This window comes from Serratia sp. CY33525 (assembly GCF_052169115.1).
GTDB classification, from domain to species: domain Bacteria; phylum Pseudomonadota; class Gammaproteobacteria; order Enterobacterales; family Enterobacteriaceae; genus Serratia; species Serratia sarumanii.
Genome location: NZ_JBJNLK010000004.1, coordinates 448,489 through 499,964 on the forward strand (window position 1 = coordinate 448,489; position 51,476 = coordinate 499,964).

Sequence of the window (51,476 nt, forward strand, 5' to 3'; positions counted from 1 at the left end):
GTAATTGCTCTCATGATGATGAGCCGCATTGATCCTCGTTAGTCACTCACGGTAGTTACTACTCAATAAGGGGTCTTTATGGACAGAAATGATGAAGTAATTCAGACGCACCCGCTTGTCGGTTGGGATATCAGTACTGTCGACGTTTACGACGCCATGATGATACGCCTTCATTACCTGTCTTCACTAGACCAAACGCCCGAAGAAGCCCAAGTAGACAGAACGCTTTGGCTGACCACAGATGTCGCCCGTCAATTAATCAATATCTTAGAGGCCGGCATCGCCAAGATTGAAGCTACGGATTATCAGGATCTTGATCGCAGAAAACATTGATTCATCGTCCCCTAACCCCTAAGGCGCCGCGCCCCATCCCCGGCGCCTTTTTCTTTGCCTTTCGCCGTTCAATCAGTGCATTGCGCCCGCCAACCTTTTATCATGGGGCGATAAGAATTCGCTATCAGAGAGGGTGGGCACGTGGAATATGATTTGATTGTGGTGGGCAGCGGTTCAGTCGGCGCAGCGGCAGGGTATTACGCAACCCGCGCCGGCTTGAAAGTGCTGATGATCGACAGCGCCATTCCCCCGCACCGCAACGGCAGCCATCACGGCGATACCCGCATCATCCGTCACGCTTACGGCGAAGGTGAAAAGTACGTGCCGCTGGTGCTGCGCGCGCAGGCGTTGTGGAATGCGCTGATTCAACATTCCGTCGAGGAACTGTTCCAGTCGTGCGGCGTACTCAACCTGGGGCCGCAGCACTCCGAATTCATTCGCAATGCTCAGCAGAGCGCGCAAAAATTCCGCCTGAACGCACAAACCCTCAGCGCCGAACAGATTGCTCAACGCTGGCCGGAATTCCGCACGCCGGAAGGTTACGTCGGCGTTTTCGAGCCGGACGCCGGCTTCCTACGTTCCGAACTGGCGGTGGCCAGCCTGATCAAGCTGGCGAAAGAGGCCGGCTGCAGCCAGTTGTTCAACTGTCCGGTCAGTGCGGTGGAGCCTATCGATGGCGGCGTTGCAGTCGTCACCGGCGAAGGGCGTTTCACGGCGCGAAAAGCGGTGGTCACCGCCGGCACCTGGGTGAAAGTGCTGTTGCCGCAGCTGCCGGTTGCGCCATTGCGCAAGGTATTCTCCTGGCATCAGGCGGATGGCCGCTACAGCGTGAACAATCGCTTCCCGGCCTTTACCGTTGAAGCGCAAGACGGCACGCACTATTACGGCTTCCCGGCGGATAACGACGGCCTGAAAGTGGGCAAACACGACGGTGGCCAGCCGATGGATGCCCCCGAGCAGCGTAAACCTTTCGGCAGCCACGCCAGCGACGGTACCGAAGTCTTCACCTTCCTGCGGCAGTTTTTACCGGGTGTAGGCGTATGTTTACACGGCGAAGCCTGCAGTTATGACATGAGCCCCGACGAAGACTTTATTATCGATACCCTGCCGGAGTGCGATCGCCTGATGGTCATCAGCGGATTGAGCGGCCACGGCTTCAAGTTCGCCAGCGCACTGGGCGAGATTGCCGCGCTGTTCGCGCAGGACAAAGCGCCGCCGGTCGACGTCTCCAGCTTTGGTCTGAAACGATTTAGCTAAGCAAAGGCTGTCGCTGTCCTGGTTCCCGTCGAGCCCTGGGCAGCGAAATCTGACGGTTACAATTTCTTAACCTGCTAACTCTTTTAAATACCAAGTAAAAATTCTTATAACGGAAATTTCTTGCATTCAGCAGTTGAATTTCCGAATTGAACACTTGCAGTGTAAGTCCTATTTTACAGAAGATATGCTCCATCGGCTTTCAACAAGGACGTCACCATGAAACTACTTGTCGTGGACGAATGCTGCTTCACCCGGGTCGGTATAGCCAGCTACTTTGCTGATAGTGGGATTACGACGATCAAGTGCTGCCACAGCATTGAGTACGCTACGCCGCTGTTGGCCAGCTTTCAGCCGAGCCACATTCTGGTGAACCTCAGCAATCAGTGCCGCTATAACGAAGCGGACGCACAGCTGCTGGCGTTTATGGAGGCCAGCCAGTCTGCCTTGATGTTTATCTATCTCGATACGCCTTACCCTTACAGCGAAACGCCAATGCGCATCGCCGATAACGCGTTTCTGTTCAATAAAAGCATTCTGCCGCTCACCTTACGCACGCTGCGCGAAAATCCGCTGGCGCTGGCCGATGACGGCGAAGAGCGTTCCCTGTTCAGCCCGCAGGAACTGACGGTGATGAAATATTGGATGGCGGAGATGCCCAACTACCGCATCGCGAAAAAACTGCAAATTAGCTCGCATACGGTGTACGTGCACAAGCGGCACATCACGGAGAAGATCAACGCGCGCAACCGGCTGGAGTTCTACTCGTTGTATAACGTGCTGCGTTATTTCTACCCGCCGAACACGCCAACGAACTCGACGCCGTTGGCGCTGCTGGCGGTATGACATCAAGCCTGCGATAACGCAGGCTTTTTTATCGCCATTCTTCCAGCACTCATGCGCGGCGCGCTATAAAAGACGCCGAGAAAAGGACTATAATCAAAAGTCTCTTTCTTCTGGCGGCTGAAATGTTAAACCGAATACTGGCGGCTATCGTCAACAACGTGCGTGAGCACCTGGTGCTGTATCTTTGCCTGTGGCTGGTGCTGCTGGCGCTGGATGTCTACTTTTTCTTCGTGCTGTAACCCATGCCGTCGTCATTTCCCCGATTGAGCTTCAACCGCTTCGGCGATCCCGCCCAGGTGCTGACGCTGCAGCAGGTGAACAGGCCGCCGCTGCGCCCCGGCCGGCTGCTGCTGCAGATGCGCTATGCCCCGATCAATCCTTCCGACCTGATCCCGATTCACGGCCAATACGCGCACCGTATCGCCCTGCCGCAGGTGCCGGGCTATGAAGGCGCAGGCGTCATCGTCGATCCGCAGAGCGGGCGCTCGACCGGCCGACGCGCGCTGGCGGTAGCGGGTGACGGCAGTTGGCAAACCTTCGTCACGCTGCCTGAGGATCGGGTGGTGTGGGTGCCGGACGACATCGACGACAACGACGCGGCACAGATTTACATCAACCCGCTCACCTGCTGGGTGCTGCTGACGCAATGGCTGCCGCTCAACGCCGGCGACGTGCTGCTGCTCAACGGCGGCGGCTCCGCCGTTAGCCTGCTGTTGGCGCAGCTGACGGCGCTGCGTGGTATTCGTCTGGCGGTGGTAGTGCGCAACGCCGCCCATCGCCAGGCGCTGCTGGCCGCCGGCGCCTGGCGCGTTATCGAAGCGCCGCAGCTGGCGAAAATGACCCATTTTGGCGCCCGCGCCGCCATCGACTGCATCGGCGGAGAAGACGGATTGCAGCTGGCGCGAGCGGTTCGCTCCGGCGGCGATTTCGTGGCGCTGGGCCTTTTAGGCGGGTGCCAGGTGGACTGGCGGCGCGTAGTGGACGAGTTAAAGCTGCGCGCTTCGCTGTTCCACCTGCGTAAATGGAATGCGCAGGCGGCGCCGGCGCAGTGGCAAACGGCGTTTTATCAGCTATTCCAGCTGCTGCGCCGCGGCCAGCTGGCGCTGCGCCCGCCCGCCGCGATTTACCCTCTGCATCAGTACGCAGCTGCGCTGCAACACGCCGCGCAGCCCGGCGTCAGCGGAAAAATCTTCCTTACTCCGGCGCCGCCGGAGGCTGGCGCGGCGGGCGGCCGTCCCCCAGGATAACCGCCAGCCGATAGCCGCCCTCGGTGGTCTCCAGCGCGATGCGCGCCACGATCGTCAGCGGCACCGACAGCAACATGCCCACCGGGCCGAGCAGCCAACCCCAAAAGATCAGCGACAGGAACACCACCAACGTCGACAGCCCCAGCCCGCGCCCCATCACCCGCGGTTCGAGGATATTGCCGATCACCATGTTGACAGCGATAAAGCCGCCCGCCACCACCAACGCATCGCCCAATCCGTTGAACAGCAGCGCCTGAATCAACGGTGGAATGGCGGCCAATACCGAGCCAATATTGGGGATATAGTTGAGCAGAAACGCCAGCAGCCCCCAGATAAAGGCGAAGCGCACCCCGACCGCCGCCAGGAAGATCCAGACGATTACCCCGGTGGCCAGGCTGATGATGGTTTTAATCACCAGATAGCGCGTCACGCCGTCCAGCGCCCGCCGCATCGCGGCGAGGCCTTCGTTCGGCTTATCCAACGCCTGCTGCAGCTTATAAGGCAGCAGCTGCACTTCAAACAGCATAAACACCACGGTCATCAGCAGCAGGAAGACGTTGGTCATGGCGCCAGACAGGTGCCCCAGCATGCGGGTAACCAGATTCATCGCCGCGCTGGGATCGACATACTGCAGCATCGCTTCGCTGGAGAGGCTGATATTGAAGCGATCGGCGTAATGCTGCAGCTCGCGCAGTTTCTCGATCATCATGCCGCGGTACTGCGGCAGCGAGCGGGCGAACTCGTTCAGCGAAGCGCCCAGCATGCCGATAAACAGCATCACGACCACGATCACCGCCGTCACCAGCAGCGTCACCCCAAGGATGCGCGGCACCCGGCGGCGTTCCAGCATCGTGACCAGCGGGTTCAGCACCATGGCGAGGAATACCGCCAGTAGAAACGGCACCACGATGTCGGCGGCGGCTTTCACCCCGGCCAAAATGATCACCAACATCGCCAACAGGACGGCCAAACGCAGGCTGCTGTCGGTTACTCGGGTTCGGCCCATGACGTTTCCTTGTTATTTCACTGGGTTAACCGGCCACAAAGAGCCGACTCTTGGCGCTAATGGTAGCAAAGTCGGCCGTCACGCCGCAGAGGATTTAGCGTAACCGTTCGAATAATTTAATCTTTCCGCCCTGCTCTTCACCGCAAGAAATAGGCATAACCTTTGCCAACCAATAATCCCGCCCAGCAATCCATGAACGGTTTACGTAAAATGACAAAAGCTGACATTAATAGATAATAAGCCTAATTTTCAACAACTAGCATAATCGCCACGTGAAAGAAATCATATCATCTTCAACGATTTATCTGATGAACTCCGAACATCTCAAACAAATTCACTGACTAATATTTCTAAGAAGTAACATAGTTAAATTTATTATTGATTTTATGTTTCCTAAAGTTTAATTATTGCAGCCAGCCAATCGGTAATCGAAGGAAACAGGATGCTCTGGAAAAATACCGCCGATCGTTTCGGCCATGTGTCAGTGTTGATCCACTGGCTGGTGGCGCTGACGGTGTACGGCATGTTCGCCCTCGGCCTGTGGATGGTCACGCTGGGCTATTACGACGTCTGGTACCACCAGGCGCCGGAGATCCACAAAAGCATCGGCACGCTGCTGTTCATCGTGATGGTGATCCGCGTGATCTGGCGCTTTGTCTCGCCGCCGCCCAAGCCTCTGGCCAGCTATGGCCGCCTCACTCGCGTCAGCGCCATTCTCGCGCATCTGGCGCTGTATGCCGTGCTGTTCGGCATTCTGATCAGCGGCTATCTGATCTCGACCGCCGACGGCCAACCGATCAGCGTATTCGGCTGGTTCGACGTACCCGCCACCGTGACCGGCATGGCGGAACAGGCCGACACCGCCGGCGCCATACACCTTTACCTGGCCTGGGCCGTGGTAGTGCTCTCGGTACTGCACGGGCTGGCCGCGCTTAAACATCACTTTATCGATCGTGATGTCACTTTGAAACGGATGCTGGGTAGCAGCGCCGATTAACCTTTGGATTTATGGAGATTGCTATGTTGAAAAAGACCGTATTGGGCCTGACCGCAGGCGCCCTGCTGCTGAGCGCCGGTTCCGCACTGGCGGCGGACTACAAGATCGACAAACAGGGCCAGCACGCCTTTATCGAGTTCCGCATCCAGCACCTGGGTTACAGCTGGCTGTACGGCAGCTTTAAAGACTTCGACGGCGGCTTCACCTTCGACGAAAAAGATCCTTCGAAGGACAAGGTCAACGTGACCATCAATACCGCCAGCGTCGACACCAACCACGCCGAACGCGACAAGCACCTGCGCAGCGCCGAGTTCCTCAACGTGGAGAAGAACAAGCAGGCCAAGTTTGAATCCACCGAAGTGAAGAAAAGCGGCGACGGTTATGCGGTGGTCGGTAACCTGACGCTGAACGGCGTGACCAAACCGGTTACGCTGGACGCCAAACTGATTGGCCAGGGCAACGATCCGTGGGGCGGCTACCGCGCCGGCTTTGAAGCCAACGGCAAGATCAAGCTGAAAGATTTCGGCATCACCACCGATCTGGGCCCGGCGTCGCAAGACGTTGAGCTGATCATCTCCGTAGAAGGCGTGCGCGAGAAATAAGTAAAAAAGCCCGGCTTGGCGGCCGGGCTTCTCATTTCCTCAGGCTCAGCGGGCTGGACCTTCTTCTTCCGGTGCCGGAATGTGCATCGTAGTCTGCAACAGGCCTTTCGACTTATTGAAGATCTTGACGCCGTTTTCCCGGCCGGCACGGCGCGCGCGTTGCTCTTCGCGCGGCAGCTTCAGCTCTTCGCGGCAAATCTCGCTGCAGCACCCTTCAAACTTGGCGGCGCAGCTCGGGCACTGAATGAACAGCAGGTGGCAACCGTCGTTTTTGCAGTTGGTGTGGGTGTCGCACGGCGCCCCGCACTGGTGGCAGTTGGCGATCACATCGTCGGAAATGCGCTCGCCCATGCGCTCATCGAACACGAAGTTTTTGCCGATAAACTTCAGCGGCAGCCCCTGCTCTTTCGCTTTGCGGGCGTACTCGATGATCCCGCCTTCCACGTGGTAGATGTTTTTAAAGCCGTTGTGCAGCATATAGGCGCTGGCTTTTTCACAGCGAATACCGCCGGTGCAGTACATGACGATGTTTTTGTCTTTGCTGTCCTGCAGCATCTCCACCGCCATCGGCAGCTGATCGCGGAAGGTATCCGACGGCACCTCGATGGCGTTTTCGAAGTGACCGACTTCGTACTCATAGTGGTTGCGCATATCGACGAACACCGTATTCGGATCGTCGATCATCTGATTGACGCGATCGGCCTGCAGATATTCGCCGACGTTGCTTGGGTCAAAGCTCTCGTCATCGATGCCGTCGGCCACGATGCGCTCGCGCACCTTGAGGCGCAGCACCCAGAAGGATTTTCCGTCGTCTTCGAGCGCGATATTCAGGCGAACCTGATCCAGCGCCGGGTGCGAGGCGAACAGCGCGGCTTTGAACGCGTCGAAGTTATGCTGCGGCACGCTGATCTGCGCGTTGATGCCCTCTTTCGCCACGTAGATGCGGCCGAACACCTTCAATTTTTCGAACTGAACGTACAGGCTGTCGCGAAACGCTTTGGGATCGTCGATGGAGAAATATTTGTAAAAAGAAACTGTGGTGCGCGGCTCGGTTTCCGCCAGCATGCGCGCCTTCAGTTCCTCATTAGAAATTCGGTTATGTAACACTGGCATGGTGTACTTTCCTGTCTTTCGGGAGGTGACTGATTATCGCGCGCAGCCTGCCGGCCCGCGCGCGGCGCACATCATACCCGAAAAACCGCCGCCGCGCAGCCCTGGCGCAAACGCCCCGTTCAGCGTCCGCCGCCTTCGGTAAACGCGGAAGCCAGTATACCGAGCGCCATCATCACGCCGGCGAGCGCCAATATCGCGTTCACCTGCAGATGCGCGCCGACGCTGCCGACCGCCGCGCCCAAAACCAGCAGCCCCGCACTGATCCATGGTGCCAACATATTTACCCTCTGAATAATTACCAGCAATAATATCGCCATTATCTTTGGCAGGAAAGATTGTGGAAAAATTCGGCATTCGATGCATATTTAACGCCCAAAAAGGGATTTTAATGCGTTGTGTTTTCCCGGATCGCCAGAAAAATGCCACAATAGTCGCAAACAAACGGCAGAAACGAACCTTGCCGCCGAGCTCACCCGGCTGCCAGACCATGCTATGACTCTGTCATTACACTTAAACAACCGTATTCAAACAGAGAACCCATGACTCAAGTTCCTACTTTCAATCGTTCCTTATTGCACCCGCGCTACTGGCTGACCTGGGTCGGCATCGGCTTGCTGTATCTGCTGGTGTTGCTGCCTTATCCCGTCATCTACTGGCTCGGCACCTCGATTGGGCGATTTTCCATGCGCTTTCTCAAGCGACGCGTCGCTATCGCCCAGCGTAACCTCGAGCTCTGTTTTCCCGACATGCCGCAGGCCGAACGCGATGCGCTGGTGGTAAAGAATTTCGAATCGGTCGGCATGGGGCTGTTTGAAACCGGCATGGCGTGGTTCTGGCCCAACTGGCGCATCGAGCGCTGGTTCAAGGTCAGCGGCCTGGAGCACATCCAAAAGGCCCGCGACAACCAGCAGGGCGTGTTGCTGATTGGCCTGCACTTTTTGACGCTGGAGCTGGGCGCGCGCATCTTCGGCATTCACAACCCGGGCATCGGCGTTTACCGCCCGCACGACAACAAGCTGATGGACTGGCTGCAAACCTGGGGCCGCATGCGTTCCAACAAATCGATGCTGGATCGCAAAGACATCAAAGGCATGATCCGCGCCCTGAAACAGGGCGATATCATCTGGTATGCGCCGGATCACGACTACGGCCCGCGCAGCAGCGTATTCGTGCCGCTGTTCGCGGTAGACAAAGCCGCCACCACCACCGGCAGTTACGTGCTGGTGCGGATGGGCAAACCGGCGATCATTCCGTTCACCCCGCGCCGCCTGCCGGACGGCAAAGGCTATGAGCTGATCATGCAGCCGGCGGTGGAAAACTTCCCGCTGGATAACGAACTCGATGCCGCCGCTTTTATGAATAAAGTGGTGGAAAAAGAGATCCTGATGGCGCCGGATCAATATATGTGGCTGCATCGCCGCTTCAAGACCCGCCCGGAAGGCGAGCCTTCGCTCTACTGATAAAGCAAACCCGCCGCCGGCGGGTTTTTTATTGCGCGCCTCTTGAGAATCGACGGCGAGGGTGGGATGGTAAAGCCTTTGCCGCCAACCCCGGAGCCGCCATGTACATTGTCAGCCTGACCTACCATCGCCCGATCGCCGACGTCGACAGCCACCTTGACGGGCACATCGCCTGGCTTAAGAAATATTTTCAGGACGGCACCTTCATCGCCTCCGGCCGCAAGAATCCCCGCACCGGCGGCGTGATCCTGGCCAAGGGCATTGAGCGTGCGCGGCTGGACGCCATCCTGGCCGAAGATCCGTTTAACGCCGTGGCCCACTACGAGGTCACTGACTTTAGCGCCACCACCACCGCCGCCGGTTTCGAGGCGCTGGCCGGCCTATAAAACGCTGAAAATTCCGCGCGCCAAGCGCGGAATAAGGTTTAAGCGTCATTTTTAAAACTTTATTTCATTTTTCGCCCTATTCCCGTCCTCTGGTTTGCCGTAGCCGCGCCGGCGGCGCATACTTATCAGGCTAACTTTCACGTTTTGCCCTCCATCTTTTTGCCGCCGGCAAAACGCGTCACCTTTCGGCAATGGACATTTATGGCTTCGGCAGCAGAACCCGTTAACTGGAAACGCAACCTTTTCGTCGCCTGGGTAGGGTGCTTTCTCACCGGCGCCGCCTTCAGCCTGGTGATGCCGTTTCTGCCGCTGTACGTCGAGACCCTGGGCGTAACCGGCCATCAGGCGCTCAACATGTGGTCCGGTCTGCTGTTCAGCATTACCTTCCTGTTTTCCGCTATCGCCGCGCCGTTCTGGGGCGCCCTGGCCGACCGACGCGGCCGTAAACTGATGTTGCTGCGCTCGGCGTTGGGCATGGCGATCGTCATGGTGCTGATGGGCATGGCGCAAACAGTCTGGCAGTTTCTCGCGCTGCGGGCGGTGCTGGGGTTGCTTGGCGGGTTCATACCCAACGCCAACGCGCTGATCGCCACCCAGGTGCCGCGCAACCGCAGCGGCTGGGCGCTCGGCACCCTGTCAACCGGCGGCGTCGGCGGCGCGCTGATCGGCCCGTTGATCGGCGGCCTGCTGGCCGATCTGTACGGCCTGCGCCCGGTGTTTTATATCACCGCCGCGGTGCTGTTCGTCTGCTTCGTGCTGACGCTGCTGTATGTCAAAGAGCAATTTACCCCGGTGCAAAAGCGCGACATGTTGCACGCACGGCAGGTGTTCGCCTCGTTGAAGAACCCGAAGCTGGTGCTCAGCCTGTTCGTCACCACCATGATCATCCAGATCGCCACCGGCTCAATTGCCCCGATCCTGACGCTGTATGTGCGCGATCTGGCCGGCGCGACCCATAATCTGGCGTTTATCAGCGGGCTGATCGCCTCGGTGCCCGGCGTCGCGGCATTGATGAGCGCCCCACGGCTGGGCAAGCTGGGCGATCGCATCGGCCCGGAACGCATTCTGGTCTTTATGCTGATCGTCTCGGTGCTGCTGCTGATCCCGATGGCGTTCGTGCAAACACCGTGGCAGCTCGGCGTACTGCGCTTTCTGCTGGGGGCGGCCGACGGCGCGCTGCTGCCGGCGGTACAGACGCTGTTGATTTATAACTGCACCAATCAGGTCGCCGGCCGAATTTTCAGCTACAACCAGTCGTTCCGCGACGTCGGCAACGTCAGCGGCCCGCTGCTCGGCGCCGCGGTCTCCGCCGGCTACGGTTTTCGCGCGGTCTTCGCCGTCACCGCTTTGGTGGTGCTGTTCAACGCCGGTTATTCCTGGTGGTGTCTGCGGCGGCGGCCGGGCTATATGCGGGAAGACACGCTGCAGGAAGAACAATAGCTGCATTTATCGCCAATTTACGCGATTGGCCGGATCAACGGCGCGTTTCCCCTACTTTTAATAATGCTTCCTGCGGGCCGGCGAATTTTCGCCCCACTCGGAACATTCTTACTACAACATCTTGTTTACCAACAATTAATTAACTTTCAGCGCATAAAACCCGCTGTCAATCATATTCCTGCCACAACCAACAGAAAAACCAGAAAAGGAGATGCTTGTCGACTTTTCGTCTAAAAAATGGGATACAGGTACTAGACAAAACCAACGACCAGTTATCAAATGGTTAAATAATATCATGCCAGATGTGAACCATCGGCCAAGTGAAGAAAAGGTCAGCACGCTTTCCACGGTTTATCAGCGTTGCAGCCGCGGTTTTGTCGGGTAATCCGCATTGGGCGGATCGCCTTCATTAAATACACATACAACCACAGTACGGGCTGCAGCCATGCAGCGCCTTTTTATTGGGAAATCGTTATGCAATCCTCTGTCAATAAGTCAGAAAGCCGGACCTTCTTCGGCCATCCCTATCCGCTGGGTTCTCTGTTCTTCACCGAAATGTGGGAGCGCTTTTCGTTCTACGGCATCCGTCCGCTGCTGATCCTGTTTATGGCCGCCACCGTATACGACGGCGGCCTGGGTCTGGCGCGCGAGAACGCGTCGGCGATCGTCGGCATCTTCGCCGGCAGCATGTACCTGGCGGCGCTGCCGGGCGGCTGGCTGGCGGACAACTGGCTCGGCCAACGCAAGGCCGTTTGGTACGGTTCGATTCTGATCGCCCTCGGCCACCTGTCGATCGCCCTGTCCGCGGTGATGGGCACCAACCTGTTCTTCATCGGCCTGATGTTCATCGTGCTCGGTTCCGGCCTGTTCAAGACCTGTATCTCGGTGATGGTCGGCACGCTGTACAAGAAAGGCGATGCGCGCCGCGACGGCGGTTTCTCGCTGTTCTACATGGGCATCAACATCGGTTCGTTCATCGCCCCGTTGATCTCCGGCTGGCTGATCAAGTCACACGGCTGGCACTGGGGCTTCGGCATCGGCGGTATCGGGATGCTGGTGGCGCTGGTGATCTTCCGCGTGTTCGCCGTCCCGGCGATGAAACGCTATGACCGCGAAGTGGGCCTGGATTCCACCTGGAACAGCCCGGTCGCGAAGAAAAAAGGCGTCGGCGCCTGGCTGCTGGCATTGGCGGTAGGCCTGGCTGCGGTCATCGTGCTGATCGCTCAGGGCACCATCGTCATCAACCCGGTCGAAGTAGCCAGCGTGCTGGTGTACGTGATCGCCGCGTCGGTCACCCTGTACTTCATCTATCTGTTCGCCTTTGCCGGCCTGAGCCGCAAAGAGCGCGCTCGCCTGCTGGTGTGCTTTATCCTGCTGATCTCCGCCGCGTTCTTCTGGTCGGCGTTTGAACAGAAACCGACCTCGTTCAACCTGTTCGCCAACGATTACACCAATCGCATGGTCGGCGGCTTCGAGATCCCGGCGGTGTGGTTCCAGTCGATCAACGCCCTGTTCATCATCCTGCTGGCGCCGGTGTTCAGCTGGGCCTGGCCTGCGCTGGCGCGCAATAACGTGCGCCCGAGCAGCATTACCAAGTTCGTGATCGGTATCCTGTGCGCCGCCGGCGGTTTCGGCCTGATGATGCTGGCCGCGCAGAATGTGCTGAGCAACGGCGGCGCCGGCGTATCGCCGATGTGGCTGGTGGGCAGTATCCTGATGCTGACGCTGGGTGAGCTGTGCCTGAGCCCGATCGGCCTGGCCACCATGACGCTGCTGGCGCCGGAGAGAATGCGCGGGCAAATGATGGGGCTGTGGTTCTGCGCCAGCGCGCTGGGCAACCTGGCGGCCGGTCTGATCGGCGGTCACGTCAAGGCCGACCAACTGGATATGCTGCCGGATCTGTTCGCTCGCTGCTCAGTCGCGCTGCTGATCTGCGCCGCCGTGCTTATCGTGCTGATCGTGCCGATTCGCCGCATGCTGGAAAATACCCAGTCCAAGAGCGTGCAAAAACCGGCGACCAACGCCTGACGGATAACCCGTTTTTATCTCGCAAACCGGCGCTCGAGGCGCCGGTTTTTTTTATGCTTGCCAGGCCTGATGTTGCAGGACCACCCGGTAGCCGTCAGGATCTTCAAAGGTTTGCCCCGCCCTATCCCAATAGGGGTTATAGGCGACAACCGCCAAGAATCCCGCCGCCCGCATCCGCTCACACGCGGCTCGCCATTCGTTCTCATCCGGCAGATAAAACACCAGCAGATGATCCTGCGTCGGCGCCTGTCCTACCCGCACCCCGCGATGCTGCGTGAACTCCAGATGGTAGGCATGCTGCGGATGCCCGATCATAATGCCGTCAAAGCCCTGATGATCGACAAACTCGCCCAGCCTTTCAAACCCCAACCCGCGGCAATACAGCGTGGCAATCTCTTGCAACCGATCGGTCGGGCGCGCAATGCGCAACACCGCCTTGGCTATCGACATGAACGCCTCCACCTCATGATAATCTCATACAGCGCCATGCCCACCAGCATCGCCAGCAGGAACGGCCATACCCGTTGTATTTCCGCCCCCGCCAACACCCAGGCGGGGCCAGGGCAAATGCCAGCGATGCCCCAACCGACGCCGAACAGCGCGCTGCCCGCCAGCAAACGGCGATCCACACGCCCGGCGGCCGGGATCTGCAGCGGTTCGCCCAACAGGCTCCGCTCGCGTCGCCGCGCCCACAAGAAGGCCGGCGCCGCCACCGCGATCGCCCCAACCATCACCAGCGCCAGCGAAGGATCCCACTGGCCGGTAATATCGAGAAACGCCAGCACTTTGGCCGGATTAGCCATGCCGGCGACGATCAGCCCCAGACCGAAAATCACGCCGCTCAGCAGCGCCAACAGGGATTTAAACATCTCACCCTCCCAGCAAGTGGCGCATCAGCCACACGGTCATAAAACCCAGCAGCATAAACACCGCCGTGGCGGCCAGCGAACGCGGCGCCAGCCGCGCGACGCCGCACACGCCGTGCCCGCTGGTGCAACCGCTGCCCAATCGTGTCCCCACCCCCACCAACAGCCCTGCTACCGCCAGCCCGCCGCTGCCGGCCGCGATCTCAGCAGACGGCAAAGCCGCTGCGGCAGCATACAGCCAGGGGGAAATCAGCAACCCGCCAAGAAATGCGGCGCGCCAGCCCCGCTCGCGGCCACCCGCGCTCAATAAACCGCCGGTAATGCCGCTGATGCCGGCGATCCGGCCGTTGAACAGCAGCAGCAGCGCCACCGCTGCGCCGATAATGGCTCCGCCCGCCAGCGCGGAATACGGCGTGAAGTGTTGCCAGTCAATGGTCATCGCGGTTCTCCGGCTGTGGGCAATAGAGTTGATACAGGGTATGGAGCAGCGCCAGCGCTTTGGCATCGGCCACCGCATAGTAAATCTGCTTGCCGGCGCGTCGGGTGGAGACCAATCCCTCCTCGCGCAGCACGCCAAGCTGCTGGGACAGCGTCGGCTGGCGGATATCCAGCGCCTGCGCCAGCTCGCTCACCGCCATCTCGCCCTGGCTGAGCCGGCACAGCAGCAACAGCCGATCTTCGTTGCCCAAGGTGCGCAGCATCGCGCCAGCCTGCGCCGCCGCCTTGCGCATCGCGTCAATATCCATTGCCCCTCCATCAATTTATAAAATTATATAATATTATTTTATAAACCATTCCGCCGTACCGCGCCACAGACTGGTGTGAAACAGCGCCGCATGGCATGCTGTCTTCCCCCTTTTGCCGCGCGGAGCCTGCTTACGATGCTGTTGTTTCACGACGTTCTGCCGCCCGACCAGCCTGTCCGGCCGTTGGCCAAGGATTATCGCCACGGCGACAGCGAGCCGGATCACTACCATCACTGCGCGCAGCTGATTCACAGCCTGAGCGGCGTGGTGCAGGTCACGACCCGGCTCGGCAGTTGGGTGGTGCCGCCCGGCCGCGGCGTCTGGGTGCCGGCTAAGGTGGTGCACAGTCTGCGCATTACCGGCCAGGTGGCAGCCAGGACGCTGTTCGTCGATCCGCTGGCGCGCGCCGATCTGCCGGCCCAATGCCAGGTGGTGCAGGTTTCTCCGCTGCTGCGCGAGTTGATTATCTGTGCGGTGGAGATTGCGCCCGATTACCCGAGCGGCGGACGCGATGAACGCGTCATGGAACTGATTCTGGATGAGTTGCGGATGCTGCCGATCCTGCCGCTGCACCTGCCTGAACCGCGTGAGCCATCGCTGCTCGCCCTGTGCCGCCATATCCAGGCTACGCTGGCGCAGCCCTGGACGCTGGAACAGGCGGCCGCTCATCTCAGCGTCAGCGGACGCACCCTGTCGCGGCGCTTCCAGCGCGAAACCGGGCTGCATTTTAGCGATTGGGTGCGACGCGCCCGTTTGCTGGCGGCGCTGAACGCGCTGGCGACCGGCCGCTCGGTGTTGGAAGTGGCGCTGGATCTCGGCTATGACAGCCCCAGCGCGTTCAGCGCCATGTTTCGTCGAGTGCTGGGGGTCGCGCCCAGCGACTATTTCAGCCCGGCCGCGCCGACGTTGACGCCAGATAGCGTCCGGCGACGTTGAGCAGCGCCTGCAGCGAGGCGCTGGCGGAGTCGACGTCGATGCCAACGCCGTAGGTCGCCTCACCCTGCGGCAACGAGCAGCGAATATAGGCCACCGCCCGGCTGTCGCTCTGGTGCCCCAGCGTATGCTCGTGGTAATCCTCGATCGCCAGCGGCAAGCCGAAGCGCTGGCGCAGCGCATCCACCGCGCTGGAAAGCAGGCCATTGCCGGCGCCCTGCAGCCGCAGCGGCTCTCCCTCACAGGCAACCCGCGCATTGAAGCTGTAGGCCTCTACGCCGTGGCTTTCCGTCTGGTAGCTCAGCAGCTGCAAGCGCGGTTGCTCCACCAACCCATAGGTGTCGCGGAATAAGCGCCACAGCTGCGCGCCGCTCATTTCCTTGCCGCTGCCGTCGGTCGCGCGCTGCACCACCTGGCTGAAATCAATCTGCAAACCGCGCGGCAACGCCAGCCCGTGATTTTGTTCCAACAGCCAGGCGGCCCCGCTTTTGCCGGACTGGCTGTTGACCCGGATCACCGCCTCATAGCTGCAGCCGACATCGGCGGGATCGAGCGGCAGGTAAGGCACCTGCCACCAGCCATCCTGGCGCTGGCGCTGGGCGGCGAAGCCTTTTTTAATCGCATCCTGATGCGAACCGGAGAAGGCGGTAAACACCAACTCGCCGGCATAAGGATGGCGAGGGTGCACCGGCAGCTGATTGCACAGCTCCACCACCTCCACCACCTGCTTCAGGCGGCTGAAGTCCAGGCCCGGCGCCACGCCCTGGGTATAGAGATTCAACGCCAGCGTAACCAGATCGACGTTGCCGGTGCGCTCTCCGTTGCCGAACAGGCAGCCTTCGACCCGATCGGCGCCAGCCAACAGCGCCAGCTCCGCGCAGGCCACGCCGGTGCCGCGATCGTTATGCGGATGCACGCTGATCGTTACATCGGCGCGGCGGCTAAAGTGGCGACAGAACCATTCAATCTGATCGGCATACACATTGGGCGTGCTCACTTCCACCGTCGCCGGCAGATTGATGATCATCGGCCGCTGCGGCCCCGGTTGCCACACCGCCGCCACCGCTTCGCAGATCTCCAGCGCGAACGCCAATTCAGTAAAACAGAAGGTTTCCGGCGAATACTCGAAGCACCAGGCGGTATCGGGCTGTGCCTCGCACTGCCGGCGAATGCGCCGCGCGCCGTTCACCGCCAGCGCCACGGTGGCGGCCTTATCCTGGCGGAACACGATGTCGCGAAACACCGGCGCCGTGGCGTTGTACAGATGCACGATAGCCCGTGGCGCCCCCTGCAGCGCCTCGAAGGTGCGGTCGATCAGATCGTCGCGCGACTGCGTCAGCACCTGAATCGTGACGTCGTCCGGGATCAGCTGCTCGTCAATCAGCGTGCGCACAAAATCGAAATCCGTTTGCGACGCCGAAGGGAAAGCCACTTCAATTTCTTTGAAACCACACTGCAACAGCAATTGATAGAACTCGCGCTTGCGCGCGTTATCCATCGGTTCCGCCAGCGCCTGGTTGCCGTCGCGCAGATCGCTGGAGCACCAGCGCGGCGCCTGCCGCAGCGTACGCGCAGGCCATTGGCGGTCCGGCAACGCCACCGGCGGGAAGGGTCGATATTTGCTTGAAGGGTCGATTAACATGGGCTTCTCCTGACGCCTGAATGAACGATAACGCCATTATTTCCCGCCCTCGCCGCCTCTTCTCCCGCTTTGCGGACAACCATCGTCGCAATGCGGACAACAAAAAAATTTGCATCCTGCGCCAGTGAGACAACAATTAGGTTTGACGTTTCCCCCACCGCACCGGCAGTGCCGCCGGGCGCTCTACTCTCATTGTCAACGGAGGCGAACATGAGCCTGTATGCAACCCTGGAAGAAGCCATCGAGGCCGCACGCGAAGAGTTTATCGACACCGCCGAAGGCGGCGGCGATGACGAACCGCCGGTGCCGCAGCAGTTCAATCTGCAAAAGTACGTGATGCAGGATGGCGACACGATGTGGCAGGCCGAGTTCTTCGAGGAAGAAGGCGAAGCGGTGGAGTGCCTGCCGCTGCGCAGCGGTGCGGCGGCGCAGGCAATCTTCGACGGTGACTACGACGAGGTGGAGATCACCGCCGAGTGGATAGATGAAAATACCCTGTACGAATGGGAAGAAGGCGACTTCCAGCTCGAGCCGCCGCTGGATACCGAAGAAGGCCAGGCCGCGGCCGATGAGTGGGATGAACGTTAACCCGCACTACGCACTCATCGCCAAGGAGGCAGCATGAATATTCGCCGGGCTCGCCCCACCGACTACCCCGCCATTTTGCAGTTGCAGGGGGAAAACGTGCCGGAAGCGCTCGACGAGCGCCAAAAACGGCAGGGATTTATCGTATCGCGCATGAATGAGGCGCAGCTGGCGGCGATCAACCGCGGCATCGGCATACTAGTGGCTGAACAGGAAAACCAACTGGCAGGCTTTGTTTGCCTGATGCCCGCCGACGTGCAACCGCGCCCGCCGGTGGTGGACGCGATGCTGGCGACGCTCGCCACGCAATCCTTCGCCGGACGCGCGCTGAATGAACTGCGGGTGTTTCTCTACGGCCCGGTCTGCCTCGCCGCCGCCTGGCGCGGCAAAGGCGTGCTGAAGCGCCTTTACGCTGCGGTCAAAGCGCATACCAGCCATGACTACGACGTGGGCGCGCTGTTTATCGACGACGACAATCCGCATTCGTTGGCCGCTCACGTGCAAGGGCTGGGCATGACGGCGCTGGCGCCTTTCCATTGCGGGCAGAAAGGCTATCAGCTGGTGGTGTTCGCCACCCGCTGAGCGGGTTTATTCATAGGGGCCGTGCTGGGCATCGAACGGCAGCATAACGGTGTCCACCACCATCGACAGCGGCACGTCTATCACCGTGACGTAACGCCAGGGCGTATCGCGCAGATCCCACTGCACGCCGGGATAGTACTGGTGGCCATGCCCCGCGCCGGGCACGGTGCGGCTGATAATGCTGCCGCAGCCGGTCAGGGCCATCACGCCGGCCGCCACGCAGGCCAGCCGAAGGTAGGAAGAGAGATTCACGACATTGACTCTGAGCAAGGGGGTTGTTTCGCGAGTGAACAACGCATCGGCCGCAGTCTACCACAGTTCCCTTTCTCCGCCGGCACCGGCGCACGTAAGCAAAAGGTAAAAAAAACGGGGAATGCGCCATGCGCATTCCCCGTCTGGGCGTTGCCGTTCAGCGATTAACGCCGGCCCGTTGGGTGCGCCAGCGGGTTGTGCGGCAACTGCTGATAGTGCTCACGCCAGGCGGCGCCTTCCGGCAACAGCCAGACGCGCTGGTGCAAACGAGCCAGCGTGACCGGATCGCTCAGCAGCTCCAGACGTTTGCCCTTCGCCAGCTTCTCCGGCCCCAGCTGCAGCGCTTCGTTCACCCGCTCCTCGCGGTTGCGATCGAGCGTCGCGCGCAGATGGTGACGCGCCGTCGCCAACGCCGTCGCCAGCGCGTTGAAGGACGGGTTGACCACCGCATGCATAAAGCCGTTGGTCAGCGCGCGATTGCGGTTGAGATGCAGGTATTCTTCCGTCGCCAACAGCTCACGCGGCGGGTTGTACTCTTCCGGGATCAGGAACAGCTTGGCGCGTTTGCTCTTCATGCCCAGCGTCGCGCGGCTCGACAGCACCGACACGAACGGCGACAGGATCAGCGAGAACACGATCGGCGCCAACCACCACAGGAAGCGCAGATCCAGCCACGCCATGCCGCCGGCCCACACCAGGCCCAGCAACATCTGCGAGCCATGGCGGCGGAAGGCTTCGCCCCACGGCGTATCGTCGTCGTCACGCTGCGGCGAATTCCACACCACTTCCCAACCGAGGAAGGCGCTCACCACGAACACGGTATGGAACAGCATGCGCACCGGTGCCAGCAGCACCGAGAACAGCATTTCCATCAGCATCGAAATGAACAGACGGAACGCCCCGCCGTACTCTTTCGCGCCCTTGGCCCAGATCAGCACGATGCTGAGCAGCTTCGGCAGGAACAACAGCACCAGCGTGGTGGAGAACAGCGCTATCGCCAGCTCGGGCCGCCACTGCGGCCAGACCGGGAACAGCTGCCGCGGCTGCAGGAAGTATTGCGGTTCCATCAGGGTGTGCACCACCTGCAACGCGGTGGAGAGCGCCAGGAACATGAACCACAGCGGCGCCGACAGGTAGGACATCACGCCGGTGAGGAACACCGCGCGGTGCACCGGGTGCATGCCCTTCACCAGGAACAGGCGGAAGTTCATCAGGTTGCCGTGGCACCAGCGACGGTCGCGTTTCAGCTCGTCCAGCAGGTTTGGCGGCAGCTCTTCGTAACTGCCCGGCAGATCGTAAGCGATCCACACGCCCCAACCGGCGCGGCGCATCAGCGCCGCTTCAACGAAGTCGTGCGACAAGATTGAACCGGCGAAGGAGCCCTCGCCCGGCAGTGGCGCCAGCGCACAGTGCTCGATAAACGGCTTCACGCGGATGATGGCGTTATGGCCCCAGTAGTGTGACTCGCCCAGCTGCCAGAAATGCAGGCCAGCGGTAAACAGCGGCCCGTAAACGCGGGTAGCGAACTGCTGCACGCGCGCATACAGGGTATCCATGCCGGACGCCTTCGGCGCGGACTGGATGATGCCGGCGTTCGGGTTGGCTTCCATCAGACGCACCAGCCCGGTGAGGCATTCGCCGCTCATCACGCTGTCGGCATCCAGGATCACCATGTAGCTGTACTCACCGCCCCAACGACGGCAGAAGTCGTCGATGTTGCCGCTCTTGCGTTTGACGCGGCGGCGGCGACGGCGATAGAAGATGCGGCCGTGGCCGTCGACATCGCGGCACAGCTCCATCCACGCCTTTTGCTCCGCCACGCAGATGTCCGGATCGTAGCTGTCGCTCAAGACGTAGATATCGAAGTGTTCCAGCTGACCGGTCGCGGCGACGGACTCATAGGTCGCACGCAGGCCGGCGAAAACGCGTTCGACGTCTTCGTTGCAGATCGGCATGATCAGCGCGGTGCGGTGCGCCGGATTGATCGGCTCATCGCCCTTGATGGTGGAGGAAATGCTGTATTTGTCCTTGCCGATCAGCAGCTGCAGGAAGCCCATCAGCGCGGTCCAGAAACCGGCCGAGACCCAGCAGAACAGTATGGCGAACAGGATCAGAATGCCGGTTTGCAGCACATATGGCAGCAGCTGCAGCACCGACTGCATCAGATCCTGATCCAGCATGGCGATAGGATCGATCAGCGCCCAGCCCTGATAAGGCAAGATGGTTTTCATGTACCAGGTGGCGATGCCGGTTTGCACCAGCATCAGCACCAGCAGCACATAACGGCGCATGGAGCCGACGGTACGCCAGCGGTTCTCGGCCTCGGCCTCCTCTTTGGTGGCGTGCCGGTTGTGCGGCGAACGCCCCAGCAGAGAATCCCAGAAGCGCGCCACCGGGTTGGTGCGCCAGGCTTCCGGGAACATGGTGGTTCGTTTGATCGGCGGCGTCGCCTTCAGAATGGCGCGCCCTTCGGCGTCGGTATCGAAGTCGTCATCGCTGACCGCATCCGGCCAGGCGTTTTCGATACGCGGTTTGACCGAGGCCAGCGCCACGTCATCCGCCGACAGGCTATTGACGTTGGCGTCGGCGGCGCCCATCTGCCGATGGAGCGCCTCCAGTGCCTGAGCGTCATCCGCCGTTTGAGGGTTGAGCGCCTCCGACCGCTCGGCGGTCAGAGGCAGCGCCGCAAGATAATCCTGGGCGGGTTGAGTAGGCTTATTCATTGGCAGGTAGCTGATAGCTCCAGGTTTCCGACAGAGTCTTATCGCCATTGACCAGCGCCGCGCGCATTTCTACCGGCTTCTTGTCGTCTTTCACTTTCAGACGCACCGTCAGGCGCCAGCCTTTGGTCACTGGGTTATAGCGGACGTTGTTTTCCACCATTTCACCGTTGTCGCCGATGCTGATCTGAGAGGCGACCGGGGTATTGGCGTCCAGCCCTTTCAGCACCGGGCCGACGAAGTCGACCAGGAAGGCCACGCTGCCGTCTGGCTCGCGAATCAGGTTGGACTGCTTCACGTCACCGGTCGAACGCATGGTGCGGGCCACATAGGCGATGTCCTGCGAATGCAGTTTGTCTTCATCGCGGGTGAAGTTCAGGCGGTAGCTCAGCGTCAGCGGCTTTTTGGCTTCCGGCAGCGTATCCGGCGTCCAGAACGCGACGATGTTGTCGTTGGTTTCATCCGCCGTCGGGATCTCCACCAGCTCAACCTTGCCTTTGCCCCAGTCGCCCTTCGGTTCAATCCAGGCGCTCGGGCGCAGATCGTAACGATCGTCCAGATCTTCATATTCTTTGAAGTTGCGGCCGCGCTGCAGCAGACCGAAGCCTTTCGGATTCTCGACGGTATAGGTGCTGACGGACAGGTGTTTAGGATTGTTCAGCGGGCGCCAGATCCACTCGCCGTTGCCGGCATGGATAGACAGGCCGTTGGAGTCGTGCAACGCCGGACGATAGTTCAACGTCGGCGACGGCTGGTTCGGCCCGAACAGGAACATGCTGGTCAGCGGCGCCAGGCCCAGTTTGCCCACCTTGTCGCGCAGGAACACTTTGGACTCGACGTCCACGGTGGTGTCGCGGCCCGGGATCACCGTGAAACGGTAAGCGCCGGTGGCGCGCGGGGAATCCAGCAGCGCATAGATCACCAGGTGCTTGTCGCCCTGCTTCGGACGCTCAACCCAGAATTCGCGGAAACGCGGGAACTCTTCGCCGGACGGCAAAGCGGTATCGATGGCCAGGCCGCGAGCGGAAAGCCCGTAAACCTGCCCTTTACCCACCACGCGGAAATAGCTCGCGCCAAGCAGGCTCATGATCTCATCGTTTTTGTCGGCGCTGTTGACCGGGTAGAGCACCTTAAAGCCGGCAAAACCGAGATTTTTCACCGATTCAGGGTCGTGTTTGACCGAACCGAAGTTGAAGTAATCCGGGCTGTACTTGATCTGTTTTACGCTGGTGGAGGTGACTTCGTTGATTTTCACCGGCGTATCGAAGTACATCCCCTGATGATAAAACTCAAGCTTGAAAGGGGTTTTCAGCTTGCTCCAATAGGCTTTATCGTGATTGAACTGAATCTGCTGATAGTCTGCGAACTTCATCTCGCGGAACTGAGAAGGAAGGTTGCTCTTCGGGGCTTCGAAACCTTTCGCCGCCAGATCCTGCGCCTGCTTGGCCACATCATCAATAGAAAAGGCCCATGCCGGCGAACTGAACAGCGTGAACAATACGGTAGCACCTAACCAACGAACGCTCGCGGCGCGTGGTTGTCCGGATAATATATTAACTAGCACATCCCCCCCTATTCGTGTGCTCAAATCATTTAAATCCATATTAATGGATTACTCAGCTTTCCGACAACATGATAAATGGATGGTTCATGTTTACGGCTCATTGTTTAAGCAGCTGATGGAACACCAGCGTAGCAAGCCGCGCAACAAGACGCTATGGAAAAATGCGGGGGGCTATAGTAGGGTTCCGGATAACAATTTAACGTTTGACGACTTATTAAGCGTGTTAATGAACTCTCGATTAAATCACCAGCGGTAATCTATGACTAAAGGCAGCAAACAGCGCGAGTTTTTTCTCGACTCCATCAGAGCCTATTTGATGTTGCTCGGCATCCCGTTTCACCTCTCCCTGATCTATTCCAGCCACGCCTGGGCGGTGAACAGCCCGTCGCCCTCTTTCTCGCTCACGGTGCTGAACGACTTCATCCACGCCTTCCGCATGCAGGTGTTCTTCGTGATCTCCGGCTACTTCTCCTACATGCTTTACGAGCGTTACGAGCGCCACCAGTGGCTGAAGGTCCGGCTGGAGCGGGTGGCGATCCCGCTGTTGAGTTCCATCCCGCTAATCACGGTGCCGCAGTTTTTCATGCTGAAATATTTCACCGATAAATTAAACGGCTGGGATGAGTTTTCTCTCTATCAGAAAATAAATGTAACAGTTTGGGAATTGGTGTCTCATCTTTGGTTCTTATTGACCCTGTCATTGTTAACCTGCGCCTGCTTTTATCTGTTCCGCAACATCAAGCGTCAACCCCGTGAACATATTCCTGCGTTAATAAACAGAATGCGTGGATTAGGAAACATCTCACTGTATTTCTTTATTTATGCGATATGCTATTCGGCCGCGCACCGCATTATTTTAATTTTTGCACCGCAGCTATTATCCAACGGCCTGTTCAATTTCGTGGTGATGGAGACGATGTTCTACCTGCCGTTCTTCATCCTCGGCGCTTATGCGTTTAAGTATGTGTGGCTTAAGGAGATTTTTCTGCGCCGCTCACCGCTGGCGCTGCTCGGTTCGCTGCTGTTGTTTATCGCATATATGCTGAACCAAAAGCTGCTGGCGCACAGCAGCTATATGTTCGAGCTGGAAGTGGTGATCAAAACCCTAATGGGGATCCTGATGACCAACGTGGCGTTCTCTTTCGGACATAACCTGCTGAATTATCACTCGCCGCGCATCACCTATCTGGTCAACGCCTCGCTGTTTATATATCTGGTGCACCATCCGTTGACCCTGATATATGGCGCTTTCGTGACGCCTTATATCGGCAACAACCTGTTGGGATTCTTGCTGGGCCTGCTGTTTGTGTTCTCGCTGGCCTTCGCGTTATATGAACTGCACAAACGCGTTCCGCTGCTGCGCTTCCTGTTCTCCGGCAAGCCGCAATAACCTTGGCCCCTGTAACCCAGAACATTTGCAGGGGCTTTCTGTCATATTACCGCCGCGCAAAAAGCCTATACTGGTCGTTTGCATGCAGAGCACACATTGCTCAGCCTGACGTCGCCCGTTAGGGCAAAGTGATACGGCTGCATAGATAACCTAGCCGTTATAACTGCAATGCATAAGTAGAAATCCGGATCCCTGCCTTACGGTAGTGATTGGGCTCAACACCCCCGAAGGGCTGCGCGATCGTTTAATTCATTCGATGGCGTTAGCTGCATCTCCCTTCCGTCACGACAGAGAGGATTTTGAATGACCGACAAGAACACCCCGGCTCAGGAAGCCATAGCGGAAAACGCCACCCTGCTGAAGATCCTCGGCAGGTTGCTGTCCGCGCTGGACGCCTCAATCAGCGGCAAAGAACGCAGCATTCTGGTCGCTGAGCTCTCCAACTTCAATCTCGACGGCATTTCCGAAGCGGAAAGCAAGCTGGCCTCCGAGCTGATCAAACGGGCGCTGGAATCGCTCGATCATTAATCCTACCGCGCCTGCAAACCATTAAGCCTGCCTGCGCGGGCTTAATGGTTTTTCCCTCAGCCACGATCGAACATTGTTGCCGAAGCAGAAATACAGCAGCCTGATAATGTTGGATAAAAGGCAGGAATCTCCCTCTTCTCCTCACTTTCTTCGTTTAATCACACCAAAGGGCAATAATTGATTGGTTGTTTTCGCAATCAGCCTTGGCGTTTTACCCACTAAACACGTTATCATCGACACACTCGCAGTGCCCCCTATCCCCCAACCTCAGGAGAGCGATATTTTGGATGCCAGCACCATTAACAGTTTGTTCGTCATCGGTGCCGTGCTGGTGGGGGCAAGCATTCTGCTCAGCTCATTTTCTTCCCGGCTCGGCATTCCGATCCTGGTGATCTTCCTGGCGATCGGCATGTTGGCCGGCGTCGATGGCCCCGGCGGCATCGTCTTCAGCAATTACCCCGTCGCTTATCTGGTCAGCAACCTCGCGTTGGCGGTGATCCTGCTCGACGGCGGCATGCGAACCCGGGTCAGCTCTTTCCGCGTCGCCCTGTGGCCGGCGCTGTCTCTCGCCACCATCGGCGTGGTGATCACCGCCGGTCTGACCGGCATGGCCGCCGCCTGGCTGTTCAATCTCGATCTGCTGCAGGGGCTGCTGATCGGCGCCATTATCGGTTCCACCGACGCCGCCGCGGTATTCTCCCTCTTGGGGGGCAAAGGTTTGAACGAACGCGTCAGCGCCACGCTGGAGATCGAATCCGGCAGCAACGATCCGATGGCGGTGTTTCTCACCATCACGCTGATTGCGATGATCGCCGCCGGGGAAACCGCGCTGAGCTGGGCCTTCCCGCTGCATCTGATGCAGCAGTTCGGTATGGGCATCGTCTTCGGTCTGGGCGGCGGCTGGCTGCTGCTGACGCTGATCAACCACATCAAACTGGCGGACGGCCTCTATCCGCTGCTGGCGGTGAGCGGCGGCATTCTTATTTTTGCGCTGACCACCGCGCTGGACGGCAGCGGCATTCTGGCGGTGTATCTGTGCGGCCTGCTGCTGGGCAACCGGCCGATCCGCAACCGGCACGGCATCGTACAAACCTTCGACGGCCTGGCGTGGCTCAGCCAGATCGGCATGTTCCTGGTGCTTGGCCTGCTGCTCAACCCGCACGAGCTGCTGCCGATCGCCATCCCTGCCCTGCTGCTGTCGCTGTGGATGATCCTGTTCGCCCGTCCGCTGTCGGTGTTTATCGGCCTGCTGCCGTTTCGCAGCTTTACCCTGCGCGAGCGCGGCTTTATTTCCTGGGTCGGCCTGCGCGGCGCGGTGCCGGTGATCCTGGCGGTGTTCCCGATGATGGCCGGGCTGCCCAACGCCCAGCTGTTTTTCAACGTGGCGTTCTTCGTGGTGCTGGTCTCCCTGCTGCTGCAAGGCACCACGCTGTCGTTTGCCGCCAAAAAAGCCAAGGTGATCGTGCCGCCGGCGCTGACGCCGATCTCCCGCGTTGGGCTGGACGTGCACCCGGAAAACCAGTGGGAACAGTTCGTGTATCAGCTTTCGGCGGAAAACTGGTGCGTCGGCGCGGCGTTGCGGGAACTGAAGATGCCACCCAATACCCGCATCGCCGCCCTGTTCCGCGGCAAAGAACTGCTGCATCCAAGCGGCAGTACCCGCCTGCGGGAGAACGATATTCTGTGCGTTATCGGCCATGAGCACGACCTGCCCATCCTCGGCAAACTGTTCAGCCAGGCGCCGGCCGTGACGCTCGACGAGCGCTTCTTCGGCGACTTTATCCTGCAGTCGGATGCCCGTTTAAGCGACATCTCGCAGCTTTATGGCCTCAATCTGCAAGACGACGTGGACGAGCAGCAGACGCTGGGCCAGTTCGTCATTCAGCTGATCGGCGGCGAACCGGTGATCGGCGACCAGGTGGAATGGGACGGCCTGACCTGGACCATCGCCGAAATGGACGGCAATCAAGTCAGCAAGATAGGCGTGCGGATCGTAACCGACTGACGCTGCCGCACCGGCTGCGTTATCAGACGAGGGAACTTCTGGCCTTAAGAACGTTCTTAATCACTATCATGATGCATGAAATAGGGCGTCGCTGAATTATATCCCTTTGATATAAAAACTTAACAGCGGCGTCCACAGGGATTAAGGACGTGAACGGCAAGACTCGATTTCTTTCGGTAATGATGCTTATGGCGCTGGGCGTAGCAGCGCTCGATCTCAGCATCGCCGGTTTGGTCCATAGACTTTTAATTGGATAATTTCAACGTGACGCAGCAGGAACAAGAAAAAGACATTCTGGGGAAAATACTGGTGACGGTGTCCGCGCTTTGCCTGATTCTGGTGGCGACGTTGCTAATCTGGGGATTCGTGCTGGATTGACACCCCACGACGCTCAGACATAAAAAAAACCGCCGCGGCGGTTTTTTTTATGGGGCAGGCGATCAGATCTTGCAACCTTCACAGTCCGCTTCGTCTTCGAGGAACTCAGGGACCTCTTTTACCTTTTGCGCCGCTTTTTCTTCGGCTTTCGCCAGTTCGGCATCGATATCAAAATCGAAAATATCATCACTCATCGCTTGATCCTCATTCTGCTTCGCGTTCAAACGCTGAGTATAATCGACAAGCCGCCGGCCGGAAACCTTTCAGTTTGCCGCCGCCAGCTGCGGCTGCTCATCCTGCGGCTTTTTTCCGTACGCCATGTCGTACACGTCGTAGAAGTCGATTTCGCCTTTGTTGCCGATGATCACGCGCATCTTCTGTTTCAGCGCGGCGCCGATGGACGGCTCCTCCAGCAGTTGCTGCACCGCATAGGGCGACAGCGCGCGGGTAAAGTACCACTCGCCGTTGTAGCAAACCCGCAGATCCAGCACCCCGATGTCCTCGAAGCGGTATACCGGCCGGATCTCGATCAGCAGCATGGCGAACATGAACAGCACAAAAGCGGTGAAGCCCAGGAAAGCATATATCCCCATGTACGGCACCTGGTACATCACGGCGATCACCGCGAAATAACCGGCGAACATGGCAAGGCACAGATAGCGGTGAGTGCGAGCGAATTCGCTGTTGAAGCGCGGCTTGCCGTCACGCCCTTCGCGCCGATTGATCTGTTCAATCTCTTTAACCAAGATGCTTTTAATCGCGTCCATCGTTACAACCTTATGCTGGAAACAGCATTGCCATCAAATCTCACCGCTAAAAGTACCACAAGTACAGTTTCGCCAGGTAGATCAGTTAGCCAACTTAATGGCTGCAACTGTTATAGTTCGGCTTCAGCGCGGTTGGGCGGCCTTGCCTTGCGCAAACATGAACATGCGCTGGGCCACATCGTCGGCCTGTTTGATTTTCTGCTTTTGCGGTTCGTTGCTGCGTTGAATGGCGCGGGCGTAGGCGATTTCATGGGCCTGATCGATCATCGCGATGATCCGATCGCGTTCGGTCTTTTCCATATTGCCCAACATGGTGGTGATAATCGCCTGATAAGCGTTGGACGCGGCGCTCAGCGCTTTCTCTCTCGCCTCGAGGGCGGCGACGCGTTGCAAGAGTTCCTGCAGTTGCTCGGAGTGAGACATATCGACCTCCTGTTGCCGGGCAGCAAGCCTGCCTGATTACAGTTTAGCAAAGGATCGAAAGAGAAAGAGGAAGGAAAGCCAGCGGTTACGGTAAAGCACACCCGAAAATCCCAACGAGGAGCCGATAGTGCAAATCAACCCGGGTGCGCTTTACGGTAAGCGCGGTGAGATGAAGGGAAGAAAGCTGGCGCGCTATGCAGGACTCGAACCCGCGTCTATCAATTTTCAAGCCAAAACAAGCCATTATAAAACCAATCACTCTGCCAACTGAGTTAATAGCGCGTTCCTTCGCTTCGGGGCGCCATTATCCATAACAACATTATGGACTCAAGCTTTTTTAGCATAATGCGCTGAATTTACAGATAAGTCTTAGGCTATCGACAGCGTTATGGCATTACGGCAGCTCAATAATCCGATAATCGCCGGCCATGAGCGGCTTGCACAAAATCTTGTAGCCATCGCTGTCAAAATGGCTGGCCGCACTCTGCAGCCGCTGCGCCTGCGCCAGGCTGCTGACCGAGCCCAGATAAAACCAATTGTGAATCACATGGTACTGACGCAGCGTCTCGCCCTGTTCTTCCAACGCCACGCGCCCGGCGAATGGCCAACAGGCGATGCGCAGTTGTTCAAGCGCCGCGCTGAGCCGCCGCGCATGTTCCTGCGCCGACTCCACGCCGCAGCAGGCGCCGGCGCACTTGCGCAGGCTGTAGCGGAAGCAGGCTCGCCCCGCGGGCAGCTTGTCGATCCCCAGCTTGCCATAACATAAACGATGCTCGTCGGCGATGGCGCGCAGTTTTTCCAGCGCGGCATGGCGATTGGCAAACAGCCCGTAGAGGTGGGGCGTGACGGCGAAATCGATCTCTTTGGCGTGGGCAATCGTCACCGTGTCCGCCTGCAGACGCAGCGCACACAGCTGTTTCGAGCGCCGCAGGCGTTTGTTGAACAACGGTTGTTGCTGCTTGATCAACTGCGCCTCCAGCAGCAATGCGCCCAACTCGCCGGCGGTCTCGATAAAGCTGATGCGCCGGGTTTGGCGCAGCATTTTCGCCTCGTCCTGCGCGCGAAAATGCGCCATTACGCGGCTGCGTACGTTGACGCTTTTACCGATGTAAAGCGGCAGGCTTTCGCTCTCGCCGTGGAACAAATAGACGCCCGGCCCCTTGGGCAACGGCGCCAGACAGGCGCGCAGGTGCTCCGGGTATTGGTAAATGTCGAGTTCCGGCTCGAGGCGGTTTGGCATCATGGCGGCGGCGTTATCCTGCTGATGAATGAATACTGGTTTTTTACCCAGTATAACGCGCCACACAGCCGGTTGCACCCCGAAGGATAATAACTCGCCGTGATCTTTAGCGGGAAAGCCTTTACTATCTCCTTTCCAGCGGGAAAGCGCCTCACGTTTAGCGCCAGTTCAAGCTGGCGCTGCCATGATGGCAGACTGGAACCGCCGCTTTTATCGTTATGGAAAACCTGGGCATGACTTCACTGAAACTCACCCCCCGTCGTCTGGCGTTGATCGCCGTCATCATTTTCATCTGCGTCGCCATCGCGCTGGCCCTCTATTGGCAACGCCCGCCGCAGCAGGATTACGTTACCGCAACGGCCCGCCTGGGCGATATCGAGAACGCCGTGCTGGCCACCGGGCGACTGGATGCCGTCGAACGCGTTAACGTCGGTGCGCGGGTCTCCGGTGAAGTGAAATCGCTGAAGGTCAAACTGGGCGATCGCGTCACCAAAGGGCAACCGATCGCCGACATCGACGATCTGCAACAGCGCAACGATCTGCGCAACGCCGAGGCGGCGCTGAACGTCATCAAGGCCGAACTGCAGGCCAAACAGGCGCAGCTGAAACAGGCCGAGTCGCGTTTCAAACGCCAGCGCCGCATGCTGAACGACGAAGCCAGCTCGCGGGAGGACTTCGAAACCGCCGAAGCCACGCTCGCCACCACCCGCGCCGAGCAGCTTTCGCTCAATGCCCGCCTGGTGCAGGCGCAGATTGAAGTCGACAAGAAAAAAATCGATCTGGGCTATACCCGCGTGGTCGCGCCGATGGACGGCATCGTCATCGCCGTGGTTACGCAGCAGGGGCAAACGGTCAACTCCAGCCAAAGTGCGCCGACCATCGTCAAGCTGGCGCGGCTGGATATGATGACCATCAAGGCGCAGATCTCCGAAGCCGACATCACCCGCATTTCACCGGGGCAAAAGGCGTACTTCACTATTTTTTCCGATCCGGATAAACGCTACGACGCCACGCTGCGCACCATCGAACTGGCGCCGGAATCGGTAATGAAAGACGACTCGCTCGCCGGCGCCAGCTCCGCCTCCGGTTCCGGCACCTCGAACGCGTCGGTCTATTACAACGCGCTGCTGGACGTGCCCAACCCGGAAAACCGCCTGCGCATCGCCATGACCGCGCAGGTGTCCTTGCTGCTCGGCGAAGCGAAGCACACCCTGCTGGTGCCGATCCAGGCAGTGCATAAAATCGATGGCAAAGAGCAGCAGGTGCAGGTGCTGACCCAAGACCAGCGGCTGGAAACGCGCAAAGTGACCACCGGCATCACCAACAACGTCGACATTCAGATCCTCAGCGGCCTGAAAGCCGGTGAAACCGTGGTGCTGTCACAGCCCGCCGCCAAGCCGGCTGAGGATGGCATCTTCCTGTGAACGCGATCATCGAGCTAAAAGGCATCAGCCGAACCTACACCAACGGCGGCCAGGCGCTGACGGTGTTGAAAGACATCGATTTGACCATCGCCGCCGGCGAACTGGTGGCGATCATCGGCGCCTCCGGTTCCGGCAAATCGACGCTGATGAACATCATGGGCTGCCTCGACGTGCCGGATCGCGGCGACTACTACATCAGCGGCCAGAACGCCGCCCACCTGTCGCCGGACGAACTGGCCCGCCTGCGCCGCGAGCATATCGGCTTTATCTTCCAGCGTTACCACCTGATGCCCGATCTCAGCGCGCTGGGCAACGTTGAGATTCCGGCCATCTACGCCAACGCCCGGCGCGATCAGCGGCGGCAGCGAGCGGCGCAACTGCTGGCGCGGTTGGGCCTGGAGGGGCGCGAAGACCACAAGCCCGGCCAGCTTTCCGGCGGCCAGCAGCAGCGCGTCAGCATCGCGCGCTCGCTGATCAACGGCGGCGAAATTATCCTGGCGGACGAACCGACCGGCGCGCTGGACACCCAATCCGGCCAGGAAGTGCTGGCGATCCTCAGCGAGCTGAACCAACGCGGCCACACCGTGGTGATCGTCACCCACGATATGAAAGTGGCGCAACATGCGCAGCGCGTCATCGAACTGCAAGACGGCAAAATCATCGCTGACAGCGGCCGCCAATCGGCACCCGCCGTCGCGCTACCGCGGCCGAACCGCAGCCGACAAAGCGGCTGGCAAAGTCTTATCGACCGCACCCGCGAGTCGCTGCACATGGCGCTGAAGGCGATGAACGCCCACCGCCTGCGCACCGCGTTGACCATGACCGGCATTATCTTCGGCATCGCCGCCGTGGTCACGGTGGTGGCGCTGGGCGAAGGCGCCAAACAGCGCACGCTGGAGAATATCAAGGGGCTCGGCACCAACGTGGTGAGCATCTATCCGGGGCGTGACTTCTTCGACGACGCCATCGACAGCATCCGCACCCTGGTGCCGGCCGATGCCGACGCGCTGGCGCAGCAAAGCTTCGTCGACAGCGTCAGCCCGGAAGTCAGCGCGTCCGACAGCATCCGTTTTCGCAGCAAATCCGCCACCGCGTCAATCACCGGCGTCGGCCGCGACTATTTCCGCGTCAACGGCATCACGCTGGTGCAAGGCGCCACCTTCCGCGACGATCGCAACGCGCTGCAGGAAGTGATCATCGACGACAATGCGCGCCAGGCGCTGTTCGGCGATTTCGGCGTCGAGCCGCTCGGCCAGATCGTGTTTCTCGGCTCGGTGCCGGCACGGGTGGTCGGCGTCGCCAAAAGCGAACACAGCTACGCGCCCAACCGCATCAGCGTTTGGATGCCCTACAGCACGGTGATGTACCGTATGGTCGGCAAAACCACGCTCAGCGGCATCACCGTGCGCTTGAAGGATGATGTCGCCAGCGAAGCCGCCGTCAGCGCCATCACGCAGTTGCTGACTCAGCGCCATGGCGTAAAAGATTTCATGACGTTCAACCGCGATCAGTTCCGTAAATCGATCGAGCGCACCTCGATGACGCTCAGTTTGCTGATCCTGATGGTGGCCTCGATCTCGCTGGTGATCGGCAGCCTGGGCGTGATGAACATCATGCTGGTCTCGGTGACCGAGCGCACCCATGAGATCGGCGTGCGCATGGCGGTCGGCGCAAGGCGCGGCGACATCATGCAACAGTTCATGATCGAGGCGGTGCTGGTCTGTTTGATCGGCGGCGCATTGGGCATCGCGCTGTCGTTCGCCGCCGGGTCGCTGTTCACCTCGCTGGCGGGCGGCATGTTCACCGCCATCTATTCCTGGCAAGCCGCCGCGACGGCGTTTTTCTGTTCAACCTTAATCGGCATGATCTTCGGTTATCTCCCCGCCCGCAAAGCGGCAAGGATGGATCCGGTCGTTTCATTGGCCAGCGAGTAACCCATGAAAATTTTATCTCCCCTGGCGTTAAGCCTCGCCGCCCTGCTCACCGCCGGCTGCGGCAATGCCCTGAAAAGCGACTACCGGGCGCCGCAGGTCAACTATCCGACGAGCTGGCAGCACGCCGCCGACAATGCCGCGCCGACGCCGTTCGACTGGCGCGATTTCCACGATCCCGAGCTCGATCGCTGGCTGCAACAGGTGACGGCCAGCAACAACGATCTGGCCGTCGCCGTGCTGCGCGTCTACCGTGCGCGGCTCGAGGCGGAACGCGTCGGCATCAGCACCGCCCCCGACGTCAACGCCTCGTTGAACAGCGGCATCAATCGCCCGCTGTCGGAGTCCTCCGCCTGGAATAAAACCAGCGGCGCGACGCTCTCTACGAGCTATGAAGTCGACCTTTGGGGCAAACTGGCGCGCCAGCGCGATGCCGCCGAGTGGGCCAGCCAGGCTTCCGCGCAGGATCTGCAGACGGCGCGCCTGACGCTGCTGGCCAACGCCGCCACGAATTACTGGCGCATCGGCTTCCTCAATCAGCAGATCGGCGTCAGCCAGGCGAGCATCGCCTACGCCAAACAGACGCTGCGGCTGGCCAACGCCCGCTACCGGGCCGGCAGCATCTCGGCGCTGGACGTGGTGAACGCGGAACAGAACGTGCTGACGCAGGAAAGCCGGCTGCTGGCGTTGCAACACGATCGTCAACAGGCGCTGAATGAACAGGCGGTGCTGCTGGGCGCGCCTACAGGCCAGGCCACCATCGCGCCCGCACGCCTGCCGACGACGGCGATGCCGCAGATCAACACCGGCATTCCCGCCAGCGTCTTGAGCCGGCGCCCGGATCTCAGCGCCAAAGAGCTGCGGTTGCGCGCCGCCCTGGCCAACGTCGACGAGAAACGTCTGCAGTACTATCCCGCGTTCAGCCTGACCGGTTCGCTGGGCGCCAGCAGCAGCGCGCTGCTGGAGTTCCTGCGCAACCCGACGGGCAGCCTCGGTGCCGGCCTGACGCTGCCGTTCCTGCAATGGCGGCAAATGGGGGTGGATATCAAGATCGCCCGTAACGACTACGAACAGCAGGTGCTGGAATTCAGGCAGGCGCTGTACAAGGCGATGGGCGATGTGAACAACGCCCTGTCGCTGCGCGCACAGCTGCGGGCGCAAGAGACGCAGCTGCAGGCCTCGCTGGCATTGGCGCGCAAATCGGAGCGGCTGAACGAGGTGCGTTACCGGCAGGGCGCCGTCACCATTACCGACTGGCTAAATGCTCAGGAGCAGCGCCGTCAGGCGGAACTGGCGGTGGACGAGAACCGCTTCGCGCAGTACCAGAACCTGGCGAAAATTTATCTGGAATTCGGCGGTTCGTCGGCACCCTAAACCAAACAGCCTGGCCATCCTCCGGCCAGGTGATTTTTTAGCGGTGAACACATCAATTTTTCCTGTTTTATCTCCCGTACTCTCTATACTTCAAACATTCCTAATCAGACGAAAAACCGTCAAATCGCACAATTATTAGACCATTCTCGCACCAAATCGGTGCAAACACTTAAGTTAAACTGCTGGATTTGATCGACGCAAGATATAACGTTAAGCTATAGATGCAAAATAATTAGTCACCTAAATGACATAACCTTGGCATAAACGACGATATTTTGTGATCCACATCCCAACTTAAATGTGGATAATGAATCGTCTTGAACCGCGATTCGATTAGCCGATTTGATAACTCGAAAACAACAGTGAACGGAGATTACGCTTTCACGAACAACGAATAATTCATTAAGGGATGATTATATGAAGTTAAGAAAAAAACGACATAAACCGATGCACATTAACGACATCACCATCATCGATGACAGCAAACTCAAGAAGGCGATCACCGCGGCGGCCCTGGGCAACGCGATGGAGTGGTTCGACTTCGGCGTATACGGCTTTGTCGCCTATGCGCTTGGCCAGGTCTTCTTCCCCGGCGCCTCTCCCGGCGTGCAAATGATCGCCGCGCTGGCGACCTTCTCCGTGCCCTTCCTGGTGCGTCCGCTCGGCGGCCTGTTCTTCGGCGCCATGGGCGACAAGTTCGGTCGCCAGAAAGTGCTCTCGATCACCATTATCATTATGGCGGTCAGCACCTTCTGTATCGGCCTGATCCCGTCCTATGCGTCGATCGGCATCTGGGCGCCGATCCTGCTGCTGCTGGCCAAACTGGCGCAGGGCTTCTCCGTCGGCGGTGAATATTCCGGTGCGGCAATTTTCGTCGCCGAATACTCGCCGGATCGCAAACGCGGTTTTATGGGTAGCTGGTTAGACTTCGGCTCCATCGCCGGCTTTGTGATGGGTGCAGGCGTGGTGGTGCTGATCTCCAGCATCGTCGGCGAAGCCAACTTCCTCGACTGGGGCTGGCGTATCCCGTTCTTCATCGCCGCACCGCTGGGCCTGATCGGTCTCTATCTGCGCCATGCGCTGGAAGAAACCCCGGCGTTCCAGCAGCACGTGGACAAGATGGAAAAAGATGACCGCAACGCCATCGAAAATCCGCCGAAAACCTCGTTCAAAGAGATCGCGGCCAAACACTGGAAAAGTTTGCTGGTGTGCGTCGGTATCGTCATCTCCACCAACGTGACCTATTACATGCTGCTGACCTACATGCCGAGCTACCTGTCGCATAACCTGCACTACTCGGAAGATCACGGCGTTCTGATCATCATCGCCATCATGATCGGCATGCTGTTCGTACAGCCGGTAATCGGCCTGACCAGCGACCGCATCGGCCGTAAGCCGTTCATTATCGGCGGCAGCATCGGCCTGTTGGCGCTGGCGATCCCGTGCTTCATTCTGATCAACAGCAACGTGATTGGCCTGATCTTCGTCGGTCTGCTGGTGCTGGCGGTGCTGCTCAACTCCTTCACCGGGGTGATGGCCTCGATTCTGCCGGCGATGTTCCCGACGCACATCCGTTACAGCGCGCTGGCGATTTCGTTCAACATTTCGGTGCTGATCGCCGGTGCGACGCCGACCGCCGCCGCCTGGCTGGTCGAAGCGACCGGCAACCTGTACATGCCGGCCTACTACCTGATGGTTGTGGCGGTGATCGGTCTTATCACCGGTCTGTACATGAAAGAAACCGCCAACAAGCCGCTGCGCGGCGCGACGCCGGCCGCTTCGGATCGCTCAGAAGCGAAAGAGCTGCTGCAGGAGACCTACGACAACATCGAACAGAAAGTCGAGGACATCAACGCGCAGATCGCCGAATTGGAAAAGAAAAAGCAGATCCTGATCGACCAGCATCCCAAGCTGGATTGATCGGCGCGAAAACACAAAGGCCACCCGTTTGGGTGGCTTTTTTACTTTGATTTCAAAAGGAATAATGCGCAGCGCATTTTATGGCAAGCGGGATTGGTGGCACGCTTTGCCGCACACCTTTATTAATGAAGAACATAATCATGAGCACGATGGACCTTTCCATCATCATCGGCATCCTGGTTATGCTCGCCCTGTGGCTTGGCGCACTCTTCAACATCGGTGATATCACCTTGAGCATTTCACGTCTGTTCCACTGGATTGAAAGCCAACGCGGCTAACCCCATGCCGACGGCGGAAAACATCGGCTATGATTGAAAGACCTTACCGCCATTTTCCGAGACTGTCGCTCGCGATAAAGAGGACCGCATCATGACCGACTATGCGTTCTACAATCAGATCCTGACCCGGCTGGCCGCCAATCACCCCGGCACGCTGGATGAAAAAACCTATGAACTGTGGAAACAAGACGCCACCAGCCCGCACGCCTTCGCCGATCCCTTCGCCTATCTCAAAACCAAGGGCCTGATACAGGCCTATGTGATGAGCGACATCGACGAGAACAACTATGATATCGACCCGCATCAAACGCGGATCACCGCCGCCGGTCTCGAGTTCATTCGCAACGGCGGGTTCAAATAAGGGGGATACCCGCCAACAAAAAACCGCCAGACGGCGGTTTTTTTACTCTAAAAGCGGGCGAACCGGCTCAGGCGGGGAAAGGCCGGTAAAAAATGCGCAGCACTTCGTTGTCACCCTGGCGTAAAAAACCGCCTTCCGGCTGCCAGCGCAGATCGCGCGCCAGATTGAGATTTTCCCAGCCGACCGCGCCCCCCACGCCGATGCAAAGATTTTTATTGCCGGCGGCAAAGCCTGCACCGGTGCCGATCATGGCATGCAGCAAACGGGGCGCCGTCGCGTCACGCAGGGAAAATATGCCGATAAAACATCCCTGCGGCGCGCGCAACATATCGGCCATGGTGCGGATCTCGGTATCGTCCGGGCTGACGAAATGTTTGTATTGCTTATCGAACACCGTCTGCCACAGCTGCTTGTATTTCGCCTTGCTGAGCGCGCCTGAACGGTGGGCGCACAGCACCACCGCATCCCAGCACATCTCCCCGCTCAGCGAAAGATACTCTTCCGTATCGGCTTGCGGCTTGTCGGCGTAATGCCGCGCAAATTCAGCCGCATTCAAATGCGGCGGCACGGCCTGTTTGGCAACGTCACTCTTGTAGCGTTTGAAATTCAACCAATGCATGGGAAGTATCCTCTTCATCCGCTAGATTTATGAAGCTGAAGCCGTGGACGAGACGAGCCATCAAATCCAGGGCGTCGTCGGCGATGGCCGTTTCGTCGTCATTCAACCCCTGTTCCACCGACCGCTCAATCGCGTTCATCACCGCCGGAGCGCTGGTTTCCTCCCCCTGCGCCACCACGTCTAATACGGCTTTGCCGATCGCCAGACAAAGCTCATGATCAAACTCAACCTCTTTATACGGCTGCATAATCACTCCGATAAATTTTTACCCAAGAATACTAGACCACAATGGCGTATCGCGCCTGTCATCGTAACGTAGCAATCTATGCAGCCGAAGAGAAATGCATCGGGCCCCGGGTTGATAGCCCGAAGCCCGATAACGAGCGAGTTATTGCGGTGCTTGTTCGGTGGGGCGAATGATAAAACAAGTGGCGGTTGCCGAAGCCAGCAGCTTCCCTCCTGCCGTTTTGAGCGTGCCTTCAGCGAAAGCGACGTGCTTCGCCGCATAGACCAGACGCCCCTCGGCGATCAGGTCACTCTCCTTCGGCACAGGGCGCAGCATTTTTACCTGCAGATCGACGGTGCCGTAACCTACGCCTGCGCCCAGCGTACTGTGCACCGCGCAACCGGTCACCGAGTCCAATACCGTGGCGGCAAAGCCGCCATGTACGCCACCCAGCGGATTCAGATGGCGCCCGTCTGCCCGCGCCACGATGCGGATATACCCTTCTTCCACCGCAACCGGCTTCATGGGCACGGTTTCAGCGATCGAGGCCGCTGGGATCTTGCCGGCCATTGCAGCCTGTAACAGCGCCAGCCCGGTCATTTTTGTCGGGTCCATGGTTTTCTCCTCGGATCAGTAAACCTTTCATATAGTAGAGGTCTGACCTGTTGGCTTGCTTTTTCGTGCTGGTGGCTTCTTCCCCCTTGATTCACTGAGTGTGAGCACCATCACTCTTTAGCGTTAATAACCACAATTTTTTAGCGCCTTTAGATTTAAAACAACTTTCTGTTGTAACCGCCGCCGGAAACTGAACGCAGTTAAGTTCAACATTATTAAGGCGCATCTATCATGGATTTCTTTCTGCAATTAGCGGTTATATTGGCATGCCTGCTGTATGGGGCGCGCAAGGGCGGCATTGCGCTGGGGTTACTGGGCGGTATCGGGTTGATGATCCTGGTGTTCGGCTTTCACCTGCAGCCCGGCAAACCACCGGTAGACGTAATGCTGGTGATCATCGCGGTGGTGGCGGCCTCCGCCACCCTGCAGGCCTCTGGCGGGCTGGACGTGATGCTGCAAATCGCCGAACGGATGCTGCGGCGCAACCCACGTTACGTCTCGATCATCGCACCGTTCGTGACCTGCATTCTCACTATTCTGTGCGGCACCGGGCACGTGGTGTACACCATCTTGCCGATCATTTATGACGTGGCGATCAAAAATAACATCCGCCCGGAACGGCCGATGGCGGCCAGTTCGATCGGCGCGCAGATGGGCATTATCGCCAGCCCGGTTTCGGTAGCGGTCGTTTCACTGGTGGCGATGCTCAGCAGCTATACCTTCAATGGCCGCCATCTGGAATTCCTCGATCTGCTGTCGATCACCATTCCTTCCACCCTGTGCGGCATTCTGGCGATCGGCATCTTCAGCTGGTTCCGCGGCAAAGACCTGGACAAAGATCCGGAGTTCCAGAAATTCATCTCGGTGCCGGAGAACCATCGCTACGTCTATGGCGATGCCGCCACCTTGCTGGACCGGGTGCTGCCACGCAGCAACTGGATCGCCATGTGGATTTTCCTCGCTACCATCGCCCTGGTGGCGGTGCTGGGGGCATTTTCCGAGCTGCGGCCCAGCTTCGGCGGCAAGCCGCTCTCCATGGTCCTGGTGATCCAGATGTGCATGTTGATGGCCGGGGCGCTGATCGTCATCATCACCCGCACCAACCCGGCGTCTATCTCTAAAAACGAAGTGTTCCGCTCCGGCATGATCGCCATTGTGGCGGTGTATGGCGTCGCCTGGATGGCGGAAACCATGTTCGGCGCGCACCTGGCGCAGATCGAAGCTACCCTGGGCGTGCTGGTGAAAGAGTACCCTTGGGCCTATGCGCTGATCCTGCTGCTGGTGTCGAAATTCGTCAACTCGCAGGCCGCCGCGCTGGCGGCACTGGTGCCGGTGGCGCTGGCGATCGGCGTCAACCCGGCCTATATCGTCGCTTCGGCGCCGGCCTGCTACGGCTATTACATTCTGCCAACCTATCCCAGCGATCTGGCAGCGATCCAGTTCGACCGCTCCGGCACCACCCGCATCGGCCGCTTCGTGATCAACCACAGCTTTATTCTGCCCGGCCTGATCGGCGTTAGCGTCTCCTGCGTCTTCGGCTGGATCCTCGCTGCGGCGTTCGGTTTCTTATGATTGGTACTGCGGAGCCCTGCGGGGCTCCCTGCAAGCAGGATGACAATCCATGGGCATGGGGTATGACAAAAAAGGGAAGAATACAGGTGTAACGCGAATTTCAGGCACAAAAAAACCGCCTCTCGGCGGTCTACGACATTACTACTTATTGCTTTGATTATTCGGTATTTTCGTTCCCTGGTACCCGGGGCGGGACTTGAACCCGCACAGCCATAAGCCGAGGGATTTTAAAAAGCTAGTATATGCTTTTCATTTCAATAAGTTAAGTTTAATCAGTAGGTTAAAAATGTGCATCGTTGAGCATTATGACGCGTTGTGCGCTTCTGCTGCCATTAATTCAGGCCCGTTTTCGCCAGAAATTTTATCAAATGGATTCAGTGTCAAAGCTGCCTCAAGGTGATCGGGGGCGAAGTGTGCATATCGCATTGTCATCATGATCGTGCTGTGACCGAGTATCTGTTGAAGCACCAAAATATTGCCGCCCCCCATCATGAAATGGCTTGCGAACGTGTGCCGCAGAACGTGAGTACGCTGACCCGTTGGTAGCTCGATACCCGCCCGTTTAAGCGCGTGCTTAAACGCATCATAAGATGTGCTGAAAAGTGCACCACGCGTTTTCGGCAGCAAATCCTGCAACCGTTTTGATATTGGAACTGTTCTGTTTTTATTGCTTTTCGTGTTGATGAAAGACACGCGGCCAGGTAGAACCTGAGATTGCCGCATTGATTCAGCCTCACCCCAGCGCGCACCGGTTGCTAAACAGAGACGAACAATGATACCCAGGCTTTTATTATCCGACTCGTCACAGGCTGCCAGCAGGCGCTTAATTTCATCGGGGTAAAGGAAAGATAATTCCTGATCACCCTCCTTAAATTGACGAATGCCATCCAGGGGGTTGTTGCCTTCCCATTCACCCAATCGCTTCAACTCGGAAAACACTGCGTGCAGATATGATTGCTCTCGGTTTACCGTTGCCTCTTTAATGGCTTTGCGCCCCTTTGCCAGCCATTCACCAGCTAGCCGGCGTTCACGGTATACAGCAAACATATTCTTATCGACTTCATGCGCTAACGGATCGCCAAGGCGCTCGCAGATAGCTTGAAGCTTCGAAAGCCGAGACTCTCCGGACGTCAACGTTTTGCCGTGCATGTCATACCAGCGCTGGATTAGATCGGCTAATTTGACCGCACCATCCCCAACTTCAACAGCTTTCTTATTTGCCAAAAGGCGGCGCTCATAAGAAAGTGCCTCCCCTTTGGTGGCGAACTGCTTTCTAATGCGCTTTCCATCACGTCCGTAAGGGAAGCACTGGCATAACCATTTGCCTGATGGAAGTTTGCTAACTGCCATTAGTATTTACCCACTTCATCATGATCATGAGCATCATCGCTGTCGATTTAACGGTTTGGTTAGCGAACATCTTTTCATTTTCCGCCTTATTCGGTTCTGGCTTAAAAGCGGAATCTAATTGTTTTACTAACTCAGCCGCATAAGGCTTGAAATCATCAACCGATTTCATTTTTCGGCTTATGTCATCTGATAATAAATTTTTGCTGTATAGCCCTGCAATAAAGTCAGCACAGGTTGCAAGTTTATTTTGCTGTGATGCTTTTTGCCACGTGAGAGCGTTAGCCTCATGCAGTGTTCCGCCTTGATACCAACTGTTAGCAAATGCAGCGTTTGAACCAATCGCCATAATTGCCAAGAAAACAAAGAAACCATATTTAAAAAAATATGCTGTCCGAGCATTAATTAATTTCATTGTCCCTCTACCTTTTTATTTGGTTTTGAATGCGCGAACGAATCGCCAACCGCCTGTATATTTAACCGTGCCGAGTCATCCATTGCTCGATAGTTATCAACTAGCTTTTGTTCTTCTGTTGATATATTTGATTCGGGGGTTTTAACCCCGGTCAATATATAGGCAACGTCTATCCCAAAATGGCTGTTAAGCAGCGCAAGAGTAACGGCGTCGGGCATGGTTTCCCCTCTCTCGTATTTACCCCAGGTGCGGGTAGATATGCCAAATGTGGAGGCGATGGACTCTTGGCTGTTACCTGATTTTTCCCTTTCTTCGCGCAGACGGCTACCGATCAGGAACAATAATTCCTCTTTCCCGGTTGACATAGGAATATTTCTTCCTTAGATTGTGTTGTACAGGAACTTAGTGGATCACAATATAACACTATGAAACAAGCCAATCATGCGCCGCGCTCACGTTTGCCTGGCGGAATTGCTGCAAAAAACCCGATCCCTATGCGCTTATCAGATGCAGAGCGCGCGGAGTTAGAAGCCATCGCAGCAAAAGAAAGTCGTTCGATTTCAAGCATGGCGCGCCTGGTGTATCTGCGCGGCATTGAATCCATCCAGGCGGAATGACGGGGTAAATCATGGCGAACACCACGATAAACATCACCGTTCCTACAGGTTATGTCGCTCTGGAAGCATACGCCGAAATGACGAAAATCCCGATCGGCACCTGCCGGCGGATGGTTAGGGACGGCCGGATAATCATTCGTCCGAAAGCGAACCCAAAGGACAAGATCGAGGTAAACCTTGTCGCCATGCTGAAAGACGCAATAGCCAACAGTTGAGGCAGAAACATGCAACCAATTGAACACGCTATAACCAAAATAAGCCGCAATTCTTCACGCTATCGCGGCTTTGTTATCACTTATCGTCCGCGCACTATCGTTAACCCAATAGCCAGATATGAAGTAAGCCAAGGCGATCAGTCTTATGGCTTATTCGATGCGCAAACACAGGCGACCGGCTATATCGACCAACTTTACTCACAGCACCAGGCGGCAGCATGAAACAAGCATATATCACCTTAGTGGGCGACCTTCTGGCGCAGTACCACGCCAAAGCCAACAACATCAACGCCGCCACGGCCATCGCGCCAGCTGTACGCGCTGTTTCACTGAACGATTACGCATTCCGTCTGTGCATCGGCCTAACTGGCCTGCTGAGTACGGCAGAAGCCGCCGGCCACGCCCCGGACGCCGCCGTTATCGACAGTCTGATCATCCGCTGCAACAACGGCGATATTCCTCACCCGCGAGCGGTTGAACAGTCAGCCTGAGCCGGGAAAGCCCGGCCCTATCTGAGAGCGCACCCTCCCATCAACGTGTGGGGGATTGGCGTCCGGGGTGTGCTCCCAGATAGGTAATGAAATCCGGTTGCGTCCTTACAAAAGAATGGGCTGCTTAGATCGGGCGATTACCTTCTCATGCGCCGGGCATGGCTAAAACCCGGCATATATTTCAGTGGGCACATTCAGCGCTTACTGAAATATATCCACCACCCGAAATAAAAAAATGCCGCCTTTTTGGTGGCGGGTTTCCTACATCCTGAATTCAGGGGGTTTTTATGAACGAAGCCGAATTAATGAAGTTGCTTGCGGATGCCCGCTGCGTTTCACGGCTGCAACTTCTGGAGTTGTTGAGCACGAGGATTGAACGCCTTGAGGCCGACAACGCCACCCGCGATCAAATCCTTTCCATGCTGAAAAGCTGGATTTCTGCCCGCCAAAAGATCGGCACTCAACAAGAAGGTGCCGCGAAATGAACACCTTCATTGCTGTAATCGCCGTCTGGTTTGTCCTCGCCTTTGCGGTCGTGGGTTGGTTCGCATACCGCCAGTGCAGATGCTGCCGGGAGTTTAATCAACAGTGCATGCCGCCTGAATTGCGCAATTACGACTAAGGACGCCCAATGGCCGATCAAATCGACATGGCACAGGAACGGCATCAGCTAATCCTTGACGCCCAAATCAAAAACGCCCGCCCGCAACCTTGCGGGCCTTCTGCATTTCACTGCGAAGAATGCGGAGCACCCATCCCTGAGCAGCGCCGCCGCCTGATTCATGGCGTCAGCACCTGCGTGCACTGCCAGGCCACCAGAGAAGCAAAATCACGTCATTTCAAGGGGTAAACCATGACCAGAACAGCCCTTAAGTGGCTGGGCAGCAAGGCCGGCATCATTGGCACCTTGCGCCAGCATCTGCCAGCCGGTAAGCGACTGGTTGAACCGTTCGTCGGCAGCGGCGCAGTGTTTCTCAACACCGACTATGAAAGCTATTTGCTGTGCGATATCAACAGCGATCTGATCAACTTCCACAACGTCGCCAAAAACCTGCCGGACGTCTTGATCCGCGAAGCACGCAACTTGTTCAGGGAGCACGCCAGCGAGGCCGGATATTACGCTGTACGCGCCGATTTTAATCTTCGCTGCGACAGTAATTTCCTGTACCGCGCTGCGCAGTTCCTTTACCTGAACCGCCACGGTTTCAATGGCGTTTGCCGCTACAACCTGCGCGGCGAGTTTAATGTGCCGTTCGGTCATCGAAAAGCGCCCTATTTCCCCGAAGACGAGATCCGAGCTTTCTCTGAAAAGGCGCAGGCCACAAAGGCGATTTTCCTGTGCTGCGCATTCCAGGAAGCGATCAGGATGGCACAGGCCGGCGACGTGATTTATTGCGATCCGCCCTACATCCCGGCCAGCGCCACCGCCAATTTCACCAGCTACCACACCGACGGCTTTACCAGCGAACAGCAGAGAAAGCTGGCGCGCATGCTGCGCATTGCGGCAAAACGCGGCCGCCACGTCGTAGCCTCGAACAGCGAAACCGACGCCGCGCGGGAGCTGTATTCCGATTTCACCATCACCACCGCCACCGCACGCCGTTCTGTCAGCGCCAAAGCTACCAGCCGCGCAACAGCTGGCGAGATCATCGCAACTTTGAAGGCAACAGCATGAAAAAACACGAACTAAAGATCCTGCCGGAGCATTTCGCGGCAGTAGTCAGCGGTGAAAAGAAAGCAGAGTTTCGCATCAACGATCGGGGCTATTCCGTCGGCGATCTGCTGTGCCTGTTCGAATACGGATGGCTGAAGGATTGCGATGGTCTTGAAGGATTTTCAGGTCAGCACGTTTGGGTGCGAATCACCCATGTTACCGATTTACACCCGTGGAAACCGGGTTATGTCATGTTGAGCATCGAACGAGGGCCATTCAAATGCTGAAAGTGAGCGATCTCTTTGCCGGCCTGGGTGGTTCATCTACCGGAGCAAAAATGGCAGGTGCTGACGTGGTTTGGGCTGGTAATCACTGGCCCGCCGCCGTCGAAGCCCATAAGGCGAATCATCCCGGCACAATCCACGTTTGCCAAGACCTGCACCAGGCTGACTGGTCAATGATGCCTCAGCACGATCTGATGATGGCCTCACCGTGCTGCCAAGGCCACAGCAAAGCACGCGGCAAGAAGGCAGGAAACCCGCAGCACGACGCCAGCCGTTCCACGGCCTGGGCGGTGGTATCTGCTGCCGAATTCCACAGAATGCCGAAAGTCATCATCGAAAACGTGCCGGAGTTCCTTCAGTGGGGGCTTTACCCAGCATGGGAAGCGGCGATGCAAGCCCTGGGATATTCTCTTGCGCCGCACATCGTGGATTGTGCTGATCTTGGTGTTCCGCAAAACCGCGTGCGACTGTTCATTATCTGCACCCGTAGCAAAAACCCACTGTTCCTGAAGTTACCAAAAATGCCGCATGTGCCGGCCAGCACCTTTATCGACTTCGACGCCGGCAAATGGCAGCCGATTGAAAAACCGGGGCGCGCAGCTGCAACGCTGGAGCGCGTTAAAAATGGCCGCGCACAGTTCGGTGATCGTTTCCTTTTCAGCTACTACGGCAACACCAAAACAGGCCGCTCTCTTTCCCGTCCGATTGGCACGATCACCACGCGCGATCGCTGGGCGGTTGTCGACGGCGATCGCATGCGCATTTTGACCCGCGACGAAAACTTGCTGGCTATGACGTTCCCGGAGGACTACATCAAACCGCCATCGCACAAGCTATGCGTACACATGGGAGGAAACGCTGTTCCACCGAAAGCCATGTGTGAAATTATCACTGCGTTGGAAGCGCAAGCGTGAATAAAGCGTCACGCGGCCGCTATGAACCATCACCGCCGTTGCCATACCCTGGCAGCGGCGCGCCTGCTTTTGAATGGGCCTTTCCGTGGAACGCCCCACGCCCGGCGATCGATGCACCTGTAGACCTGCTGGCAGAAAGCCAAAAACAGACCGAAGAACAGATCGCCGCCACCCTGCGCGCGTATCATCTGCTTGAGCAGCAGCCGCAACTGATCCAGCGCGATGTGCGTTACCACATCAGCCAGCTGGAAGAATCCCATGGCATCCGCCGGGGCAATGCGTACTTGACGAAAAACTTTGTCGAGCGCGTATTGCCACGGCTTGATCTCGTCAACGAGAAATACCGCATTCCAGAAAATAACATCGACGCCGATCTATGCCAGCGGTTCAATCGGTTGCCAGATGCCAGCCGCGCCGACGTCGAGCTGTTGGCCAAGGATATCGCGATCACCATCAAGCGCGAGTTAAGCGTTATCGATGATGATTCCGGCAGTGCTTCAGAGTTCCTGAGCGTGTTGGAGCTATACCTGGGCGCTGCCGCCCTGACCCGCCGATTCAAACAGACCCCGCCGCTGTGGGATACCTATCAGTCTGACAGCGAAAAAATGACGGTCGAGAATACCGGGCCGGCGGTGCGGCGCATGCTGTCAGAAAACTGGTGGCTGCGCCGCCTACGCCGGCATGCTGACCGATGGAAAGAGCACTTGCATATCGCGATCGGCCACGTCAGCAAGAAGGCGACGCCATACGCCAGCCGGCCAACCGTCGGAGACTGGCGGGAGCAGAAGCGGCGCACGCGCGAATTTCTCAAGTCGATGGAACTGGAAGACGACGAGGGCAACCGCATTTCGCTGATCGACAAATACGATCACAGCGTGGCGAACCCGGCGATCCGCCGTTGCGAGCTGATGGCGCGCATCCGCGGCTTTGAGAATATCTGTAATGAAATGGGCTTTGTGGGAGAGTTTTACACCCTGACGGCCCCTTCTCGCTTCCACGCCACCAACAAGCACGGCCACCGCAATAAAAAATGGCGCGGAGCCAGCCCGGACGAAACGCAGCGCTACCTGCGCGGCGTCTGGGAGCGCGCCCGCGCCAAGCTGCACCGCGAAGACATTCGAATTTTTGGGATCCGCGTGGCCGAGCCGCATGCCGACGGTACGCCGCATTGGCATATGTTGCTGTTCATGCGTCCTGAAGCCGTGGAACAGGTGCGCAGTATTCTGCGCAGCTACGCCTGCGAGGAAGACGCCGGCGAGCTGTACAGCGAGCGCACCAGAAAGGCCCGCTTCCACGCTGAAGCCATCGATCCGGAGAAAGGCAGCGCAACCGGCTACATCGCCAAATACATCAGCAAAAACATCGACGGTTACGCGCTAGACGGTGAGCTTGACGACGACAGCGGCAAAGAGCTGAAGGAAGTCGCCCCGGCCGTGTCTGCCTGGGCGGCCCGCTGGCGTATTCGTCAGTTTCAGTTTATCGGCGGCGCGCCGGTAACGGTTTATCGTGAGTTGCGCCGCATGGCCGATCATGAAACCGCCGTCGGCCTGAGCGTCGAATTCGCTGCCGTGCACGATGCTGCCGACTGCGGGAAGTGGGCGGAGTACGTCAACGCCCAGGGCGGGCCGTTTGTCCGTCGCGATGATCTGGTCGTGCGCACCTACTACGAGCCGGCAGAAACACCGAACGATTATGGCGAAGACGTGATCCGGATCCGTGGGGTGTTCTCTCCGCCTGTCGGCATCGACACGCCAATCATCACCCGCACGACAGAATGGAAGTTTGTGCCAGCGCGTGCCGTTGACCTGGCCGTTGACCTTAAGGGCGCGCCTGCGCCCTCTCGGAGTTCTGTCAATAACTGTACGGCATCGCCGGAAAGGTTGAAAAACAAACAGCCACCGGAACCACCGCCACCACCTGAAAACCTCAATTTTGAGCAATTAACCGACAAAGAACGGCGGTTGTTGCTCCGGCGGATACGCAGCACATCGCCAGAAAAAGTGAAAAACCCATACGCGGCAGTCGCCGAGGGCTTCGCCTTGCCTGATGAGGGAGATTATCTGCCCCAAATCCGGGCAAAACAGCCAGATCCAGACAGCCTGGCACGCTGGCGAGAACAGATTCACCAGGAACAGCAGCAGCGTGCGCTGGCGTATTTCTACCTGGGCGACATTCAGGATGCGGCAGTTGACAGACCGGCGGGCGCAAGCGAGGGGATCGGCACGATTCGCCGACCACTCAGCCCGCAGGAACGCCGAATAGAAAGCTTTGCTGAGTCGATAGGCTTCAACCTGGATGCCAGCATTTTGAAGGCGGCGGCCAAAGGGGCAACGGTGATCGTTGACGGCAAGCGATATAGAGCGCGGGCTGACGGTTGCTTGTTCCTGCAACCGACACCAGCAGCCACACCAAGCGCGCTGACTCGCCTTACTGCGCTATGGAAACGGCAGGTATCCGAGAAGGAAAGGCTTGTCGGCAATCATTTGAGAAGAGAAGCGGCAAAACAACAGGAATCGGAGGAATAGTATGACCACATCAGCAGAACGTAAACGCAGCCAGCGCCAACGCGACAAGGCCAACGGCATCAGCACGATCACTCTGCGTGTCGATAGCCAGGAAATGGCGATGATCCTAGAAGGTTGCCAGCAGCGCCGGATCGCGAGGGAACCTTACGAGGTGACGGAATACCTGATCGGCCTCATACGACAAGACAACAAGCTGTTGCACAAACAGCTGGCTGAGCTGCGTAAAAGTAGCTGTGGGAAATGCGGCGACACGTTACCGGGCGATCCGGGCGGGTGCTGCATGCAAGGAGATTCCAAATGTTGGCAAACTGAAGGTTATAAAAAATTAATGCTTTCAACGATATAACCATAAAAAATAAATTTCACTCAAGGGAGAGAGTAAACCTCTCCCTTGATCGGAGTGAAGTTTGGAGTATCATTTAAGGGCCAACTTCAATGTTTCAAATAACATATTTGAAACCTCCTTTTCATTTTTTATATCAATATTAGCCATCCCATTCCTAAATATCTTTACCCTTCCAGAGGTACCACTCATAGTTATTGAAAGGCTTGCTCTATCAACTCTAATTTTTTTTTCGGATAGTTCCTTCTCATAATAATACCGCAAATCCTTCGTGCTAGATATTTGCATTTTCGCCAGCGCATACTCAGAAACTTGCATCTGAGAAACATCAATTTGGTTAACCGACACCGAATGCTTCTCTCCAATTTTCTCAATCCATGAAAATGGTTCTACTATAACTTCCTCCAAACTAACACCGAGGCCGAGACTCTTAATAAGCGCATTGGCAAATGGACGTAGTGTACGTGGGGGATTAGTAATTACCGCAATAGGATAACTATCCTCATCAAAAGAAAACTCTGTTACTTTATACTCAATACGTTCAATCAGTGTATCCTCACCAAACAGTGACGGTATATTATCCTCGTAGAGGATTTTTTCAACAAATCTTCCATGTAAACAATTTTTCCTTACCTTCTCTAATAGAAAGCCTTTCCCTCGCTCTTCCGTATAAGGGTTTTTAGCAAGTTTCTCCGCCATTACAGACATGGGGAAAGGTGACTCTATTTTTATCCACTTTACTTTCCTCATATTAACTAGCCTCTACATTTTTTATAGTATTGTAGGCGTTTTCAGCTGAATTTTCAATCAATCGACTAATCTCTTTTTTTTCAATGTCACTAGCTGACCTTGTACCAAGATTATGTCGATCATTTCTGAAATTATTGATACCTTTTATGTTATATGAAAATTCACTGCATAAATCCGCATTTTTAAAGAACGCTTCAACCAATATTCGGTCACCATTTACTAACTCCGGCTTAGATGCCCAGGAAGCTCTACTTATGTAATATCCTTTCCTGTGCAACTCTGCAAAAATTGCCGAAGTGTCGACAGCCTCACCTTTCAATAAGACTTTTTTAACAAAACTTGTGTCAATCTCTGCATCTTTACCATCTTCATCTTCCGAATCTACAGACTTCATCCTATTGAGTTCGATGTTTGTCACATCATCAACTTCATAACCGTCTAAGCCCTCCATTAGCTCTTTAAAGAACTGACTTCTTAAAGATGGATTTGTAATAGCTTCAAGACTTAATTCGAATCGTTCTATAGGCTTGTTAGCAATAATAGACAATTCCTTTTGAATAAGTTCGATGACTTCCTTCGATTTCTCTGATTGTGGCATTCTAACTTCGACAGAATCACCATTAATAGCCAGATCAATAGAAATACTTCTATTGTCTATTTGCCTAAGCTCAGTTCGAGAAAGATCAACTTCTTGATAGCTCAATACAATAGATACAGAACCATCTTTTTTAGTTTGCACTTTCAAAGCCTGTGACTTAGCTGCATATTGTTTCTTTACAACATTCGCTGCCTGTGATATTTCAGCCTGTGAAACTGAAACATTAAGCCTCGCATACGTTTTACTTTCCTTTTTATCGTATGTTTGCACTAATTCTTTTATCTTTTCCAAATCAAGATAACAAAGGGGAAGTTTACACACTTCTTCTATTAACGCTTCTTTACCCAACTCTTCTGATACAAGTATGCCTTTAGTAAAAAGAAGCTCATGTAATATTTTAGCCGTGACTCGCTTATGATGCAGAGCATCAAATATATTTTTATCAGTTGCATAATATATGTTGCTATTTTTCATCATCGTTGCTCCATGCCGATTTTTTCTAAACTATAGTTTGTAACTGTATTAGCTATAAGATCAAATTCCATTTTACCAAACAACCTATCCTCCTCTCCCATCAACCAATGCGCACTGTATTTACGCTTAGCCCTTTCAAAATTATGTGGAGCATCTTCATGTGGGTTTATATAAGACATCCTTATTTTTATTTTTTTGCCTTGTGTCAAGATCTGAAAACTAGACAACATATCAAAAAAGTAAACAAACTCCTCAGAACTAGCTCCTGGTTGATTGTAATAGATCACATAGCCGTCTTCTTTTTCCTCTTTACCCCACATAAACTTATCGTGCTTAATTATTATATATGGTGAGGTAATCATTTCGATTGTAGCAGCAGTATCTGAATTTATCGGGTGCTTTATTCTTGTTAGGTTTAAATCCGGATAGTAATACAAAAAATTATCTGGATGCGGTAAAAAACCAGAACCAATTTGTGCTTTTATATCATAAGCAATATTAACAACATCAGAAATTTGATATGGATTAAGCATGTGAATCTTAGTATTTGGCGCGCACTTTACTTTTGCCATATCAACTTTCTTCATCACATCTTGATAGAAATCTTTGTCGTATAAATGGTCATGGTTGTATAAAAATAATAACCCTCTGACATTATACCCCTGCGAATCATCATCAACATATTTATTAAGCCACTCATCACTGGTATTGGCGCATTCAACAGCCAGGGAAAGTGAGGTTAATGCCGACTCGACAGTGCCTTTTTTGATAGAACCCTGTCCATAACTTTTCAAATCCGTATTCAAATAGACAAAATCTTCTTCATAGGGGTCTACATAGTAAAAAACGACGTCACTAGGATGGGTCGCCTTCTGATGAGATTCAGAACAGCAGTTATAATTCATGTCCTCCCTTGCAGCCCGCCTCCACTTAAAAACCGAGAAGATATCGTTGGAAACCTTGCTAGCTGTGCGCTGAATAGCGGCCATTTCTCCGCCCATAAGTCTTATCTCCTATAAAATCATTGCTTACTGTATAAAATTATAATGCTTTTCTTAACCTTTAATATTTACCTAGGGAAGGTGCGAACAAGTCCCTGATATGAGATCATGTTTGTCATCTGGAGCCATGGAACAGGGTTCATCATGAGTCATCAACTTACCTTCGCCGACAGTGAATTCAGCAGTAAGCGCCGT

Annotated in this window: 60 protein-coding genes and 1 tRNA gene; 36 read left to right on the top strand and 25 right to left on the bottom strand. The window is 56.9% G+C overall.

Annotated features, from left to right (window positions below; genetic code table 11):
• Window positions 1–78 precede the first annotated feature (78 nt).
• From bssS to ACJ8IM_RS13590, 5 genes are all read left to right on the top strand, one after another.
• On the top strand, window positions 79–333 hold the full coding sequence (gene bssS / locus ACJ8IM_RS13570; RefSeq protein WP_004927812.1) for a biofilm formation regulator BssS: 255 nt from the start codon (window positions 79–81) through the stop codon (window positions 331–333).
• A 141-nt stretch (window positions 334–474) separates the two neighbouring features.
• Entirely contained in the window at window positions 475–1,590 is a 1,116-nt protein-coding gene (solA, locus tag ACJ8IM_RS13575; protein WP_101455818.1) for an N-methyl-L-tryptophan oxidase, read from the top strand.
• 216 nt (window positions 1,591–1,806) lie between these two features.
• Complete coding sequence (locus tag ACJ8IM_RS13580; protein ID WP_033655066.1) at window positions 1,807–2,433, top strand: LuxR C-terminal-related transcriptional regulator; 627 nt, start codon at window positions 1,807–1,809, stop codon at window positions 2,431–2,433.
• Window positions 2,434–2,555: 122 nt separating this feature from the next.
• Complete coding sequence (locus ACJ8IM_RS13585; RefSeq protein ID WP_033638034.1) at window positions 2,556–2,672, top strand: DUF2770 family protein; 117 nt, start codon at window positions 2,556–2,558, stop codon at window positions 2,670–2,672.
• A gap of 3 nt (window positions 2,673–2,675) precedes the next feature.
• The gene (locus ACJ8IM_RS13590) at window positions 2,676–3,680 is read left to right on the top strand and encodes a zinc-dependent alcohol dehydrogenase family protein (protein WP_039566619.1); all 1,005 of its coding nucleotides are present in this window, start codon (window positions 2,676–2,678) and stop codon (window positions 3,678–3,680) included.
• Here ACJ8IM_RS13590 and ACJ8IM_RS13595 read toward each other — a convergent pair.
• On the bottom strand, window positions 3,628–4,686 hold the full coding sequence (locus ACJ8IM_RS13595; RefSeq protein ID WP_033646455.1) for an AI-2E family transporter: 1,059 nt from the start codon (window positions 4,684–4,686) through the stop codon (window positions 3,628–3,630). The two genes, ACJ8IM_RS13590 and ACJ8IM_RS13595, sit on opposite strands and share 53 nt — an antisense overlap.
• Window positions 4,687–5,128: 442 nt before the next feature.
• On the opposite strand from ACJ8IM_RS13595, the gene ACJ8IM_RS13600 reads away from it, so the two are divergent.
• Window positions 5,129–5,683, top strand: coding sequence for a cytochrome b (locus ACJ8IM_RS13600; RefSeq protein ID WP_004927830.1), 555 nt, complete (start codon window positions 5,129–5,131; stop codon window positions 5,681–5,683).
• A 23-nt stretch (window positions 5,684–5,706) separates the two neighbouring features.
• Window positions 5,707–6,285, top strand: coding sequence for a YceI family protein (locus ACJ8IM_RS13605; RefSeq protein WP_016928208.1), 579 nt, complete (start codon window positions 5,707–5,709; stop codon window positions 6,283–6,285).
• 45 nt (window positions 6,286–6,330) lie between these two features.
• On the opposite strand, the gene trhO is transcribed toward ACJ8IM_RS13605, so the two are convergent.
• Window positions 6,331–7,398, bottom strand: a complete 1,068-nt coding sequence (gene trhO, locus ACJ8IM_RS13610; RefSeq protein WP_033646457.1) for an oxygen-dependent tRNA uridine(34) hydroxylase TrhO — start codon at window positions 7,396–7,398, stop codon at window positions 6,331–6,333.
• A gap of 119 nt (window positions 7,399–7,517) precedes the next feature.
• The gene (locus ACJ8IM_RS13615; RefSeq protein ID WP_033655068.1) at window positions 7,518–7,676 is read right to left on the bottom strand and encodes a hypothetical protein; all 159 of its coding nucleotides are present in this window, start codon (window positions 7,674–7,676) and stop codon (window positions 7,518–7,520) included.
• A 261-nt stretch (window positions 7,677–7,937) separates the two neighbouring features.
• Here ACJ8IM_RS13615 and ACJ8IM_RS13620 point away from each other — a divergent pair, with 261 nt between their 5' ends.
• The 4 genes from ACJ8IM_RS13620 to ACJ8IM_RS13635 all read left to right on the top strand — a co-directional run bounded on the left by ACJ8IM_RS13620 (window position 7,938) and on the right by ACJ8IM_RS13635 (window position 12,712).
• Window positions 7,938–8,858 carry a Kdo(2)-lipid IV(A) acyltransferase gene (locus ACJ8IM_RS13620; protein ID WP_033638030.1) on the top strand — a complete coding sequence of 307 codons (921 nt, stop codon included), beginning with the start codon at window positions 7,938–7,940 and terminating at the stop codon, window positions 8,856–8,858.
• 101 nt (window positions 8,859–8,959) lie between these two features.
• Entirely contained in the window at window positions 8,960–9,244 is a 285-nt protein-coding gene (locus tag ACJ8IM_RS13625) for a YciI family protein (protein ID WP_033655070.1), read from the top strand.
• Between the two features lie 201 nt (window positions 9,245–9,445).
• The gene (gene mdtG, locus ACJ8IM_RS13630) at window positions 9,446–10,684 is read left to right on the top strand and encodes a multidrug efflux MFS transporter MdtG (protein WP_033638028.1); all 1,239 of its coding nucleotides are present in this window, start codon (window positions 9,446–9,448) and stop codon (window positions 10,682–10,684) included.
• A 474-nt stretch (window positions 10,685–11,158) separates the two neighbouring features.
• On the top strand, window positions 11,159–12,712 hold the full coding sequence (locus tag ACJ8IM_RS13635; protein ID WP_101455817.1) for a peptide MFS transporter: 1,554 nt from the start codon (window positions 11,159–11,161) through the stop codon (window positions 12,710–12,712).
• A gap of 51 nt (window positions 12,713–12,763) precedes the next feature.
• Here the strand turns inward: ACJ8IM_RS13635 and ACJ8IM_RS13640 are convergent, their stop codons facing one another.
• The 4 genes from ACJ8IM_RS13640 to ACJ8IM_RS13655 are packed head-to-tail and all read right to left on the bottom strand — an operon-like array spanning window position 12,764 to window position 14,324.
• Window positions 12,764–13,162 (bottom strand): VOC family protein, encoded by a 399-nt coding sequence (locus tag ACJ8IM_RS13640; protein ID WP_101455816.1) that lies wholly within the window; start codon window positions 13,160–13,162, stop codon window positions 12,764–12,766.
• Entirely contained in the window at window positions 13,153–13,581 is a 429-nt protein-coding gene (locus ACJ8IM_RS13645; RefSeq protein ID WP_101455815.1) for a YeeE/YedE family protein, read from the bottom strand. Before ACJ8IM_RS13645 ends, ACJ8IM_RS13640 begins: the two co-directional genes overlap by 10 nt.
• A 1-nt stretch (window position 13,582) precedes the next feature.
• Window positions 13,583–14,017 (bottom strand): YeeE/YedE family protein, encoded by a 435-nt coding sequence (locus tag ACJ8IM_RS13650; RefSeq protein ID WP_047568091.1) that lies wholly within the window; start codon window positions 14,015–14,017, stop codon window positions 13,583–13,585.
• Complete coding sequence (locus tag ACJ8IM_RS13655; RefSeq protein ID WP_033638023.1) at window positions 14,007–14,324, bottom strand: ArsR/SmtB family transcription factor; 318 nt, start codon at window positions 14,322–14,324, stop codon at window positions 14,007–14,009. The genes ACJ8IM_RS13650 and ACJ8IM_RS13655 overlap by 11 nt, the downstream gene beginning before the upstream one ends.
• 135 nt (window positions 14,325–14,459) lie before the next feature.
• Here ACJ8IM_RS13655 and ACJ8IM_RS13660 point away from each other — a divergent pair, with 135 nt between their 5' ends.
• The gene (locus tag ACJ8IM_RS13660; RefSeq protein WP_101455814.1) at window positions 14,460–15,260 is read left to right on the top strand and encodes an AraC family transcriptional regulator; all 801 of its coding nucleotides are present in this window, start codon (window positions 14,460–14,462) and stop codon (window positions 15,258–15,260) included.
• Here ACJ8IM_RS13660 and leuA read toward each other — a convergent pair.
• Entirely contained in the window at window positions 15,211–16,899 is a 1,689-nt protein-coding gene (gene leuA / locus ACJ8IM_RS13665) for a 2-isopropylmalate synthase (protein WP_101455813.1), read from the bottom strand. The two genes, ACJ8IM_RS13660 and leuA, sit on opposite strands and share 50 nt — an antisense overlap.
• A gap of 210 nt (window positions 16,900–17,109) precedes the next feature.
• On the opposite strand from leuA, the gene ACJ8IM_RS13670 reads away from it, so the two are divergent.
• Window positions 17,110–17,487, top strand: coding sequence for a MysB family protein (locus ACJ8IM_RS13670; RefSeq protein ID WP_033638020.1), 378 nt, complete (start codon window positions 17,110–17,112; stop codon window positions 17,485–17,487).
• Between the two features lie 33 nt (window positions 17,488–17,520).
• A complete protein-coding gene (locus tag ACJ8IM_RS13675) occupies window positions 17,521–18,066 on the top strand; it encodes a GNAT family N-acetyltransferase (RefSeq protein WP_033638019.1) in 546 nt (181 codons plus the stop codon).
• 6 nt (window positions 18,067–18,072) lie between these two features.
• On the opposite strand, the gene ACJ8IM_RS13680 is transcribed toward ACJ8IM_RS13675, so the two are convergent.
• The 3 genes from ACJ8IM_RS13680 to mdoG form a co-directional block, all read right to left on the bottom strand.
• A complete protein-coding gene (locus tag ACJ8IM_RS13680; protein WP_101455812.1) occupies window positions 18,073–18,318 on the bottom strand; it encodes a YceK/YidQ family lipoprotein in 246 nt (81 codons plus the stop codon).
• Between the two features lie 164 nt (window positions 18,319–18,482).
• Window positions 18,483–21,041, bottom strand: a complete 2,559-nt coding sequence (mdoH, locus tag ACJ8IM_RS13685; protein ID WP_033654143.1) for a glucans biosynthesis glucosyltransferase MdoH — start codon at window positions 21,039–21,041, stop codon at window positions 18,483–18,485.
• A complete protein-coding gene (gene mdoG / locus ACJ8IM_RS13690; RefSeq protein WP_170310366.1) occupies window positions 21,034–22,602 on the bottom strand; it encodes a glucans biosynthesis protein MdoG in 1,569 nt (522 codons plus the stop codon). The genes mdoH and mdoG overlap by 8 nt, the downstream gene beginning before the upstream one ends.
• Window positions 22,603–22,861: 259 nt before the next feature.
• Here mdoG and mdoC point away from each other — a divergent pair, with 259 nt between their 5' ends.
• From mdoC to ACJ8IM_RS13710, 4 genes are all read left to right on the top strand, one after another.
• Window positions 22,862–23,992, top strand: a complete 1,131-nt coding sequence (gene mdoC, locus ACJ8IM_RS13695) for a glucans biosynthesis protein MdoC (RefSeq protein ID WP_033654144.1) — start codon at window positions 22,862–22,864, stop codon at window positions 23,990–23,992.
• Window positions 23,993–24,295: 303 nt separating this feature from the next.
• Window positions 24,296–24,520, top strand: a complete 225-nt coding sequence (locus ACJ8IM_RS13700; protein ID WP_033638012.1) for a hypothetical protein — start codon at window positions 24,296–24,298, stop codon at window positions 24,518–24,520.
• A gap of 283 nt (window positions 24,521–24,803) precedes the next feature.
• Complete coding sequence (locus tag ACJ8IM_RS13705) at window positions 24,804–26,525, top strand: potassium/proton antiporter (protein ID WP_033638011.1); 1,722 nt, start codon at window positions 24,804–24,806, stop codon at window positions 26,523–26,525.
• 249 nt (window positions 26,526–26,774) lie between these two features.
• A complete protein-coding gene (locus tag ACJ8IM_RS13710) occupies window positions 26,775–26,903 on the top strand; it encodes a hypothetical protein (protein ID WP_033638010.1) in 129 nt (42 codons plus the stop codon).
• Window positions 26,904–26,965: 62 nt separating this feature from the next.
• Here the strand turns inward: ACJ8IM_RS13710 and ACJ8IM_RS13715 are convergent, their stop codons facing one another.
• The 5 genes from ACJ8IM_RS13715 to cho all read right to left on the bottom strand — a co-directional run bounded on the left by ACJ8IM_RS13715 (window position 26,966) and on the right by cho (window position 29,336).
• Window positions 26,966–27,097 carry a hypothetical protein gene (locus ACJ8IM_RS13715; protein ID WP_015377413.1) on the bottom strand — a complete coding sequence of 44 codons (132 nt, stop codon included), beginning with the start codon at window positions 27,095–27,097 and terminating at the stop codon, window positions 26,966–26,968.
• Window positions 27,098–27,166: 69 nt separating this feature from the next.
• Entirely contained in the window at window positions 27,167–27,670 is a 504-nt protein-coding gene (locus ACJ8IM_RS13720) for a YlaC family protein (RefSeq protein ID WP_033638009.1), read from the bottom strand.
• Window positions 27,671–27,793: 123 nt separating this feature from the next.
• Window positions 27,794–28,093 carry a sigma-S stabilization anti-adapter protein IraP gene (locus ACJ8IM_RS13725; protein ID WP_016928230.1) on the bottom strand — a complete coding sequence of 100 codons (300 nt, stop codon included), beginning with the start codon at window positions 28,091–28,093 and terminating at the stop codon, window positions 27,794–27,796.
• A gap of 185 nt (window positions 28,094–28,278) precedes the next feature.
• A tRNA-OTHER gene (locus ACJ8IM_RS13730) sits at window positions 28,279–28,375 on the bottom strand.
• A 112-nt stretch (window positions 28,376–28,487) separates the two neighbouring features.
• Entirely contained in the window at window positions 28,488–29,336 is an 849-nt protein-coding gene (cho, locus tag ACJ8IM_RS13735; protein WP_033647447.1) for an excinuclease Cho, read from the bottom strand.
• A 239-nt stretch (window positions 29,337–29,575) separates the two neighbouring features.
• Between cho and ACJ8IM_RS13740 the strand changes: the two genes are divergently transcribed.
• The 6 genes from ACJ8IM_RS13740 (at window position 29,576) to ACJ8IM_RS13765 (ending at window position 36,621) form a co-directional block, all read left to right on the top strand.
• On the top strand, window positions 29,576–30,757 hold the full coding sequence (locus tag ACJ8IM_RS13740) for an efflux RND transporter periplasmic adaptor subunit (RefSeq protein ID WP_033654260.1): 1,182 nt from the start codon (window positions 29,576–29,578) through the stop codon (window positions 30,755–30,757).
• Window positions 30,754–32,691, top strand: coding sequence for a MacB family efflux pump subunit (locus tag ACJ8IM_RS13745; protein WP_033654145.1), 1,938 nt, complete (start codon window positions 30,754–30,756; stop codon window positions 32,689–32,691). Before ACJ8IM_RS13740 ends, ACJ8IM_RS13745 begins: the two co-directional genes overlap by 4 nt.
• 3 nt (window positions 32,692–32,694) lie before the next feature.
• On the top strand, window positions 32,695–34,062 hold the full coding sequence (locus tag ACJ8IM_RS13750) for a TolC family protein (RefSeq protein WP_101455811.1): 1,368 nt from the start codon (window positions 32,695–32,697) through the stop codon (window positions 34,060–34,062).
• A 417-nt stretch (window positions 34,063–34,479) separates the two neighbouring features.
• On the top strand, window positions 34,480–35,982 hold the full coding sequence (proP, locus tag ACJ8IM_RS13755; protein WP_033638006.1) for a glycine betaine/L-proline transporter ProP: 1,503 nt from the start codon (window positions 34,480–34,482) through the stop codon (window positions 35,980–35,982).
• A gap of 140 nt (window positions 35,983–36,122) precedes the next feature.
• Entirely contained in the window at window positions 36,123–36,260 is a 138-nt protein-coding gene (locus tag ACJ8IM_RS13760; RefSeq protein ID WP_162062229.1) for a hypothetical protein, read from the top strand.
• A 91-nt stretch (window positions 36,261–36,351) separates the two neighbouring features.
• On the top strand, window positions 36,352–36,621 hold the full coding sequence (locus ACJ8IM_RS13765) for a hypothetical protein (protein ID WP_033646469.1): 270 nt from the start codon (window positions 36,352–36,354) through the stop codon (window positions 36,619–36,621).
• Between the two features lie 67 nt (window positions 36,622–36,688).
• Here ACJ8IM_RS13765 and ACJ8IM_RS13770 read toward each other — a convergent pair whose 3' ends face one another.
• The 3 genes from ACJ8IM_RS13770 to ACJ8IM_RS13780 form a co-directional block, all read right to left on the bottom strand.
• Entirely contained in the window at window positions 36,689–37,240 is a 552-nt protein-coding gene (locus ACJ8IM_RS13770) for a hypothetical protein (RefSeq protein ID WP_033638004.1), read from the bottom strand.
• A complete protein-coding gene (locus ACJ8IM_RS13775) occupies window positions 37,206–37,487 on the bottom strand; it encodes a hypothetical protein (protein WP_033638003.1) in 282 nt (93 codons plus the stop codon). Before ACJ8IM_RS13775 ends, ACJ8IM_RS13770 begins: the two co-directional genes overlap by 35 nt.
• Window positions 37,488–37,628: 141 nt before the next feature.
• Window positions 37,629–38,081 carry a PaaI family thioesterase gene (locus ACJ8IM_RS13780; RefSeq protein WP_101455810.1) on the bottom strand — a complete coding sequence of 151 codons (453 nt, stop codon included), beginning with the start codon at window positions 38,079–38,081 and terminating at the stop codon, window positions 37,629–37,631.
• Window positions 38,082–38,312: 231 nt separating this feature from the next.
• On the opposite strand from ACJ8IM_RS13780, the gene ACJ8IM_RS13785 reads away from it, so the two are divergent.
• Window positions 38,313–39,653 (top strand): anaerobic C4-dicarboxylate transporter, encoded by a 1,341-nt coding sequence (locus tag ACJ8IM_RS13785; RefSeq protein ID WP_033646470.1) that lies wholly within the window; start codon window positions 38,313–38,315, stop codon window positions 39,651–39,653.
• Window positions 39,654–39,956: 303 nt separating this feature from the next.
• On the opposite strand, the gene ACJ8IM_RS13790 is transcribed toward ACJ8IM_RS13785, so the two are convergent.
• Genes ACJ8IM_RS13790 through ACJ8IM_RS13800 form a run of 3 tightly spaced genes read right to left on the bottom strand, consistent with a single transcriptional unit; the run spans window position 39,957 to window position 41,780 of the window.
• A complete protein-coding gene (locus ACJ8IM_RS13790; RefSeq protein ID WP_049232984.1) occupies window positions 39,957–41,003 on the bottom strand; it encodes a phage integrase in 1,047 nt (348 codons plus the stop codon).
• On the bottom strand, window positions 40,993–41,415 hold the full coding sequence (locus tag ACJ8IM_RS13795; RefSeq protein ID WP_223182211.1) for a hypothetical protein: 423 nt from the start codon (window positions 41,413–41,415) through the stop codon (window positions 40,993–40,995). Before ACJ8IM_RS13795 ends, ACJ8IM_RS13790 begins: the two co-directional genes overlap by 11 nt.
• Window positions 41,412–41,780: a helix-turn-helix domain-containing protein gene (locus ACJ8IM_RS13800; protein ID WP_033654151.1), complete on the bottom strand. Its 369-nt coding sequence runs from the start codon at window positions 41,778–41,780 to the stop codon at window positions 41,412–41,414. The genes ACJ8IM_RS13795 and ACJ8IM_RS13800 overlap by 4 nt, the downstream gene beginning before the upstream one ends.
• Before the next feature lie 60 nt (window positions 41,781–41,840).
• Here ACJ8IM_RS13800 and ACJ8IM_RS13805 point away from each other — a divergent pair, with 60 nt between their 5' ends.
• The 11 genes from ACJ8IM_RS13805 (at window position 41,841) to ACJ8IM_RS13855 (ending at window position 48,461) form a co-directional block, all read left to right on the top strand.
• Complete coding sequence (locus ACJ8IM_RS13805; RefSeq protein ID WP_033654152.1) at window positions 41,841–42,032, top strand: hypothetical protein; 192 nt, start codon at window positions 41,841–41,843, stop codon at window positions 42,030–42,032.
• Between the two features lie 11 nt (window positions 42,033–42,043).
• Complete coding sequence (locus tag ACJ8IM_RS13810; RefSeq protein WP_033654153.1) at window positions 42,044–42,247, top strand: hypothetical protein; 204 nt, start codon at window positions 42,044–42,046, stop codon at window positions 42,245–42,247.
• Window positions 42,248–42,256: 9 nt separating this feature from the next.
• A complete protein-coding gene (locus ACJ8IM_RS13815) occupies window positions 42,257–42,469 on the top strand; it encodes a hypothetical protein (RefSeq protein WP_072008417.1) in 213 nt (70 codons plus the stop codon).
• Window positions 42,466–42,738 (top strand): hypothetical protein, encoded by a 273-nt coding sequence (locus ACJ8IM_RS13820; RefSeq protein WP_033654154.1) that lies wholly within the window; start codon window positions 42,466–42,468, stop codon window positions 42,736–42,738. The genes ACJ8IM_RS13815 and ACJ8IM_RS13820 overlap by 4 nt, the downstream gene beginning before the upstream one ends.
• Window positions 42,739–43,025: 287 nt before the next feature.
• Entirely contained in the window at window positions 43,026–43,223 is a 198-nt protein-coding gene (locus tag ACJ8IM_RS13825) for a hypothetical protein (RefSeq protein ID WP_033654155.1), read from the top strand.
• Between the two features lie 146 nt (window positions 43,224–43,369).
• A complete protein-coding gene (locus ACJ8IM_RS13830; RefSeq protein WP_033654156.1) occupies window positions 43,370–43,588 on the top strand; it encodes a TraR/DksA family transcriptional regulator in 219 nt (72 codons plus the stop codon).
• Window positions 43,589–43,591: 3 nt separating this feature from the next.
• On the top strand, window positions 43,592–44,413 hold the full coding sequence (locus tag ACJ8IM_RS13835) for a Dam family site-specific DNA-(adenine-N6)-methyltransferase (RefSeq protein ID WP_033654157.1): 822 nt from the start codon (window positions 43,592–43,594) through the stop codon (window positions 44,411–44,413).
• A complete protein-coding gene (locus ACJ8IM_RS13840; protein WP_033654158.1) occupies window positions 44,410–44,679 on the top strand; it encodes a DUF3850 domain-containing protein in 270 nt (89 codons plus the stop codon). The genes ACJ8IM_RS13835 and ACJ8IM_RS13840 overlap by 4 nt, the downstream gene beginning before the upstream one ends.
• Entirely contained in the window at window positions 44,673–45,590 is a 918-nt protein-coding gene (locus ACJ8IM_RS13845; RefSeq protein ID WP_033654159.1) for a DNA cytosine methyltransferase, read from the top strand. The genes ACJ8IM_RS13840 and ACJ8IM_RS13845 overlap by 7 nt, the downstream gene beginning before the upstream one ends.
• Before the next feature lie 38 nt (window positions 45,591–45,628).
• Entirely contained in the window at window positions 45,629–48,115 is a 2,487-nt protein-coding gene (locus ACJ8IM_RS13850; RefSeq protein WP_080289910.1) for a replication endonuclease, read from the top strand.
• Window position 48,116: 1 nt separating this feature from the next.
• Window positions 48,117–48,461, top strand: a complete 345-nt coding sequence (locus ACJ8IM_RS13855; RefSeq protein WP_033654160.1) for a hypothetical protein — start codon at window positions 48,117–48,119, stop codon at window positions 48,459–48,461.
• A 69-nt stretch (window positions 48,462–48,530) separates the two neighbouring features.
• Here the strand turns inward: ACJ8IM_RS13855 and ACJ8IM_RS13860 are convergent, their stop codons facing one another.
• From ACJ8IM_RS13860 to ACJ8IM_RS13870, 3 genes are read right to left on the bottom strand one after another with little or no spacing between them, the layout of a single operon-like run.
• Window positions 48,531–49,208 (bottom strand): hypothetical protein, encoded by a 678-nt coding sequence (locus tag ACJ8IM_RS13860; protein ID WP_033654161.1) that lies wholly within the window; start codon window positions 49,206–49,208, stop codon window positions 48,531–48,533.
• Between the two features lies 1 nt (window position 49,209).
• Window positions 49,210–50,283: a hypothetical protein gene (locus tag ACJ8IM_RS13865; protein ID WP_223182212.1), complete on the bottom strand. Its 1,074-nt coding sequence runs from the start codon at window positions 50,281–50,283 to the stop codon at window positions 49,210–49,212.
• Window positions 50,280–51,281: a hypothetical protein gene (locus ACJ8IM_RS13870; protein ID WP_033654162.1), complete on the bottom strand. Its 1,002-nt coding sequence runs from the start codon at window positions 51,279–51,281 to the stop codon at window positions 50,280–50,282. The genes ACJ8IM_RS13865 and ACJ8IM_RS13870 overlap by 4 nt, the downstream gene beginning before the upstream one ends.
• Between the last annotated feature and the right edge of the window lie 195 nt (window positions 51,282–51,476).

Coding starts and splice junctions, on each gene's coding strand:
- ACJ8IM_RS13675 (WP_033638019.1), top strand. CDS start 17,521: ATGAATATTCGCCGGGCTCGCCCCACCGACTACCCCGCCATTTTGCAG.
- ACJ8IM_RS13585 (WP_033638034.1), top strand. CDS start 2,556: ATGTTAAACCGAATACTGGCGGCTATCGTCAACAACGTGCGTGAGCAC.
- ACJ8IM_RS13600 (WP_004927830.1), top strand. CDS start 5,129: ATGCTCTGGAAAAATACCGCCGATCGTTTCGGCCATGTGTCAGTGTTG.
- ACJ8IM_RS13845 (WP_033654159.1), top strand. CDS start 44,673: ATGCTGAAAGTGAGCGATCTCTTTGCCGGCCTGGGTGGTTCATCTACC.
- ACJ8IM_RS13635 (WP_101455817.1), top strand. CDS start 11,159: ATGCAATCCTCTGTCAATAAGTCAGAAAGCCGGACCTTCTTCGGCCAT.
- ACJ8IM_RS13825 (WP_033654155.1), top strand. CDS start 43,026: ATGAACGAAGCCGAATTAATGAAGTTGCTTGCGGATGCCCGCTGCGTT.
- ACJ8IM_RS13715 (WP_015377413.1), bottom strand. CDS start 27,097: ATGAGTGATGATATTTTCGATTTTGATATCGATGCCGAACTGGCGAAA.
- ACJ8IM_RS13775 (WP_033638003.1), bottom strand. CDS start 37,487: ATGCAGCCGTATAAAGAGGTTGAGTTTGATCATGAGCTTTGTCTGGCG.
- ACJ8IM_RS13860 (WP_033654161.1), bottom strand. CDS start 49,208: ATGAGGAAAGTAAAGTGGATAAAAATAGAGTCACCTTTCCCCATGTCT.
- ACJ8IM_RS13640 (WP_101455816.1), bottom strand. CDS start 13,162: ATGTCGATAGCCAAGGCGGTGTTGCGCATTGCGCGCCCGACCGATCGG.
- ACJ8IM_RS13720 (WP_033638009.1), bottom strand. CDS start 27,670: ATGGACGCGATTAAAAGCATCTTGGTTAAAGAGATTGAACAGATCAAT.
- ACJ8IM_RS13620 (WP_033638030.1), top strand. CDS start 7,938: ATGACTCAAGTTCCTACTTTCAATCGTTCCTTATTGCACCCGCGCTAC.
- mdtG (WP_033638028.1), top strand. CDS start 9,446: ATGGCTTCGGCAGCAGAACCCGTTAACTGGAAACGCAACCTTTTCGTC.
- ACJ8IM_RS13870 (WP_033654162.1), bottom strand. CDS start 51,281: ATGGGCGGAGAAATGGCCGCTATTCAGCGCACAGCTAGCAAGGTTTCC.
- mdoH (WP_033654143.1), bottom strand. CDS start 21,041: ATGAATAAGCCTACTCAACCCGCCCAGGATTATCTTGCGGCGCTGCCT.
- ACJ8IM_RS13760 (WP_162062229.1), top strand. CDS start 36,123: ATGAGCACGATGGACCTTTCCATCATCATCGGCATCCTGGTTATGCTC.
- trhO (WP_033646457.1), bottom strand. CDS start 7,398: ATGCCAGTGTTACATAACCGAATTTCTAATGAGGAACTGAAGGCGCGC.
- ACJ8IM_RS13795 (WP_223182211.1), bottom strand. CDS start 41,415: ATGAAATTAATTAATGCTCGGACAGCATATTTTTTTAAATATGGTTTC.
- ACJ8IM_RS13605 (WP_016928208.1), top strand. CDS start 5,707: ATGTTGAAAAAGACCGTATTGGGCCTGACCGCAGGCGCCCTGCTGCTG.
- ACJ8IM_RS13790 (WP_049232984.1), bottom strand. CDS start 41,003: ATGGCAGTTAGCAAACTTCCATCAGGCAAATGGTTATGCCAGTGCTTC.
- ACJ8IM_RS13670 (WP_033638020.1), top strand. CDS start 17,110: ATGAGCCTGTATGCAACCCTGGAAGAAGCCATCGAGGCCGCACGCGAA.
- mdoC (WP_033654144.1), top strand. CDS start 22,862: ATGACTAAAGGCAGCAAACAGCGCGAGTTTTTTCTCGACTCCATCAGA.
- ACJ8IM_RS13770 (WP_033638004.1), bottom strand. CDS start 37,240: ATGCATTGGTTGAATTTCAAACGCTACAAGAGTGACGTTGCCAAACAG.
- ACJ8IM_RS13835 (WP_033654157.1), top strand. CDS start 43,592: ATGACCAGAACAGCCCTTAAGTGGCTGGGCAGCAAGGCCGGCATCATT.
- ACJ8IM_RS13655 (WP_033638023.1), bottom strand. CDS start 14,324: ATGGATATTGACGCGATGCGCAAGGCGGCGGCGCAGGCTGGCGCGATG.
- ACJ8IM_RS13725 (WP_016928230.1), bottom strand. CDS start 28,093: ATGTCTCACTCCGAGCAACTGCAGGAACTCTTGCAACGCGTCGCCGCC.
- ACJ8IM_RS13830 (WP_033654156.1), top strand. CDS start 43,370: ATGGCCGATCAAATCGACATGGCACAGGAACGGCATCAGCTAATCCTT.
- ACJ8IM_RS13815 (WP_072008417.1), top strand. CDS start 42,257: ATGCAACCAATTGAACACGCTATAACCAAAATAAGCCGCAATTCTTCA.
- ACJ8IM_RS13820 (WP_033654154.1), top strand. CDS start 42,466: ATGAAACAAGCATATATCACCTTAGTGGGCGACCTTCTGGCGCAGTAC.
- proP (WP_033638006.1), top strand. CDS start 34,480: ATGAAGTTAAGAAAAAAACGACATAAACCGATGCACATTAACGACATC.
- ACJ8IM_RS13810 (WP_033654153.1), top strand. CDS start 42,044: ATGGCGAACACCACGATAAACATCACCGTTCCTACAGGTTATGTCGCT.
- ACJ8IM_RS13800 (WP_033654151.1), bottom strand. CDS start 41,780: ATGTCAACCGGGAAAGAGGAATTATTGTTCCTGATCGGTAGCCGTCTG.
- ACJ8IM_RS13590 (WP_039566619.1), top strand. CDS start 2,676: ATGCCGTCGTCATTTCCCCGATTGAGCTTCAACCGCTTCGGCGATCCC.
- ACJ8IM_RS13615 (WP_033655068.1), bottom strand. CDS start 7,676: ATGTTGGCACCATGGATCAGTGCGGGGCTGCTGGTTTTGGGCGCGGCG.
- ACJ8IM_RS13805 (WP_033654152.1), top strand. CDS start 41,841: ATGAAACAAGCCAATCATGCGCCGCGCTCACGTTTGCCTGGCGGAATT.
- ACJ8IM_RS13855 (WP_033654160.1), top strand. CDS start 48,117: ATGACCACATCAGCAGAACGTAAACGCAGCCAGCGCCAACGCGACAAG.
- ACJ8IM_RS13625 (WP_033655070.1), top strand. CDS start 8,960: ATGTACATTGTCAGCCTGACCTACCATCGCCCGATCGCCGACGTCGAC.
- ACJ8IM_RS13785 (WP_033646470.1), top strand. CDS start 38,313: ATGGATTTCTTTCTGCAATTAGCGGTTATATTGGCATGCCTGCTGTAT.
- ACJ8IM_RS13780 (WP_101455810.1), bottom strand. CDS start 38,081: ATGGACCCGACAAAAATGACCGGGCTGGCGCTGTTACAGGCTGCAATG.
- ACJ8IM_RS13580 (WP_033655066.1), top strand. CDS start 1,807: ATGAAACTACTTGTCGTGGACGAATGCTGCTTCACCCGGGTCGGTATA.
- ACJ8IM_RS13865 (WP_223182212.1), bottom strand. CDS start 50,283: ATGATGAAAAATAGCAACATATATTATGCAACTGATAAAAATATATTT.
- cho (WP_033647447.1), bottom strand. CDS start 29,336: ATGATGCCAAACCGCCTCGAGCCGGAACTCGACATTTACCAATACCCG.
- ACJ8IM_RS13650 (WP_047568091.1), bottom strand. CDS start 14,017: ATGACCATTGACTGGCAACACTTCACGCCGTATTCCGCGCTGGCGGGC.
- ACJ8IM_RS13700 (WP_033638012.1), top strand. CDS start 24,296: ATGACCGACAAGAACACCCCGGCTCAGGAAGCCATAGCGGAAAACGCC.
- ACJ8IM_RS13660 (WP_101455814.1), top strand. CDS start 14,460: ATGCTGTTGTTTCACGACGTTCTGCCGCCCGACCAGCCTGTCCGGCCG.
- ACJ8IM_RS13765 (WP_033646469.1), top strand. CDS start 36,352: ATGACCGACTATGCGTTCTACAATCAGATCCTGACCCGGCTGGCCGCC.
- bssS (WP_004927812.1), top strand. CDS start 79: ATGGACAGAAATGATGAAGTAATTCAGACGCACCCGCTTGTCGGTTGG.
- leuA (WP_101455813.1), bottom strand. CDS start 16,899: ATGTTAATCGACCCTTCAAGCAAATATCGACCCTTCCCGCCGGTGGCG.
- ACJ8IM_RS13645 (WP_101455815.1), bottom strand. CDS start 13,581: ATGTTTAAATCCCTGTTGGCGCTGCTGAGCGGCGTGATTTTCGGTCTG.
- ACJ8IM_RS13750 (WP_101455811.1), top strand. CDS start 32,695: ATGAAAATTTTATCTCCCCTGGCGTTAAGCCTCGCCGCCCTGCTCACC.
- ACJ8IM_RS13595 (WP_033646455.1), bottom strand. CDS start 4,686: ATGGGCCGAACCCGAGTAACCGACAGCAGCCTGCGTTTGGCCGTCCTG.
- ACJ8IM_RS13840 (WP_033654158.1), top strand. CDS start 44,410: ATGAAAAAACACGAACTAAAGATCCTGCCGGAGCATTTCGCGGCAGTA.